The sequence below is a fragment of the Bartonella sp. OT172YNZD genome (genome assembly GCF_042193725.1).
Lineage (GTDB): Bacteria > Pseudomonadota > Alphaproteobacteria > Rhizobiales > Rhizobiaceae > Bartonella > Bartonella grahamii_A.
Genome location: NZ_JBHILZ010000004.1, coordinates 57672 through 115342, shown reverse-complemented (window position 1 = coordinate 115342; position 57671 = coordinate 57672). Strand labels below are relative to the sequence as shown.

The 57671-nt window shown below is 36.6% G+C and carries 44 protein-coding genes, 1 tRNA gene and 1 other RNA gene (2 of these 46 cut by a window edge); 33 read left to right on the top strand and 13 right to left on the bottom strand.

Features of this window, described 5'->3' with window-relative positions; translation table 11 throughout:
* Nucleotides 1-578, top strand: the 3' portion of a protein-coding gene (locus ACFIJS_RS02815; RefSeq protein ID WP_375649733.1) for a cation diffusion facilitator family transporter. It extends 331 nt beyond the left edge of the window; only the last 578 of its 909 coding nucleotides appear in the window; the start codon falls outside the window, past its left edge; it ends in the stop codon at nucleotides 576-578.
* A gap of 1291 nt (nucleotides 579-1869) precedes the next feature.
* On the opposite strand, the gene ACFIJS_RS02810 is transcribed toward ACFIJS_RS02815, so the two are convergent.
* Nucleotides 1870-2709 (bottom strand): DUF1460 domain-containing protein, encoded by an 840-nt coding sequence (locus ACFIJS_RS02810; RefSeq protein ID WP_375649730.1) that lies wholly within the window; start codon nucleotides 2707-2709, stop codon nucleotides 1870-1872.
* 754 nt (nucleotides 2710-3463) lie between these two features.
* Here ACFIJS_RS02810 and ACFIJS_RS02805 point away from each other — a divergent pair.
* Nucleotides 3464-4684, top strand: coding sequence for an MFS transporter (locus ACFIJS_RS02805; protein ID WP_375649728.1), 1221 nt, complete (start codon nucleotides 3464-3466; stop codon nucleotides 4682-4684).
* Nucleotides 4685-5733: 1049 nt separating this feature from the next.
* On the opposite strand, the gene carA is transcribed toward ACFIJS_RS02805, so the two are convergent.
* A complete protein-coding gene (gene carA, locus ACFIJS_RS02800; protein WP_375649726.1) occupies nucleotides 5734-6930 on the bottom strand; it encodes a glutamine-hydrolyzing carbamoyl-phosphate synthase small subunit in 1197 nt (398 codons plus the stop codon).
* Nucleotides 6931-7187: 257 nt separating this feature from the next.
* On the opposite strand from carA, the gene ACFIJS_RS02795 reads away from it, so the two are divergent.
* On the top strand, nucleotides 7188-7640 hold the full coding sequence (locus ACFIJS_RS02795; protein ID WP_375649723.1) for a GatB/YqeY domain-containing protein: 453 nt from the start codon (nucleotides 7188-7190) through the stop codon (nucleotides 7638-7640).
* A gap of 678 nt (nucleotides 7641-8318) precedes the next feature.
* On the opposite strand, the gene ubiC is transcribed toward ACFIJS_RS02795, so the two are convergent.
* The 4 genes from ubiC to ACFIJS_RS02775 form a co-directional block, all read right to left on the bottom strand.
* Nucleotides 8319-8828 carry a chorismate lyase gene (gene ubiC, locus ACFIJS_RS02790; RefSeq protein ID WP_375649721.1) on the bottom strand — a complete coding sequence of 170 codons (510 nt, stop codon included), beginning with the start codon at nucleotides 8826-8828 and terminating at the stop codon, nucleotides 8319-8321.
* Nucleotides 8829-9998: 1170 nt separating this feature from the next.
* Nucleotides 9999-10250 carry a GlsB/YeaQ/YmgE family stress response membrane protein gene (locus ACFIJS_RS02785; RefSeq protein ID WP_375649719.1) on the bottom strand — a complete coding sequence of 84 codons (252 nt, stop codon included), beginning with the start codon at nucleotides 10248-10250 and terminating at the stop codon, nucleotides 9999-10001.
* Between the two features lie 867 nt (nucleotides 10251-11117).
* Nucleotides 11118-12809, bottom strand: a complete 1692-nt coding sequence (locus ACFIJS_RS02780; RefSeq protein WP_375649717.1) for a Na/Pi cotransporter family protein — start codon at nucleotides 12807-12809, stop codon at nucleotides 11118-11120.
* A 70-nt stretch (nucleotides 12810-12879) separates the two neighbouring features.
* Nucleotides 12880-14097 carry a mechanosensitive ion channel family protein gene (locus ACFIJS_RS02775; protein WP_375649714.1) on the bottom strand — a complete coding sequence of 406 codons (1218 nt, stop codon included), beginning with the start codon at nucleotides 14095-14097 and terminating at the stop codon, nucleotides 12880-12882.
* Between the two features lie 135 nt (nucleotides 14098-14232).
* Between ACFIJS_RS02775 and dnaG the strand changes: the two genes are divergently transcribed.
* The 3 genes from dnaG to ACFIJS_RS02760 all read left to right on the top strand — a co-directional run bounded on the left by dnaG (nucleotide 14233) and on the right by ACFIJS_RS02760 (nucleotide 19481).
* Entirely contained in the window at nucleotides 14233-16170 is a 1938-nt protein-coding gene (gene dnaG / locus ACFIJS_RS02770; RefSeq protein WP_375649712.1) for a DNA primase, read from the top strand.
* Between the two features lie 352 nt (nucleotides 16171-16522).
* On the top strand, nucleotides 16523-18532 hold the full coding sequence (rpoD, locus tag ACFIJS_RS02765; protein ID WP_375649710.1) for an RNA polymerase sigma factor RpoD: 2010 nt from the start codon (nucleotides 16523-16525) through the stop codon (nucleotides 18530-18532).
* Between the two features lie 487 nt (nucleotides 18533-19019).
* The gene (locus tag ACFIJS_RS02760; protein WP_375649707.1) at nucleotides 19020-19481 is read left to right on the top strand and encodes a YcgN family cysteine cluster protein; all 462 of its coding nucleotides are present in this window, start codon (nucleotides 19020-19022) and stop codon (nucleotides 19479-19481) included.
* A 27-nt stretch (nucleotides 19482-19508) separates the two neighbouring features.
* On the opposite strand, the gene ACFIJS_RS02755 is transcribed toward ACFIJS_RS02760, so the two are convergent.
* Nucleotides 19509-20252 carry an SIMPL domain-containing protein gene (locus ACFIJS_RS02755; protein WP_375649705.1) on the bottom strand — a complete coding sequence of 248 codons (744 nt, stop codon included), beginning with the start codon at nucleotides 20250-20252 and terminating at the stop codon, nucleotides 19509-19511.
* A gap of 168 nt (nucleotides 20253-20420) precedes the next feature.
* Between ACFIJS_RS02755 and ACFIJS_RS02750 the strand changes: the two genes are divergently transcribed.
* Nucleotides 20421-20497 (top strand) — tRNA-Ile (locus ACFIJS_RS02750).
* Nucleotides 20498-22060: 1563 nt separating this feature from the next.
* Nucleotides 22061-22243: a hypothetical protein gene (locus tag ACFIJS_RS02745; RefSeq protein ID WP_375649702.1), complete on the top strand. Its 183-nt coding sequence runs from the start codon at nucleotides 22061-22063 to the stop codon at nucleotides 22241-22243.
* Here the strand turns inward: ACFIJS_RS02745 and ACFIJS_RS02740 are convergent.
* Nucleotides 22167-22481, bottom strand: a complete 315-nt coding sequence (locus ACFIJS_RS02740) for a helix-turn-helix domain-containing protein (RefSeq protein ID WP_007347852.1) — start codon at nucleotides 22479-22481, stop codon at nucleotides 22167-22169. The two genes, ACFIJS_RS02745 and ACFIJS_RS02740, sit on opposite strands and share 77 nt — an antisense overlap.
* A 1312-nt stretch (nucleotides 22482-23793) precedes the next feature.
* On the opposite strand from ACFIJS_RS02740, the gene ACFIJS_RS02735 reads away from it, so the two are divergent.
* Nucleotides 23794-24105: a hypothetical protein gene (locus ACFIJS_RS02735; RefSeq protein ID WP_375649700.1), complete on the top strand. Its 312-nt coding sequence runs from the start codon at nucleotides 23794-23796 to the stop codon at nucleotides 24103-24105.
* Between the two features lie 754 nt (nucleotides 24106-24859).
* Here the strand turns inward: ACFIJS_RS02735 and ACFIJS_RS02730 are convergent.
* Nucleotides 24860-25039 (bottom strand): DUF1508 domain-containing protein, encoded by a 180-nt coding sequence (locus ACFIJS_RS02730; protein WP_142416545.1) that lies wholly within the window; start codon nucleotides 25037-25039, stop codon nucleotides 24860-24862.
* A 390-nt stretch (nucleotides 25040-25429) separates the two neighbouring features.
* The gene (locus ACFIJS_RS02725; protein WP_375649697.1) at nucleotides 25430-25969 is read right to left on the bottom strand and encodes a helix-turn-helix domain-containing protein; all 540 of its coding nucleotides are present in this window, start codon (nucleotides 25967-25969) and stop codon (nucleotides 25430-25432) included.
* Nucleotides 25970-26331: 362 nt separating this feature from the next.
* Between ACFIJS_RS02725 and ACFIJS_RS02720 the strand changes: the two genes are divergently transcribed.
* The gene (locus ACFIJS_RS02720; RefSeq protein ID WP_375649695.1) at nucleotides 26332-27384 is read left to right on the top strand and encodes a DUF475 domain-containing protein; all 1053 of its coding nucleotides are present in this window, start codon (nucleotides 26332-26334) and stop codon (nucleotides 27382-27384) included.
* 456 nt (nucleotides 27385-27840) lie between these two features.
* Here ACFIJS_RS02720 and pncA read toward each other — a convergent pair whose 3' ends face one another.
* Together pncA and ACFIJS_RS02710 are read right to left on the bottom strand one after the other, a co-directional pair.
* Complete coding sequence (pncA, locus tag ACFIJS_RS02715) at nucleotides 27841-28449, bottom strand: bifunctional nicotinamidase/pyrazinamidase (RefSeq protein WP_375623040.1); 609 nt, start codon at nucleotides 28447-28449, stop codon at nucleotides 27841-27843.
* A 46-nt stretch (nucleotides 28450-28495) separates the two neighbouring features.
* Nucleotides 28496-29032, bottom strand: coding sequence for a hypothetical protein (locus ACFIJS_RS02710; RefSeq protein ID WP_375649693.1), 537 nt, complete (start codon nucleotides 29030-29032; stop codon nucleotides 28496-28498).
* A gap of 161 nt (nucleotides 29033-29193) precedes the next feature.
* Between ACFIJS_RS02710 and ettA the strand changes: the two genes are divergently transcribed.
* From ettA to ACFIJS_RS02690, 4 genes are all read left to right on the top strand, one after another.
* Nucleotides 29194-30843: an energy-dependent translational throttle protein EttA gene (gene ettA, locus ACFIJS_RS02705; protein WP_375649690.1), complete on the top strand. Its 1650-nt coding sequence runs from the start codon at nucleotides 29194-29196 to the stop codon at nucleotides 30841-30843.
* Nucleotides 30844-31519: 676 nt separating this feature from the next.
* Complete coding sequence (locus ACFIJS_RS02700; RefSeq protein WP_375649688.1) at nucleotides 31520-32458, top strand: ArsR/SmtB family transcription factor; 939 nt, start codon at nucleotides 31520-31522, stop codon at nucleotides 32456-32458.
* A 664-nt stretch (nucleotides 32459-33122) separates the two neighbouring features.
* Nucleotides 33123-33383 carry a hypothetical protein gene (locus ACFIJS_RS02695; RefSeq protein WP_375649686.1) on the top strand — a complete coding sequence of 87 codons (261 nt, stop codon included), beginning with the start codon at nucleotides 33123-33125 and terminating at the stop codon, nucleotides 33381-33383.
* A 1776-nt stretch (nucleotides 33384-35159) separates the two neighbouring features.
* Entirely contained in the window at nucleotides 35160-35537 is a 378-nt protein-coding gene (locus ACFIJS_RS02690; RefSeq protein WP_375649684.1) for a hypothetical protein, read from the top strand.
* A 106-nt stretch (nucleotides 35538-35643) separates the two neighbouring features.
* On the opposite strand, the gene ACFIJS_RS02685 is transcribed toward ACFIJS_RS02690, so the two are convergent.
* Nucleotides 35644-35799 carry a hypothetical protein gene (locus ACFIJS_RS02685; RefSeq protein ID WP_375649682.1) on the bottom strand — a complete coding sequence of 52 codons (156 nt, stop codon included), beginning with the start codon at nucleotides 35797-35799 and terminating at the stop codon, nucleotides 35644-35646.
* A gap of 642 nt (nucleotides 35800-36441) precedes the next feature.
* On the opposite strand from ACFIJS_RS02685, the gene ACFIJS_RS02680 reads away from it, so the two are divergent.
* The 19 genes from ACFIJS_RS02680 to ACFIJS_RS02590 all read left to right on the top strand — a co-directional run.
* A complete protein-coding gene (locus ACFIJS_RS02680) occupies nucleotides 36442-36951 on the top strand; it encodes a lytic transglycosylase domain-containing protein (protein WP_375649679.1) in 510 nt (169 codons plus the stop codon).
* Nucleotides 36952-37033: 82 nt separating this feature from the next.
* An RNA gene (gene rnpB, locus ACFIJS_RS02675) (RNase P RNA component class A) lies at nucleotides 37034-37424 on the top strand.
* Between the two features lie 264 nt (nucleotides 37425-37688).
* The gene (rsmH, locus tag ACFIJS_RS02670; RefSeq protein ID WP_375649677.1) at nucleotides 37689-38687 is read left to right on the top strand and encodes a 16S rRNA (cytosine(1402)-N(4))-methyltransferase RsmH; all 999 of its coding nucleotides are present in this window, start codon (nucleotides 37689-37691) and stop codon (nucleotides 38685-38687) included.
* The gene (locus ACFIJS_RS02665) at nucleotides 38684-39088 is read left to right on the top strand and encodes a hypothetical protein (RefSeq protein WP_375649676.1); all 405 of its coding nucleotides are present in this window, start codon (nucleotides 38684-38686) and stop codon (nucleotides 39086-39088) included. The genes rsmH and ACFIJS_RS02665 overlap by 4 nt, the downstream gene beginning before the upstream one ends.
* A complete protein-coding gene (locus tag ACFIJS_RS02660; protein WP_375649675.1) occupies nucleotides 39088-40830 on the top strand; it encodes a peptidoglycan D,D-transpeptidase FtsI family protein in 1743 nt (580 codons plus the stop codon). Before ACFIJS_RS02665 ends, ACFIJS_RS02660 begins: the two co-directional genes overlap by 1 nt.
* 23 nt (nucleotides 40831-40853) lie before the next feature.
* The gene (locus tag ACFIJS_RS02655; protein WP_375649673.1) at nucleotides 40854-42305 is read left to right on the top strand and encodes a UDP-N-acetylmuramoyl-L-alanyl-D-glutamate--2,6-diaminopimelate ligase; all 1452 of its coding nucleotides are present in this window, start codon (nucleotides 40854-40856) and stop codon (nucleotides 42303-42305) included.
* Nucleotides 42302-43723 carry a UDP-N-acetylmuramoyl-tripeptide--D-alanyl-D-alanine ligase gene (murF, locus tag ACFIJS_RS02650; protein WP_375649671.1) on the top strand — a complete coding sequence of 474 codons (1422 nt, stop codon included), beginning with the start codon at nucleotides 42302-42304 and terminating at the stop codon, nucleotides 43721-43723. The genes ACFIJS_RS02655 and murF overlap by 4 nt, the downstream gene beginning before the upstream one ends.
* Nucleotides 43724-43744: 21 nt before the next feature.
* Nucleotides 43745-44815, top strand: a complete 1071-nt coding sequence (gene mraY, locus ACFIJS_RS02645; RefSeq protein ID WP_375649669.1) for a phospho-N-acetylmuramoyl-pentapeptide-transferase — start codon at nucleotides 43745-43747, stop codon at nucleotides 44813-44815.
* A gap of 4 nt (nucleotides 44816-44819) precedes the next feature.
* The gene (gene murD, locus ACFIJS_RS02640) at nucleotides 44820-46214 is read left to right on the top strand and encodes a UDP-N-acetylmuramoyl-L-alanine--D-glutamate ligase (protein WP_375649665.1); all 1395 of its coding nucleotides are present in this window, start codon (nucleotides 44820-44822) and stop codon (nucleotides 46212-46214) included.
* Between the two features lie 143 nt (nucleotides 46215-46357).
* Nucleotides 46358-47512, top strand: a complete 1155-nt coding sequence (locus ACFIJS_RS02635; RefSeq protein ID WP_375649663.1) for an FtsW/RodA/SpoVE family cell cycle protein — start codon at nucleotides 46358-46360, stop codon at nucleotides 47510-47512.
* On the top strand, nucleotides 47505-48641 hold the full coding sequence (locus ACFIJS_RS02630) for a UDP-N-acetylglucosamine--N-acetylmuramyl-(pentapeptide) pyrophosphoryl-undecaprenol N-acetylglucosamine transferase (RefSeq protein ID WP_375649660.1): 1137 nt from the start codon (nucleotides 47505-47507) through the stop codon (nucleotides 48639-48641). Before ACFIJS_RS02635 ends, ACFIJS_RS02630 begins: the two co-directional genes overlap by 8 nt.
* Nucleotides 48625-50052, top strand: coding sequence for a UDP-N-acetylmuramate--L-alanine ligase (gene murC / locus ACFIJS_RS02625; RefSeq protein WP_375649658.1), 1428 nt, complete (start codon nucleotides 48625-48627; stop codon nucleotides 50050-50052). The genes ACFIJS_RS02630 and murC overlap by 17 nt, the downstream gene beginning before the upstream one ends.
* Nucleotides 50030-51007 carry a UDP-N-acetylmuramate dehydrogenase gene (gene murB, locus ACFIJS_RS02620; RefSeq protein ID WP_375649655.1) on the top strand — a complete coding sequence of 326 codons (978 nt, stop codon included), beginning with the start codon at nucleotides 50030-50032 and terminating at the stop codon, nucleotides 51005-51007. Before murC ends, murB begins: the two co-directional genes overlap by 23 nt.
* A 238-nt stretch (nucleotides 51008-51245) precedes the next feature.
* Nucleotides 51246-52166: a D-alanine--D-alanine ligase gene (locus ACFIJS_RS02615; protein ID WP_375649653.1), complete on the top strand. Its 921-nt coding sequence runs from the start codon at nucleotides 51246-51248 to the stop codon at nucleotides 52164-52166.
* A complete protein-coding gene (locus ACFIJS_RS02610) occupies nucleotides 52154-53065 on the top strand; it encodes a cell division protein FtsQ/DivIB (protein WP_375649650.1) in 912 nt (303 codons plus the stop codon). Before ACFIJS_RS02615 ends, ACFIJS_RS02610 begins: the two co-directional genes overlap by 13 nt.
* Nucleotides 53062-54363 carry a cell division protein FtsA gene (gene ftsA, locus ACFIJS_RS02605; protein ID WP_375649648.1) on the top strand — a complete coding sequence of 434 codons (1302 nt, stop codon included), beginning with the start codon at nucleotides 53062-53064 and terminating at the stop codon, nucleotides 54361-54363. The genes ACFIJS_RS02610 and ftsA overlap by 4 nt, the downstream gene beginning before the upstream one ends.
* A gap of 63 nt (nucleotides 54364-54426) precedes the next feature.
* Entirely contained in the window at nucleotides 54427-56199 is a 1773-nt protein-coding gene (gene ftsZ / locus ACFIJS_RS02600) for a cell division protein FtsZ (protein ID WP_375649645.1), read from the top strand.
* 214 nt (nucleotides 56200-56413) lie between these two features.
* Nucleotides 56414-57298, top strand: a complete 885-nt coding sequence (lpxC, locus tag ACFIJS_RS02595) for a UDP-3-O-acyl-N-acetylglucosamine deacetylase (RefSeq protein ID WP_375649643.1) — start codon at nucleotides 56414-56416, stop codon at nucleotides 57296-57298.
* A 157-nt stretch (nucleotides 57299-57455) separates the two neighbouring features.
* A protein-coding gene (locus tag ACFIJS_RS02590; protein WP_375649640.1) for an outer membrane protein assembly factor BamD crosses the window boundary here: on the top strand, nucleotides 57456-57671 show its start. 678 nt of this gene lie beyond the right edge of the window; 216 of the gene's 894 nt are visible here — the first part of the coding sequence; the start codon lies at nucleotides 57456-57458; the stop codon falls past the right edge of the window.

Below are 57671 nucleotides of genomic sequence, written 5' to 3'. Positions count from 1 at the left end.
AGCCTGGAATATGGCTTGCTATTCATCTTATTGCAACTGTCATAAACTGTATGTGGGGAATGGTTCTTATTTGGCAGGGAAAACTCCATCGCTCACCGGCTCTTAAAGCTGATGGAGTACATTTTATAACTGATGTTTTTACGTCGCTTGCAATTTTAATTGGTTTGATTGCTGGTTTTGTTGGAGGATGGGGAGCTTTAGATCCAATTTTAGCGATAATCGTTGCCGTTAATATTCTCTTACAGGGCTGGAAGGTGATTAGAAATGCTGTTCAGGGATTAATGGATGTTGGCGTTGAATTGAATGAAAATATGCGGATTCGGGAGCTGATTTCTGCAAATGCATCGGGTGCGCTTGAGGTCCATGATTTGCGGACGCGTGTTGCTGGGAGGGTTACTTTTATAGAGTTTCATTTGGTTGTGCCTGCTGTAATGCAGGTAGGAGAAGCACATAAAATTTGTGATAAAATCGAAGCTGTTCTTCAAAAAGAATTTGATAATGTACGTATTTCTATTCATGTCGAGCCTGAAGATGAGGCAAAATTGCCTCCCGGTACAACGGTAATCCCTTTTATATAAAAAGATTTTTCAAATTGTCTGTTATGTTATAATGGCTGTTTTTTATGATGGAGCGATTCATACCTCTCGAAAATACGATGATGCTCTTTTGTTGATTTTATTTTTGCATCAATCAAGTATACAAGGTTAAACAGAGTATTTAAGGCAAGATTTATTCTATTTCGTTAAAACACTGTCATTTAAGGTGTGGTGAGATAAGGCATATAAAATTTGATCTATTAAGTGTTTTTAGAGTATGGAGTAAATATTCAAAATAGGACTTACTGCTGTATTCTTTTGTAAGTGAATCTCATGAAATGATTAGCAGCTTAAATCCATTTAAGAAAACGGATTGTTTACAGACTGTTGGGAGTAGATGTTTCGTTGCTTAGGGCGAAGAGGAGTGAAGCCTTCGTAATAAGTTTAATGAGATTTAATTATAAATTTTATATAAAAGTTATGAATAGGGTTTTAAAGTTTGTGATCATAGATTAATCATCATTATTGTTGCTAATAAATGTATTGTTTTATCGATACAATGGATTCTGTTTAGAGTGTTCTTTATTGCATGAAGGATGGGGACTCATTAAAGAATGAAAAAAATAATGCTCATGTCTCTACTCTTTGAAGGATATTATTGTCGTTGCTGTAGAAAATCGCAAAGCGGAACTAAAGAATGATGCTAAAGATAGAAACTGGTTTTAATTGATGCTTTCATATTTTCATTCCAATCTGGCATCAAAATTTTACAAGGACTCGTACAGTACTGGTGCATCCTAATCATAAATATGCTTCTACATTAGAGCTATTTTAATTTGATAGACAATAACAAAAAACAAAGAATTTATAAGGAAAACAATGCTATAAAGTCAAAAATTTATATGCAATAAATTAGAGAGGTAGATCGAATTTTTATAAAATACTTTATGAAACAACACTAAACATATCTGGCTTTACTTTTACTTATTTTTACAAACGTTCGTTTGTGTCTTTTGCGTTATATTCGTAAAGATCAGATTAGCGGTAATCTAAAGACAACTCTTGGTTGAGAATATGAAAGGAAAGCGTGATACTATAGTAGACTTTTTTCTGTCTTTATCGTTCAACCAGTATAAAGTGATTATAAATCCGTGATTTCTCCAAAAATGATTTTGTCATACCTATAAACAAAGTTAGATCAAAACGACTTTTTTCTCTTAAAACTGTAAACAAATATATTGTATCCGTATAGCTTGAACGAAGTCAGATGTTTACCTGAATGACGACAGTATATATTTTAAGGATAGAGAAGATATTTCATATCACTATGATGTTATTCAAGAGCTCTTAAAACAATGATTCCTGGTGTTTTTTCAACATAATTCATAAAAGGAGAATCAACGACTTTTTCGTTTTCTTTTCGTGAAGAAGCATTTCTTAACATTGGCCCTTTATCTGTCATGATAAAGAAGCCCACATGTGTTACATCCAATCCAGCAAGTTTCGTATAAATACCAATGAAATCACCAGACTGTAAACGACCTATAACCTCCTCATTAATAAAGTTACTTGGAATATACGTTATTGTGCGTTTCACAACTGGCAACCCAGGTAGATAGTTTCCACCATCAGCTTTTTTGTTGAGATATTTTTCTATTTTTACCGCATGGGGACTTATTTCAGCGGTAATATCAGTGGCGAGTTTATATTCTCTATAAGCCCAATCTGTAAAAAAATGTTTCCGATTTAAAAAATGAACATTACCGTTAATATAACGTGTTTTTATGACGTTATTTATGAATTCTGTTTGGGATGTTGATTTGCGCAATGCTTCAACATAATCCAGATAAGTGAAGCAATCTAAGCCTCTAAAGTCAATAATCAGTTTTTCTGGTATATTTTCTGAGCCATGTAACATATTTGCTTGGTAAGGTGTCCCTAAAAAAGCTTCAGAAAGAAAGCCAATTAGTGCTCCTTTTTCCTGATAATTTGTTTTTGAACGTTTTTTGAGAAGAGCATTTAATTTATTTAGAGTATAGGGATCTAGGTTTACGTTGGTTTTTTGTTGTGTTTTTATTTTATTTCCTAAAATACTCTCTTGTGAATCAGAATCCTGAACATCATATCCCGTTACCAGCATTAAAATAAGAATTAATAGGGATATTTTTCGCATTTTATACACCCTTTTTGAATTAACAGTTCATGACTAACTATTTATAAAAATACTATTTTTAAAATGCTTATCATGATCATCGTTAGATTTAATGGTAGCATATAATTATTAAGAGCATCAATGAATATAAAGATATAATCATGTTTTTTAAGGTTACACAAATTGCAAGCGATATGAATAGTTTCTAAGATTACAGAATTAAAAACTATTTCTCTAAATATACTTATTTTTTAAATAAAAATTATTGTCAAATAAATATTTTTAAAAATATGATGATCTTTTTACGTTGTTAAGCTGTTCTGGTGATGCTGCTTTAACCTTATAGAACATTCTGAGGGTGAGAAAATTTTTAAGAGCTTATTTTAAAAAGGTTTCAATTGCTATAGGATATCTAACGTATCAAATGGAATTGAGATTCCTGAAAACGGTAGTATGAGAGGCGGAAATGATGTCTGATAAATCCATCATAATGTCTCTAAAACTATTGGAAATACTCTGTGTTTCATGAAATTTTGTTCATGAAGTGGTTGCACAAATATTTTGTTGCGTATGATGCAAAAAATATTTTTTATGCTTTGATAATGATATACAAATTAAAGCGTAATTTTATAGTTTTATCTTGACTTTTACTTAAATTTTTACTTTGTTATTATTTTATATGTGAAAAGTATACGGTATAGAATATTTTTAAAAGGAAGAGGGAGTGAAAAGATAGCGGGGGGAGTAATTGTATGCGTAAAATAGTGTGTATGTTATGCAAGACCAAATGCTCAATCCGAAATTTGTTCAGCGTGGGCTCATTTTAGTATTCATCACTTTATTGTTAGATATTCTTGGTATTGCGATCATTTGTCCTGTGTTGCCTGAATATTTTTCTCAATTAACTGGAAAAGATGTCACTACATCTTTTGTAGAAAGAGGGAAATTACTTGCAACTTATTCAGTGATGCAGTTTTTGTTTGCTCCTGTTATTGGCAATCTCTCTGATCGTTATGGTCGTCGTCCTATTTTGCTTCTCTCTATTATCTGCTTTGCTCTTGATAATCTCATATGTGCTATAGCATGGAGCTATTCTATGTTATTTATCGGGCGTCTTTTGTCAGGGATAAGTGGCGCTAGTTTTGCAACTTGTACAGCTTATCTTGCGGATATATCCGATGATAAAACCCGTACACGCAATTTTGCTCTGTTAGGCATTGCATCTGCATTGGGGGTTATTTTAGGATCGTTTATTGGTGGTTTTTTAGGTCAGTTTGGCCCGCGTATTCCGTTTTATTTTGCTGCTGGTTTTTCATTCATTAATTTTATTTTTTCTTGGGTTATGCTTCCAGAAACTCTTTCTCTATGGAATAGGCGTTTTTTTGATATTAAGCGAGCAAATCCCTTGGGTGCTTTTTGGCACCTGAAACAATATCCGATGGTTCTTTGGGTGTTATTGGTCTTTTTTCTTTATTGGTTTGCAGAATCTGTATGGTTAAGCATTTGGGCTTTCATTGCAAAAGAACGCTATAATTGGAGTTCTTTTTCTATTGGGCTTTCCTATAGTGTTTTTGGGATAGTCCAATTTATTGTAGTCGCTCTCATTTTGCCTTATTTTTCTAAACGATGGAGTGATTGGCATATTGTTATAGTGGGGCTTTTGTTTTCTTCTGTTGCTATGCTGGGCTATACATTTGCGACGCAGGGGTGGATGGTTTATATGGTTTGTGCGTGTACAATGCTTGAATATCTTGTTCATGCACCTATGCGTGCTATTGCTTCAGCGCAGCTACCGGCAAATGTACAAGGAGAACTGCAAGGAGCGATGACATCTGTTATTTCGTTAAGTTTAACATTTGGTTCTGTTTTTTATGTGTTTCTTTTTGAATGTTTTACAGATAAAAATGCACTGTTTTATTTTTCTGGTGCTCCTTTTGTTGGAGGCTTTTTTCTTCTGGTTGTTGCGACAGTTATTTTTGCCTTGCGGGTACGTTAATTTGTTGAGAGAGGGCTGGTATGTACTATTTTGCTAAAGAATGCACAAGATAAATGAAATGTATCGTTTTATAGGCAGAAAGTTTTTTGTGATATTTGTTTCACAAAGTGTTGTATAAAATATCGATATATCTTTCTCAGTTAGTGCGAATAATTTTTTTATTTTGTGATATTGTTTGTATAGTAGAGTCCGTATTTTTTCTATTGCTTGCAAATTAATATTCAGTGCTAATGCAGCAGCATATTGAAAAAAAAGATTAAAACGTATCTGCGTTAGATGTATCAGTACTGTGCGAACAATTTCAAATTTTATATGGCAAATTGGAAGTAAAATATTGCGTATATTTGTTTGAATCACTTCTGGAATCGAAAAAAATCTTATTTTGGAAGAATATAAAGTTGTAAAATTGAAAAGCCGCTTCCTGTTTTGTCATCACTTTTTTATTCGGCTTTATAGCTTTCAAGACTATCTAGGGTAATATCTTTTAAAAAGTAGAGATTTGTTGCATTGTCTCACACTTTAATTTTTTTTATTCTTTAATAGGAATTATGCTTCTCATACAAAATAGAATGCTTAAAATTGTATTGTGAATTCAATCTTTCTTTGAAAGAATAGCTTTCAATGCGTTGCTCTAATTTTGTGATAGTGCCAATGAAGAATATAAGGTAAAAAGTCACTGTTAATGATATAAGATCCCCTGTATATTGCTCCCTTTACATATATAAAAGATGCAGTACTATCATTCACTTTGCCAGTTTCCAATGTTCCGATGGTTCTTAGCTCTTGGTATGGTTAGGCACTTTACTCTTTTTAAAAATGGTCTTATCGGCACACTTATTTTACTTGGGGGGGAAGCCAATGATTTTGATGGATACAATCCTAAGAGGAGAGGAATGAGAAAAATTTAAGCTATTCAGTACTCTCATTTTAGTTGCAAAATGATAAATAATAACACTTATTCAATAAGTTGTAGGTATAAAATAATATAATTGTGCATAGGAAGATGATATAATTTAAAGGAGAGAAGCTAGAAGGTGAGGCATTTTATTTTAAGATATTTTTTTATAATTCATAATCAGATCACAGAAATGCTGAAAGAGATAGTGGCTATCTTGTGGTCCAGGAGAAGCTTCGGGGTGATATTGAACAGAAAAAACTGGTTTTCCAATGATTCGAATACCACAGTTTGAACCATCAAAGAGAGAAATATGTGTTTCTTGAACATGTTGTGGTAAAGAGCCAGAATCTACGGCAAAACCGTGATTCATCGATACAATCTCAACTTTTCCAGTGTTGAGGTCTTTAACTGGGTGGTTGGCACCATGATGTCCTTGGTGCATTTTCACGGTTTTTGCACCAACTGTAAGAGCGAGAAGTTGATGACCAAGACATATTCCAAAAATTGGTAAATTATGATCAATTAATGTTTTGATCGTTGGAATGGCATATTGAGCCGTAGCTGCAGGATCTCCTGGTCCATTAGAAAGAAAAACGCCATCAGGGTTCATTGCTAGAATTTCTTTTGCAGTTGTGTGGGCAGGCACAACAGTAATGCGTGCTTTTTGTTTTGCCATAAGGCGAAGAATATTGCGTTTAATACCATAGTCAATTGCAATGATATGAAGATTGTGCACATTGTTTGTACCGTATCCTTTATTCCAACTCCATGGTTTTTCATCCCATTGCATTGATGATTGAGATGTCACGTCTTTCGTAAGGTCAAGATTGACGAGACCGTGCCATTTTTGCGCACGTTTCTTTAAAGAAGGAATATCAAAATTTCCATTAGAATCATGTGCAATGACAGCATTTTGCGTACCTTTTTCACGAATAAGAATTGTGAGCGCACGTGTGTCAATACCACAAAGTGCAATAATTTTACGCGTTTTAAGCCATTGATGAAGATTTTCATTGGCACGATAATTTGAGGGATGTGTAATGTCTGCCTTGAAAATAGCGCCAACAGCACTACGATAATTGAGAGGAGTGAGAGCTTCAATATCTTCACTATTTGCCCCTACATTTCCTATATGAGGAAAAGTAAAATTAACGATTTGTTGTGTGTATGACGGGTCTGTGAGGATTTCTTCATAGCCCGTGATAGCGGTGTTAAAACACACTTCAGCTTCAGCAATACCTGTAGCACCTGCTCCTTTGCCTTCAATAACGGTTCCATCAGCTAAGACTAAGAGGGCTGTAGGTTTTTTGATACTCCAAGGGCTGCTAGGTGAAGTCGTTTGTATCATAGTTGTATCCACAATTTACTCTCAGAAAGGTATAATGATCAACTTTACACAAAAATCATACCTTTAACAGATGCTGTGTATATTATTCTGGTAACGTTTCGTTTGAAATAGGCAGTATAAGTACATTCCATGAAGAGGTAAAGCCTTGTTTTAGCTTTTCGAAGATCGAGTCCTTAATTATTTTTTTATCCTCCATTGCAAGATGGATAAAGATTGGTTAAAAGGCACTTTTTTCTTGAACAAAATTGGATAAATTTATGTTGCGTAACCAGCTTGATGGGGCTCTTAGGGATGCTTTGAAAGCGCAAGATAGTGCGCGTCTTGCTACACTTCGTTTAATGGATGCTGCAGTTAGGGATCGTGATATTCTTTATTATGATCAAGGGAAGCTAGAAGTGGATGATCAGCAGATACAGTCTGTTTTCACTAAAATGCTTCAACAACGTGAAGAATTGATGCGAGTCTATAAAGAGTCTGGTTGCTTGGAATTAGAAGAGAGAGGACAAGCAGAAATAGCAGTTATTCGTGAATTTCTTCCCTATCAACTTAAGGAGATGGAAGTAGAACAGGTTCTTTGTGAAGCTTTGTCACAAACAAAAGCTGAGAAATTACGCGATATCGGTAAGGTGATGGCATGGCTTAAGGAACGGTATGCGGGGCAAATGAATTTTTCTAAAGTGTGCGATAGTCTTCGTAAGAAATTGCAATAGATCTTATTAATTCAAGGGGATTGGAAAATATTTTTTATTGTGCGTCGCCTTTGTAAGTCAGTGGGATGTTGGTAAATGTCATTTATCTTGTACATACATACTATTATCAAAAAATAATTTTTTTTGAAATAAACGAATCTTTTTTGGAGCTCATAGAGCAATAAAATATCTTTTATGTATTATATTTTTCTGTTCTTCAAAGCTGTTAGATCATTTGAAAAACAAAAAAATTACAGATTTTTTACTTTTAAAAAAAAGATCTATTGTCTGCATTGTTAAAAATTTTAAAATAGGATGATTAAGCTAATTGATACAGATTTCCAATTTTTGGGAAGTGTATTGTTCTCTTTTTTGCGGTTTCAAAGCATTTGTTTAATAAAGAGTTGCCGTATTTTTAGAGTGGTGATTATTCGGCAAGAAATTTAAATGTAGATGATTTTATCAATATGGTGTGTATCTTCTTAATTCAAGCGCTGGTTTTAAGGATAAGAAAATCAGAACTTTAAAACGTTTTTTATGGAAGACATTTTTAAGCTGAGTTGTTGAAATGAAAAGATATTTGAAAAGAAGTCTTTGTTTGTAATGTGTTTTGAGATGATTTTGAAATTCTTTTCTCTGATTAAACTTCTTATAAGCTATATAAAATCTATAAATTATGCAGCATAAAATGAGTAACCTCTATTTGTGGGGATACAGTGGGGAATCTGTTAAAAATAGTTCAGTTAGCAACAATGGCTTACCCGTTAACCGCAAACGGGAACGGCGTGCCCATAGCGCACTTTGTTGACCAATATGAATGTAATCGCGGGTTAATTTGTCATTGTTAAATAAATAATGTCCTAGAGGTACAGTTCCCAAATGCATCAAGGCTTGATTGTGTAGGAGGGTTTCTTGTGGAATTACAGTGCGTCCAAGGAGCCAAGGTTTATTATCTCCCATCAATATGATTTCGCGTAGCCAATAACGCGCACTTTCAGGGAGATGCTCTGCTTCTTCTGTTAATTTATCTCGCGTAATAAAACATTCGCGTTGTGGTTGAACTTGGAGGCAGGTACAATATTTCTTTAATCGAAGCGTCATTGAGCCCGATTCCATGAGCCAATTGCGAATGTTTTCTGGTATTGGAGGATTTTGATTAGAGAACCACCTTAGAGGTGGTAAGATAGAATCTTCAAGATCAGACATCATTTTACTCCACATCTAAAGTCTTATTCCATATATTATGTTGGGTGAACTAAATAGATAGCTCTATTGTAATACAAGGAGTATAAAAGCAGCAAGATTGTAACAGGAAGATATCAAAGAGAAAGTTTAAAGCAAAGGTCTTTAAAAGACGATATACGGGAAATATATATTATAGGATCATTTTCATTAAAAAAGCAAAATAAGGTATTATGTTTTATCGAAGGTGCTTTCGGGCAATGCATTATGAAATTTTCTTTATCGCATGAGAGCAATGGGAAAAATGTTTTGTGCTTTAAAATTCGTTTGTAACGCATACAAAGAAGAGATAAAAATTCATCTATGTAATATGTAAGATGATATAAAGAGGAAATTTTAAGAGAAACAAAACTTTATGTTATAATTTAGAAAGTGAAGAGATATTCAACTCTTTTGAATTGAGATGTAAAGGAGATTTTATTCTTTGTAATCAAGAAGTTTATAGTAATGCATATATTTTGGAAAACTTTAAAATATTTTATATTATTGAAATTATAAAAAATTACTTCATATTATAGAATTTGTAGTCTTTTTATAATTAATTTACATTAATATTATTCATATTTATATATTTTTATTATGAAAAATAAATTTAAAATAATATATCATCATTTAAATTTTATATTTATTTTAGATATTCTTTTATTTTACGGCTTAGGAAAAATTTCTTTATCATTTTTTTCTTACCTTCTCTCTATTATTTCTTAAAAATGCAAAAGAGCTCTTCGAGTTTTTCGGTAAAAAGGGTATTGTTGATAGAGTGTATAGGCGTTAAGTGTTATGCGGTAGAATCTTTAATCATTGTTAGTGATTTTTGTAACCTTATGAATTTGTTTTTACAGTGAGATGAGCTGGATTTGTGCACGTGGTACAAAAATAAGTTCGTATTTCGTTAAAATAACGCAACATATCTCTCCTGATATGCATAAGTTTATATAGGTATGAAATGGTGCGTTATAAAGGTCTTTAATGTATTTCGTTTTAAAATACAGTGATGGTGTATGTCAAAAATCGTAGCTTAAGCATCTCACCATTATATCAAAACTGGTAACAACGAATTATAGGGAAATATTTCAACCTTTGCTAGTTGTTTCCCAGTTTTTTATTGAATTCCAAAAGGTATAAAAAACAAATGTTCTATGATCGAATTTTTTGTCCTATCCATATAAGAATACAGGCTCCTATAAAACCTGAAATAAGATAGCCAAGCCAACCAGCAAAACTTACACCTAAAAGACTAAAAAGAAAGCTTGCTAGCGCAGCGCCAATAATCCCTAAGATAATATTTAACAATATTCCTGTTTGGCTTTTCATAATATACTGTGCAGCCCAACCTGCAATCCCGCCGATAATAATAGCTACAATCCAACCTATGGCTGCATTTTCCATGATACCCTCCTTTGCCTGAATTTAAATTGTAACTAGAGTAAATTTTGTAAAAATCAAGGTTTATTCCTTTTTTACCCAGTGAAAACGATATTTCTGTTAAAGATTTTACTTATTATTTTCCTTTATATTGAAATAATATTCACATTTATATCATATTAATAATTAATAAGTGTAAATATATAATACATTTTAATTTATAAATAAATTAATTAATTAAGAAATATGAATAAAAGAAGAAAATATTAGTGAAAATGGTTTGATAAGTCATAAAGTGTATTTATAAGCTTTTTTTAATTTCTCTCTCTTAACTTTTAAAAAACAATTGTGATTAAAGCAATAATTAAAATGGATATTTAAAAGTTTGGAGCTTGCCAATTGATATCAATGATGTTTGAAATGAAATTAAAACTGTTTTGTTGACACGTTATAGAATGGTTGTATAGGTTGAACATCTACCAATCTTGATATAAACGTTGTGTTTTTGTGGGGGTTGCATTCCTTATAAAGTAACTTCTGTTTTCGCTGCTACTGTGAAGCGATTCCCTTTATTACAAGGCGAGTTTAGGTTGGAACCATCATACTCTTGACCTTCTCTTTATGTGTTTAACAGTCTTGGCTTTGAGAGGGTTAGACATTTTTACGTCTTTCTTCAAGAGTTCTATTCTACATGCTGCTTTGTGTTTAATGTGCAAGCAAATGACTTTGAGTAATTCATCATCAATAGATTTTAAATGAAAGAAATTTACGATGAAGCCAGCTCTTTTAAATTGTCAAATAATAAAATATTTTGATTAGATCAATATCTTGACCATATTAAAAATTGAATAATCGATGTGATGTGTTTCTTATTCAAGTTATTTTAAAAGTTTAAGGTTTTTCTGTTTGTTCTTCAGCAGGGTTGCGTAGGCGAGAACTTTGAAGAAGTCCCTGTTCTTCTAAAATGGGGTAGATCATTGAGGTCAAAAGAGAGTTGATTTGTTTGAGGTCACGGACAGTGTCGAGATGAAGACTAGATGATTCCACATTTTTGAGATCCCCTTCACGCAAACGTTTAAAATGTTTTAAACTCATCTCTTTTTCTAAATTTCGTAGTTGATCTTTTTTTTGTACTAATAGGTGTGCAGTGTGTGTATCTCGTGAGACGAGAACGTTAAATGCTATATGCGCGTTGGCTAGTACAATGGCGTGGAAACCAAGGAGATCACTCCAGCCCTCGCTGCTGAATTGTAAACCTTTTTGTTGTTTCTTTTTAACCAGCATCAGCATATTATGAATAATGATATCGCCTGCTTGGTCTAATTTTATACAGGCGCCTAGAAGTTCTTGCGTTTGAAGAGCTTCTTCGTCAGATAACTTTTGTTCCGCTAATCGTGCAAGATAAAGTTTGATAGCGATATGTTTTTTGTCCAATATAGTATTGAGTTGGTTAAGTTCACAAATAATATTGGGATCAGGATTTTCATAAAGCCCCATGATTTTTTCTAGCATGATGTCTACAAGATCACAAATATGAATGACTTCACGCATGACATTCGAGAGAGCGAGAGAGGGGCGTTCAAGAACACTGTCATCAAGAGCTGTTTGATCCGATAAATTGAGCGTTTTATCGGCTTGCGTTTTTTTTGCACTTATATGAACAATTTGAGTGGTTAATTTTAAAACCCATTTTGAAAGCGGTATTCCAGCAAAGAGAATGAAAACATTAAAAATAATGTGGGCGTTGATCACTTGAGTAGAGGCGTTATTGCCAAGCCATGTGATGGGAGGGTGAAAGGAGAGAAATAAGATAAGTACAAGGATTGAACCGGCCCCACGCATGAGTAAATTTCCTAAGGGAACGAGGCGGGTATTAGGAGAGGCGTTGCGCGTTAAAAGTGGTGCTATAAGAGAAGAGCCAAAGTTGACACCAAGAACCATGACAATACAGAGTTGTGTATGGATCAGATCGTAGTTGGCAAAATTGACCAACAAAATGATTCCTGCAATGGATGAATGTAAGAGGTAGGTTAAGCCAGCAGCCAACAAAAAAGTGGAAACAGGATCGGTTGAAAGATAACGAATGATGCTAGGCAAAATTTTGCTTTCACGTAAAGGTTCTGTCGCTGTACTTATCATCTCTAAAGATAAAATCAAAAGACCAATACCGATGACAATACGTCCTATTTGACGCCACTCACGCTTTTCTGTTGTCATGAAGATACAAGTGCCAATTAAAAGACAAAGGGGCACAACAAGTGTGAGATTATAGGTGAGAATTTTAACAACGATTGCTGATCCTAATTCTCCTCCGCGTACAGCCATAAGTCCTGCTACTCCAGAGACAAAACCAGATTCAACGAAAGAACCAACGAGGAGCGTTATTGCTGTAGAGCTTTGTAAAATCATTGCTGTAAAAAGCCCAAAACTTACAGCAAATAATGGTTTTGAAATGACGTGGCACATTTTATATTTAAGTCTGTCACCATAGGCGCGTTCAATTCCTGTGCGCACCATGCGTGTGGCCCAGAGAAGTAAAGAAATAGCGCCGGCAAGATGAAGGAGTACCAATGAACCATTCATGATACTTTACTCTTTCTCTGTTGTTATGAATATGTTTGCTTCAAAATTGATAAATTAAAGTTTATCGTTTTTATTTCGCTTTTGCTTTTAATACTTGATTAAAATCATAACCGCTTGGATTTTGAAAAACCTTTAGACCAAAACAGGGAAGAATGGAATAAAGGTGATCAAAAATATCACCTTGAATTTGTTCATAGTCTATCCAAACAGTGGTGTTCGTAAAGCAATAAATTTCTAAGGGTAAACCATTTTCTGTAGGAGGTAATTGCCGTGCCATAAAGGTCATATTAGGGTTGATGTTTATATGCTGTTGTAGATAAGCAAAAACATAAGCACGAAAAGTTCCAATGTTGGTTAAACGGCGCGTATTAGCTAAGACATCATGATTTTTATCTAATTGAGCGTTCCATTGATCAATTTCTGCTACTTTTTGCGTGAAATAATTTTCTAATAAATTAAATCGGGAAAGATATTTTTGTTCTTCTTTTGTGAGAAAATGAATACTTGATTGATCAATAAAAAGGGAGCGTTTGATGCGTCTTCCACCCGATTCTTGCATTCCACGCCAATTTTTAAAAGGGTCGGTCACAAGTTTACGGATAGGAACTGAGGTGATGGTGTTGTCGAAATTTTGAACTTTAACAGTATGCAGGGCAATTTCAATAACATCACCATCGGCACCGAGATTAGGAATTTCAATCCAATCACCAACGCGAACCATATCAGTGGATGAAATTTGAATACCGGCAACGAGAGAAAGAAGCGTATCTTGAAAAATTAACATTAGAACCGCGGCCATTGCACCAAGACCGGAGAAGAGAATAAGAGGAGAGCGGTCAATCAATGTAGCGACCATTAAAACTGTCGCAACAGCAAAAAGTGCAATTTTAGCAATTTGAATATAACCTTTTATTGGTTTTAACCGTGCTGTTGGTCGTTGTTCGTAGAGGATGTTAATGACATTGAGACAGGCAGAAATTGTCAGAACAACAAAAAAGATAATGAAGGCGTTAGCAACATTACCGATGACAGTACTGAATGCATTGGGCAATGTTGGTATAAAATTAACACCAACTGAAATAATAAAGGCTGAAATGATATTCGCTATGTATTGAATAGCATTATTAATATCGATCGTTGTATTTTGGGGGAGAAAAGAAGAGAGTTTTTTTGCTCCGTGAATAAGTAATTTTCGCCCTAGAAAGTTGACTAAAAGGGCAACTATAGTAAGAATAACAAGCCAAGAAATAGCCTCTAACCACGGATATTGAACAATAAATTCGATCACTTTTTCACTCTCCATTTCTAAAATTATATGCAGTTGAGAGTTTAAAATTTTACAACTGCTTAAGAGGAAGTATTGGAATTATGCTCTAAAGTCGTTAAATATGCAAAAAAGAATTTTCAAACTCTGTGAGAGATAATGCGTTTTCCGCCCGATTTCCTTAATGAGCTGCGTACGAGACTCCCAATTTCAACAGTGATTGGTCAACGGGTGGATTTTGATCCTCGAAAAAGTAAGCCTTCTCGGGGAGACTTTTGGTGTTGTTGTCCATTTCATGGTGAAAAAACGCCAAGTTTTCATTGTGATGATCGTAAAGGGCGCTATTATTGTTTTGGTTGTGGTGTCAGTGGAGATATTTTTACCTTTTTGTGTGAGCTTGATGGATTGCACTTTTCAGAAAGTGTAGAGCGTTTGGCTGATTTTGCGGGAATGAAACTTCCTATTTTGGATTCACAAAGTCATAAACGTCAACTGCAAAAGGCTGGCCTTTATGATGTGATGAAAATTGCTACAGATTTTTTTCAATATAATTTACGCGATAAAGGAGGTGAGCAAGCACGTCATTATTTGGGTGCACGTGGTGTTACACCAGAGCTCGTAGAGCGTTTCCGCATTGGTTTTGCACCGGTAAGGCGTACAGCTTTGAAAGAAGCTTTGAGTACACGGGGCATTTCAATAAAGCAAATGGAAGAATGTGGACTTCTCACAGTACATGAGGAGAGTGCGAATTCTTATGACCGATTTAGAAATCGCATTATGTTTCCTATCGAAGATTTGCACGGACGTGTGGTGGCTTTCGGAGGACGTGCATTAGAGAAAGAGACGCGAGCAAAATATCTCAACAGCCCTGAAACAGTGCTGTTTCATAAAGGAAGTATACTTTATAACGCGGCAGCGGCTCGCAAAAATAGTCGCTTTGTTAGCGATGAAAAAATTCATTTACTCCTTGTTGTTGAGGGGTATATGGATGTCATTGCATTGACTAAAGCTGGTTTTGAAGGAGTCGTAGCGCCCTTAGGGACAGCATTAACGGAAGCGCAAATTGAGCTTTTATGGCAGATGGGGAAGGAGCCTATTTTGTGTTTTGATGGTGATGATGCTGGTTTAAAAGCTGCTTTTCGTGTTGCTGATCGTGTGTTGCCTCTTTTAAAGGCTGGGGTTTGTGTACGCTTTGTTTTGTTGCCACAAGGAAAAGATCCTGATGAAATTGTTTGTGCTGGTGGAGCACAACTTTTTTCTTCTTTTTTGCAAAAAGCAATTCCTTTGAGTGAGCTTTTATGGTGGCGATCTACCTATGGAAAGCATTTTGAAACTCCAGAAGAACGAGCAGCGCTAGAAAAACAACTAAAACAACAAATTTTTACGATTAAGGATGAAGATGTCCGTCGTTATTATTTGCAAGATGTAAAAAAACGCCTTTTTGATTTTTTTCGTCCCTTTTTTTCGAAAAAAAAGGGGGAAGGGCGATATGATCAATCTTCACCAAATAGGATATTTAAAGATCAATCCTTTTCTCTGTTAGCACATTCTGAAATAGTACGAAATTCTTCGCAATCTATTCCTTTGCGTGAAGCAGTGATTTTACTCACGTTAGCTTACTATCCTGAGTTGTGGTATGAAAATTTTGAAATTCTTTCTGAGTTAGAATTAAAAAATACTCAATTGATGTGCTTTCATCAAGCTATGTTGGAAATTCTTGGGAATCAACAGCTTCATGATAAGGAGACAATGGTTGCGCTCTTAGAAAAAAGAGGGCAAAAGGCTCTGTTAGAGCGTATGAAACATCTTGTGCAAAATATTGGTATGCGTATTATCTTTGGTGGAGCCCCTATAGAGGATGCACGTGCGATATTAAAACAAGCTGTCTACTTGCATCTTCAAGAACACCACCTACATAAGAGATTACAGGATATTAAAGAGCAACTTGTAGAAAATCCTAAGAGTGAGGTTTTTGATCTGCTTCGTGAGATAAAAAATGAGCTGGAGCAGATGCAGGCAACAGAAGCGTTAATTGAAGGGTTTGGAAGTTGGTTGGATGAAAAAATAGACGGGAATACGCAAGATGCGATAAAATGATTCGCTTTTTTAATGCGAATCAGTCACTTAAATTTTAGATGAGGAAGTTTATGGGAGTGACATTTTCATAAAGATGGCAATTAGATTTTAGGAAAAGCGGGAAATTGGTTCTTACGATAGGGTACAGAGATTATCTCAGAAGGGCTGAGAGGTGTCGGGGAAACTTCTGGAGTTTTCCCGCGTTTTTGTCTGGATGTCAAGGCGTATACAAAATGTATTCTTTCCAATAGTAATCTCTTAAAAGGAAGTATATATGAGAAACTGTTGGTAGATTTTAGTGAGAACAAAAAAACTGGTCACATGGAAACTATGGTTACATGGAAACTGTGAAGTGATCAAGTGGAGTTATGGTATGGCAACAAAGGTTAAACAGAAAGATAATGCAGAAGTAACAAGCCAAGCGAGTTTGGATGGTCCTCTTCTTGATTTTTCTGATGATGCCATCAAGAAAATGATTAAACTTGCCAAAAAAAATGGTTACGTAACAATGGATGAACTCAATGCAGTTCTTCCTTCTGACGAGGTTACATCTGAACAAATTGAAGATATCTTGGCGATGTTCTCTGAGATGGGGGTTAATGTTGTGGATGATGAGGATGAAGTTGAGTCTGAAAATTATGAAGAAGAAGTTACGGTAGAGGGTGGTGATTTAGTAGAAGCCTCTAGCCACGCAATTGCAACGACAACGAATAAACGCGAAGTAACAGATCGTACGGATGATCCGGTGCGTATGTATTTGCGTGAGATGGGAGCTGTTGAGCTTCTTTCGCGGGAAGGCGAAATTGCTATTGCTAAGCGTATTGAGGCAGGGCGTGAGACAATGATTGCGGGACTTTGTGAGAGTCCTCTGACTTTTCAGGCTCTTATTATCTGGCGGGACGAGTTAAAAGAACAGCGTATTCTTCTTCGTGAAATTATTGATCTTGAAACGACTTATGCTGGTCCAGAAGCAAAGCAAGCTCCTGTTATTGAGCGAAGTGAAGTTAATAAGACAGAAGAAGAAAAAATGGGTATACGTAATATGGGGGAGAGCGCAGGAGAGAGAAACATTGAAGACGATGATGAAGAAGACGATGACGATGTTAACTTATCGCTTGCTGCAATGGAAAATGAACTTTGTCCTCAAGTTATGGAAACATTGGATTTTATTGCTCAAACCTATGTGAAATTACGAAAATTACAAGATCAGCATGTTGAAAGCAGTTTGGCAGAGCGTAAGGAGGGGGCCCTTACATCTTCTCAGAAAAAGAAATATACTCAATTAAAGGGTGAGTTGATTCAAGCAGTAAAATCTCTTTCTTTAAATCAAAATCGTATCGAAGCTTTGGTTGAACAGCTTTATGACATCAATAAGAGATTGATTCATAATGAAGGTAAGCTGAAACGGATTGCCAATAGTTATGGCATTGGCCATGAGGATTTTTTAAAAGAATACCAAGGGCGTGAATTGGACGCAGATTGGATGAATTATATTGCTGCTTTGCCTACTCCTGGTTGGAAAGAATTTTCGATGCGTGAAGCAAAAGAAATCCAAAAACTGCGAAGTGAGATACAGAATCTTGCGCAAGAAACGGCTATTTCGATTGGTGAATTTCGTCGGATTGTTATGCAGGTGCAGAAAGGTGAACGCGAATCAACAATTGCGAAAAAAGAGATGGTAGAATCTAATTTGCGTCTTGTTATTTCAATTGCAAAAAAATACACTAATCGTGGTTTGCAGTTTCTTGATCTTATTCAAGAGGGTAATATCGGTTTGATGAAGGCTGTGGATAAGTTTGAATATCGGCGTGGCTACAAGTTTTCAACTTATGCAACATGGTGGATTCGTCAGGCTATTACACGTTCAATTGCTGATCAGGCACGTACTATTCGTATCCCTGTTCATATGATTGAAACAATTAATAAAATCGTTCGTACTTCGCGTCAGATTCTCCATGAAATTGGACGAGAACCAACACCAGAAGAATTATCTAGCAAGCTTTCTATGCCGTTAGAAAAAGTACGAAAAGTTCTTAAAATTGCAAAAGAACCTATTTCACTCGAAACGCCTGTTGGTGATGAAGATGATTCCCATTTGGGTGATTTTATTGAGGATAGGAATGCGTTATTACCAATTGATGCAGCAATCCAAGCTAATCTGCGAGATACGACAACACGCGTTCTTGCTTCATTAACACCGCGGGAAGAACGTGTTTTGCGGATGCGTTTTGGAATAGGGATGAATACAGATCACACATTGGAAGAAGTAGGACAACAATTTTCAGTTACAAGAGAGCGTATTCGTCAGATTGAAGCAAAGGCACTTCGTAAATTGAAACATCCTAGCCGTTCACGAAAATTGCGCAGTTTTCTCGATTCTTAAATAAAGGAATTCTTGTGCATTTTAATAAGTTCCTCTTTCTTCTTAAATGAAGGGGGAGGTGCATTACGTTGTACTTGTATGCTTTCTTAAGAACATGTGGGAATAATTTGAATAATCTAGAAAGTTTACGATGTTTAATGTTTTTCTTAGCTTTTAGAATTTTGTATTTCTCTTTCTGAAAATAACAGATGTAGGGCAAAGACTGGTGTGTAGTCATTTGAAAAAATAAACGATAAAACATTATCTTGCGTGTAGCGGCTCGTTTTTTAAGAAATGGGATCTATTAAGCATAGACTTATATTGCCACATACGGACTTTTTGATGAGAAATGTATATTCGTTGCGGAATTTTTCTATCATTTTAGGTGATGCATTTTATTTTTTGTCAGTTTATAAAGGGATGTTTCAATAGATATAGATAAAATTATAGAAATTAAACGTTTCATTTTTTATAGATCGTCTTAATTAAAAAAGGTGTGTCTGAGTTTATGAGTGGAGAACTTCTTTTTTGGAAAGTAAAAAAATTAGAAGAGATTTCCATTTCTGAATGGGAGAGCCTTTGTGATGGCTGTGGCCGTTGTTGTCTCCATAAAGTTGAGGACGATGATACGGGTGCCCTTTATACAACCAGTATTGCTTGTCGTCTTTTAGATGGGGAAACCTGCAGGTGTCGAGATTATGCTCATCGTAAATCAATTGTACCAGATTGTATATCGCTAGACATTACGACAGTTAAAACAGCGCGTTGGCTTCCAGAAAGTTGTGCTTATAGATTAATTTATGAGGGGAAAGATCTTCATTGGTGGCATCCATTGGTATCAGGAGATTGTCAGACGGTACATACAGCGCGTATTTCTGCACGCGGTCAGATAGAGGTTTACGAAGACGAATCATTATCTGAGGAAGATTATCTTCACCACATTACTGGTCTTCTCTGTGAAGGCCAGTAATGTGATTTTTATACAACAGTTGGTGACTTAATCGATTGCAAAGACGACAGTGACGCTCACATTATAATTTAATTCACCACCTGCAAAATTTGTATTTGCGTAGCTTGCATCTGCTGCTTTACTCATGAGACGTGGTGTTGGGTGATAGTAATCATCCGTTTCAGTGATTTCAATAATTTTTCCTAATTTCAAATCGGCTGCTTGCGCTATTGTTTGCGCTTTTTCAATGGCTTCAGTAATGGCTTTTTTACGTGCTTCTTGATAAAATGGCTTTGTATCTGCGTTGGTAAAAGTAATGCCGTTAACTGAATTAACACCTAGTGTCATCGCTTGATCAAAGATTTTACCAGCATTGGTAAGATCACGAATGCGCACGGTTAAAGAATTTGAAACATGATAGAGTTTTTCATTATTCTTTTTTTCGTGGTGTTTATCAGAGGTCGACTGATAAATGGATAAGCCTGATGTTTGTAAATCATTTGCTTGTATGCCATTGTTTTTAAAAGCTTTTATAATATCATTGATGGATTGATTATTGGAAGCTAATGCCTTTTGGGCAGTTTTGTCATAGGTCACAACGGCTAGATTAATAATTGCCATATCCGGTGCAGCTTGACTTTCTCCGATTGCAGTCACTGTAATCGTTGCATTTTTCATTTTATTTTCTTCAGCATAAGCACATACAGTCAATGATGTGGCTAAGAGTGTAAATGCTAATATAATTGCTTTAACCAGAGAACCCTTCAGTGGTTGAATTTTCTTTTCTATCATATCTATACCTTTATATTTGTTAGTTAACTATTCTCTCATTTTTAAGAGTTCTTGTAAAGAAATTAGGGCGCTGAAAAAAAACAATAGAAAAGAGAAAAAGATGAATTATAATCTTTGTTAGCTCTTGTATCATAGGGCATTTTAGTTTAGAGAGAAACAACCTATGTGGGGCCTGTAGCTCAATTGGTTAGAGCCAGCGGCTCATAACCGCTTGGTTGGGGGTTCGAGTCCCTCCGGGCCCACCAATAGGGAAATGGCCAATAGAAAAATGGATAGCTTATATAAAAGTTTTGGGATTCTACCTTTTCCGTTTTTTTATTTATTTTCCTGTTCGTTCTAAAATCCTTTGTCATTGTTTGTTGCTGTTTTTTACTTTTTCTGTATGATGTTCTTCATAAATAGAAGGCTCAAGGCTTCATTGGATAAGTTTATTTATGCTTATTCTGCAAATAAACAGATCTCAATAGGACCAATTTTAAAGATTGTACCTGTTTAGAACAAATGGCTCAAAAAACATTTAGTTTAAATTTACTTTTTTCTGAGTGATGTTAATGTCTTTTAGACGTTCGAATAGCATTATCGTGATGAAAGGTTGTATATAAGAGAATGTGATCCATGGGTTTTCATATATATGATGGGGTCAACGATGATAACATTTGTTGATATTTTCTTTTTCCCAAGAGAGGAGTTCTATTTGATTTTTGAGACATATTGTTTATAGTGACGGTGGCGTGTTTTCTGAAAAGAATTTCATCAATTGTTCTTTGAAAAGTCAATTGAGTGATTGTTTCTATCGCTTTGCATCATCCAGATTTTATTGTAATAAGCATTTTATTACTCTGTAAGAAATGTTTTCTATGATATTAGAAAATTCGTTAAAATGCTATTTTCTGTCTTTATGTATTTTTGCTTAATGCTCAAATTATAGAGTTTTCATGTCATCCGAATTATTATTGAAGAACAGACGTCTTTTTTGATTTTACTCTCATAAGAGATTGGCAATATTTCGGTAAATCTAACACTTTTTTGTATTGCTAACATTTTTCTTGTATTGATTGTGTAGAGAGTTTTATCTTTGTTATGAGTTTTCTTTCTTGTGAAAAATTATTGGCAGAGAGGATGTTTTTTTGGGAAAAGTACACTTCTTCTTCAAAATCATACTTTAAAAATATAATTCTTCATTTACATAAGAAAATTTGTCTCTTGTTGTAAATCTGCATACAATTTACATACAAGATTATGTATGGTGATTCGTTTTATTTTTTAAGAGTATCATTTTTGCTTATGATAGAGACTTATATTAGTATTTACAAGGTGTGTTTAGAGGGGAGGTTCCCCTATAAACGTGTTACAGAGTTTTAGGTAGTGTGACTCTGTTTATAAGAATTTATTCCTATAACATTGTTATATTCTTGCTTTGCAATATTGTTTAAAAAACATAGATGGTGCTATGTAGAATAAAATTGTGATATGTTTTTTTCAAAAAAGCTTTTTCGTGTTCTCTTATATAGAGTTCAGGGGTGTCTTCAGGGATATTTTCACATTAGTTTGTTATTGGTCCGAATCACAAGATATGCGTAACATTATTCGCGTTTTTGATAGATCATACCAATTTTTATAAGAAGGTTTGGATCGTGTGATACTTTCTGTTTCACCATGGTACATGACTAATAGAACTTCATCTGATTTTGTAAAATAAGTTTGTACACAATTGCTTCCATACTGCCTATTGCAAATATTTTTTTCTAAGGTATGAGATATATTTAAACGCTTTAGCGTTATATAGTTTGACTACATGGAGTATGACTATGAAGAATGATAAAAAATTTGAAACAACTTTATCTGATATTATTGTGAAATGGGAGTCGTTATCGACGTCTCAAAAGCAAGCGATATTGGATAGAGTAGAAAATTCTACAGATTCTGCTCATTCAACAGAACGTTTAAGGCTTCAATCTTCTTTTTATCTCCAGACGAAATCAAAGTTATGAGTTTTAAGTCTTCATCGGAGATGTTGAAACCAGTTATTACATATATGGCACTAGCATTTCCTAGTGTGTTCAAAATAGCCATGAGTTTATCTACTGAAGGCCTCTTTCCTCCATTTATCATTTGTTGGACGTAATTTTGTCCACAGCCTGCAGCTCTGCTTATTTCAATCATTGTTCGTCCGTCACTTTTTATCAATTCAACTAAACGTTGGAACCAATCTTTTTCAGTCTTTGTCATTTTTAGACCTTTACATATTTACGCTATAGCGTTAATATTGCGTTGCGAATCCAGAATATATGATACAAGGAGCGTGAAAATATCCATGTGTAGCTCTTCGCTAATGAAGCATATAGAGTTGTTTTTAACTAATAACAAAATGTCCCCATACACTTTCAGATTCGAATCAATAAAAAATGGTTGCTTAGTTCCACGGTTGTGAAAAAATAAATGTGTATACCAGAAACGGCGATACACACTCGTATGTTTATGAGATTTCACTGTGATAGTATACGTAGCAGCATTATAAATCAAGATATACCCCAACATCAGAATTTGTAAAAAAATTCTGCGTTGAGGTGGTGTGTGAGTATAACGAAGCTTTAGAGCCTTAAGAGATAGGATAATGGCTGTAGAAAAAATGTAAATTCATGGGCAAAGAATACTGATTTCTCCTTTATTGTAATAAATTAGATCACTATCAGATGGTGTATCGTATATATGCGTTAAAAAATTTGGGAAATATCAAAAAAGTGATCTTGGATATTTTATTGAACAGGAAGGTAATCTGAGTCACAAAGGTGGTTGTATGGGAGGGGGTGTACATTCGATCAATGCCTTTATGGGGATGAATGTGTTTTTATGATGCTGCGGTTTATAATGAAGTCTGTGTTTACAATGATATTGTTATTGATAACAATGCATTAACATATAGTTGTGTAGTCGTTTGTAAGAGTTCGCATGTTTATGAAAGATAAGCACTTTATATTTATTTGAATATGAGTGGAGATGTATATGTTTACGCTAATGTGGTCTTTTTTGATCAAGTTTTGAATACTCAATGTTTTGAATTTTATGGTGATACTCGTGATTGTAGAAAGGCTCGAGTTTATAATGATGCTTTAGTTTATGGTGATGTAAAGATTTTAGGAAGGCAAAATTTTGCAGAAATACTGTGTTTTGTGACACTGAAGATTTTTGTAATAATGAAAACTTTCATATATAGCCGCATTCCACATGGCGTAAAAAGGAAGATAAGAACGATTTGGGCAAGGCTTGTATGATTGCATTGCGTTGTTAGTTTTATTTGACGTTCCTTATTTTTTGTATTTTGTGTCAATAAATGTGTCGCAAATAATTGGTGTAAGCGTGTAGATTTAGCCGCTTTCAGAGATTTGTTTGCGTCATTTATCAATGGCTTTAATGGAGAAAATAAGAATGCCGAGAGTGATTGTTCACACTTGGAACATGCAATTTATTACATTCTTTTTTGATTGAAGATGAAACAAATTGGTCAAGATGATCACTTGAGCGACAATTAAGGGAGATCTAAATGAGTGTAAACGAAATTTTATTGGGAGCAATGGTTGTTGTTTTGTTGTTCAGCGGGATCATATTTCGGTTTTCTTTATATTATCGCAGTCAAGTGAAAGTTTTAAAAGAGGAATCTAGAAGAATAAAGCATGAGTTTTTAAGAGATTCTATGAAGATGACTGAAGAACGAGATAGAGCTATTAGAGAGCAAAGTATGGTGATTAAAAGACGTGATCAAGCAATTGAAAAACTGAAAAAACAAATTAAGCAATATGAAAAAAATGAAAAGAAATATCAAAAAATGCTTAAATATGAAGATGATAAAGAGTGATTGTATTCATATTTTGCATTAAAGGGCGTAGAAATGTGTTAGGAGGATTGGAATGATGAGAGAGATAGACTTTAATGAAGCCAATTATGGTGCTGATGGAGAGATTGTATTGGAAAAGAATATTTAAGTTTACTCTGATTTTATGAAAACATTTAAATTTATAAGACACAGCGTCGTTGGTCATAAAATGAGAGTTTATGATGATAAACCAGTTTATAGGTATACTGGTTATTAAAAAGCGCGTCTGTACAATCCAGCAATTTTATATTATGGCTGGAAAAAATTTTGTGCGTTCCTATTAGATGTAAGGTATAAATGCTACGATAGTTTCAACTAATAGGTATAAAAAATTGCATGATAATAGAAAGAAAGAGATATTTGCTTTTTATGAAGATGAAATGGGTAAGTCAGTTATGATTATCAGATACAGAAGAAGAATATGAAGGTAAAAGATATTAATATCTGGTAGAGTAATTATATTTCTCATTGATGATTTATCTTCTCTTCATGTGCGTTTATTTTTTATGAAAAATACAAGACTTAAGAGATTTTCTTTTTGATAAATGCTATAGAGACTTGAGTATGATTGAAAACAAATATATAATCTGCAAAAATGTGATTGTTATTTATGAGTGTCAGAAATAATACAAAAACTTCCTCCCATTGAAGGAAAAATGATCACTTTTTACTTTTCACAAAAGTAACTCAACATACCATTATACAAAATAAACACTTATTTTAATGGTAAAGAACGTTAGGACTGTAGTTCTCTAATAAGAGCTTTATGTGTAATTTCTTTGATTTGTTCAATATTGATTAGGATATCTTGTTTTGTTGGATAACCTTTACTAGAAAAAGCAATTTTTTGTGCATCTCCTGAGATTAAACGCCAGTACCATTGATTGTGAACTCCTTGAAACACCTCAAAATACATGCTTCCCACCTCATAAAACAGCTGATAATTTTCAGGAAAATATTTAACTAATCCGTTTGTGAATCTTAATGTATGTCTCTATAGGAAGTCGTCAATATATTCCCCTTCAATTTTCTGACCTTAAAAAATAATTTCTATGAGAGCTATTATTCTTTTAACAAGAAAAAATTTCTTGTCAATAAGATATGAATGAGAATTTTATACTATAAAATTATTTTTTTAATTTAAAGACACTATACTTTCATTTACAACGCGAATATTTTTATTGTTGTTACATAAATAAATTTTATAAATTGTACAAAATTTCACCAGCATGGATAAAGTGAAAAATACTTTTCTCCATACTGATAGAGCTTAATCATTTCTTGTTTTTTCTTTTGAAATAGACGTTTATTGATTAGCTATAACCTCTTTTTGGGATACGCTTCGAATGAGTAAATCAATGAACAAGCTAAGGGTATAAGAATTGGCCATTTTAGCTTTCATATCGATCAGAGAGGCTGTAGTTTTAGGGTTAAGGCCATTTGATAAACCTTGTCTTGACAAATATTGCTGTAATTTTTCATAAGAACTGTTGATTTTTTCTTGATTTAGTTTTTTGTTACGATCACTATTGGCAAGTGTTTCTTCCAGTCCTTCGATTTTTTTAATAAAATAATTCCAGTCAAAATCACCCTTTGTATATTCGGTGTCAAACATTTTTCCTTGTCCAGTTAAAAGCCAATTAATATTGACACCATATAACGTGCGGTATGTTTGTAAGACACTAAGATTGGGTTCTCTCTCTCCACGCTCATAAAAAGCAATGGAATTTTTTGTCATGCTAAAATTTTTAGCTAGGGTTTCACGTGATGGATCGCCTAAAGCAAGACGTACATAACGTAAACGTTTTCCAAATATGGTTTTTGATTCAGTTTCAGGACGTGCCACGAATTATCTCCCTCAGTAAATCATCATGGTATAAATCATAAAATAATAAAAGCACACTATGTATTAATATTCTATGATATAATGTCAATATTTACAGCTTTAATTTCTTTTTATTTTTTTATTTTTTTGAATAGAAAGAAATTTTTCACTTATTGTATTGACAATTGATATTCATTTCAAAACAAAACTCTCTGTTTACTACATTTGTCTCTTGCTTTTTTTTGAGAGAATTTTCATGTAACTCTACCATATATATTCTATATACCTCTGCATTAATAGATGCAAATTTAAAGAGATGCAAACTTTGGATTTGTACTGGGTGTGCTTTAGATGAATTAGAAAATAAACTTTGAGGAATGATCATGGCCCTATTACGCTATTTTGGGTTTGCTTTTTTTTTCACGATTATTGGTGTCTTTTTAGGAGGGGTTATTGGTTGGTTTGAAACGGAAAGTATTACTGGTTTTCTTAAATATTTTTTTATTTGCTTTGTTTTAGGAGTTTTGGAAATTTCTTTATCTTTTGATAATTCTATTATCAATGCGCGTGTTCTTAGTAGAATGGATCCATTGTGGCGTCGTCGTTTTCTTATATGGGGCATTTTGATAGCTGTATTTGGGATGCGAATTGTTTTTCCATTATTGGTGGTTGTCGTTGCTGTTGGGATTAATCCAATTGCGGCAGTCAAATTAGCGATATGGGAACCACATCGATATGCTGAAGTTTTAACTGATGCGCATATGGAGATTGCGGCTTTTGGAGGAACTTTCCTTATGATGGTTGGTTTAAAATATTTTTTTGATTCTGAAAAAAAGGTGCATTGGCTTAATGTTATAGAGAGACCTGCTCAAAAGTTTGGGGCGCTTGTTGGGATTGATATTGCAATTGTTTTGATTTTTATCTTATTTGTTTCAGGTCATATTGACGCAGAAGATAAAATAACTTTTTTATTCGCAGCCCTTTATGGACTTTTGACCTTTATCGGTGTTGAAGCTGTCGGTCATCTCTTGGATGCTCCTCAAAAGACTTTAACAACAGTAGCTCACGGGGGAGTAGGGGCATTTCTTTATTTAGAAGTTCTTGATGCTAGTTTTTCTTTCGATGGCGTGGTTGGTGCTTTTGCCTTTTCACACAACCTTTTTATTATTGCGATAGGTCTTGGTATAGGTGCATTGTACGTTCGTTCTATGACAATTATGTTGGTTGAATCAGGAACATTATTTCATTATCGTTATTTAGAGCATGGTGCTTTTTATGCAATTTTAGTTCTTGCGGTGATTATGTATCTGCAAACGATTATATCGGTTCCTGAAGTCTTAACAGGACTTGTGGGAGTCTGTATTATAGGGATGGCATTATATTCTTCGATTCGTTTTAAGTATCGTCAATTGGATAAACATGTTGTGTCTAAGTAATGGAGATTTTTTATTTTCTCACGCTTTTGTTTATCCCATATCTTTGAATAGAAAGAAGTCTTTTATGCAAAATAAAATACTATCTTATTGCTTATTTGCATTTTTGTTTTAAGGTTGAGTCCATTGCATGACATACTCCATGAAGGGAATAATGTACAATTTCTAGGGTACTTTTTGACCTAAATATAAGACAGAAAGCTGATGTTATACTTTTTATTAGCTTTCAATATTATAAACAAGCTCTTGCTATTTAATGGTTCATAAGAAGCATTTTACTGTTTTTTTAATGATTTTTATTCATACATTGATTCTCTTCGTAACGTGTAAGAGAATGGTTTTGAAACAGGTTTGAAATAAGAGAATTTACGATATTCTGGACTCTCACTTAAAATATGTGAAAAATAATTTATCTCTTATAAATCAGTATATTATAATGGTAAGTTAGAGAAGAATATTTTAAGAGACCATTAAAAGTTCTATACCAGCTTCGTTCATAGTTTTAAGGATAGTGTTTAGTGATCCGTTTACATCAATACCAGCACAGGCATTTAATGAAACACTGACTTTAAAACCGCATTGTATAGCGTGAAGAGCAGAAAATCCGACACAAAAATCAGTTGCTAGGCCACACATAGTGAGCTTGGTAAAACCATGTTCTTTGAGATAAACTTGTAAACCTGTTGGTGTTTTTTGATCATTTTCAAGAAAAGCAGAATAGCTGTCCATTTTTTGATTATAGCCTTTTCTAAGGATAAGTTGTGCCTTTTCCACTCTAAGAGATGTATGAAATTCTGCTCCTTGTGTTCCTCGTATGCAATGATCAGGCCAAAGTATTTGAGGACCATAGTCAAGAATGATGGTATCATAGGGTTTTTTTTCAGGATAACAGGAAGCAAAGCTGCAGTGGTTTTTGGGGTGCCAGTCTTGGGTTAAGATAACGTGGTCAAAATGATTTATGAGATTATTGACGGCGGGTAAAATAGCATCACCTTGTGGTACGGCAAGTGCTCCACCTAGTAAGAAGTCATTTTGAACATCAATGACGATTAAGGCTTTTTTTTCCATAAATATATTCCTATACGAGATGAGCTTTTATCGTATTTTTAAAAAGCTATATTTTGTCTTGAAGTTTTGAAATGATTTGCTGGATATTGATATTATTTTTATAATTATCGAGCCAAAAGAGGGGGATGGATAAGTTTTTACAATTGGTTTTATAGTTTTTTACGAATTGTAACCACGTACCAATGGGAAGTGCACTGTAGCCATTTTTTGCCACGTGTTGGTGCAAAGCTTTCATGATCATTGGGCTTGGAACGTCAGATCCCATAAGGCGGCGATCGTTTTGTAAACGTAATTTAAGCCACATCAAGGCAAGGGGGGAAGACCATTGTTTCCCGTAGCAAAAAATCGATGAAAAAAGGGAAGGATTTTTTACTGCGTGATGTAAAGCCCATAAAGCGAAAAAAGAAGGCGCATAGAGAATTGCTTTTCTTTTTGGCACCAGACTACATTGATAAGTTGGTTTAATACGATAAAAATACAACGTTATATCTGGTATGGAAAAGAGAGGTAGTGTTTGATAACAGCTTTCAGGTACAGCTAAAAAGATTTGTTTTTTGTTTTTTTGGGGGATGTTTTTTTGCATTTAGGACCACACTGGGGCTTGTGAGATTAGAAAAAATGTACCAATATAAAGCGAAAAGCTTTTGATACGATGTAAAGGCTATTTACTGTACAGTTTCAAAAAGCAAAAGCAGTTTTTTCAAAATCCTAATCTTTAATATCGCACAATATAAAGAGAAATTTATGGCACGTCAATTTATCTATCATATGGCTGGGCTTAACAAGTCTTACGGCAATAAAAAAATTCTAGAAAATATTCATTTGTCTTTTTATCCAGATGCGAAGATCGGTATTTTAGGGCCGAATGGTGCAGGGAAGTCAACTATTTTACGTATTATGGCTGGGCTAGATAAGGAATATACAGGAGAAGCATGGATTTCTGAAGGAGCACGCTGTGGCTATCTACCACAAGAACCTTTGCTTGATGCGAGCAAAGATGTGCGTGGCAATGTGATGGAAGGTGTTGCAGATAAACAAGAAATTCTTGAGCGTTACAACGAATTGATGATGAATTATAGCGAAGAAACGGCTGATGAAAGTGCACAGCTTCAGGACATTATTGACAGTCAGAATCTTTGGGATTTAGAAAGTCAAGTGGAAATGGCTATGGCTGCTCTTGGTTGTCCGCCAGCCGATGGGGATGTAACAAAACTTTCGGGTGGTGAGAAGCGGCGTGTTGCACTTTGTAAATTGCTTTTGTCAAAACCTGATTTATTACTTTTGGATGAACCGACAAACCATTTAGATGCTGAAACGACGGCTTGGCTTGAAAGGCATCTCCGTGAATATTTTGGGGCCGTGCTTTTGATAACCCATGATCGTTATTTTCTCGACAATGTAACGGGTTGGATTTTAGAGTTAGATCGCGGTAGAGGTATTCCTTATGAGGGGAACTATTCTGCTTATTTGGGGGCTAAAGCCAAGCGTTTGGCTCAAGAAGGTCGTGAAGAGGCAGCGCGTCAACGTGCTTTATCACGTGAGCAAGAATGGATCGCTTCTAGTCCAAAAGGGCGACAGGCAAAGTCAAAAGCTCGGATTAAGGCTTATGATGAGTTGGTTCAAGCAGCATGTGAGCGCCGTCCTGGAGAGGCACAAATCATTATTCCTATTGGAGAAAGATTAGGACAGGTTGTTATTGAAGTTGATAATCTCTCTAAAGCTTATGGTGAACGTGTTTTGATTGATTCTCTTTCTTTTAAACTTCCTGCTGGTGGTATTGTCGGCGTTATTGGGGCTAATGGTGTGGGAAAGTCGACATTGTTTAAAATGTTGACGGGACAGGAACAGCCCGATTCAGGTCAAATACGTATCGGTGAAACAGTTCATATGAGTTATGTGGATCAGAGTCGCGATTCCTTGGTGGGGAATAAAACTGTTTGGGAGGAAATTTCTGGTGGAAATGACATTATTAAATTAGGCAAATATGAGATGAATAGCCGCGCTTATTGCGGGGCTTTTAATTTCAAGGGGGCAGATCAGCAGCAGAAGGTGACAAATTTATCAGGAGGGCAGCGCAATCGTGTACATCTGGCGAAACTTTTAAAAGAGGGGGGAAATGTGCTTCTTCTTGATGAACCGACAAATGATCTTGATACTGAAACATTGGGTGCATTGGAAGATGCGTTGGAAAATTTCGCTGGTTGTGCAGTTATCATATCGCATGATCGTATGTTTCTTGATCGATTGGCAACACATATTTTAGCCTTTGAAGGTGATGGCCATGTAGAATGGTTTGAAGGTAATTTTGCTGAATATGAGGCTGATAAAGCTCGTCGTCTTGGGGCGGAATCTCTTAATCCTAAGCATGCGAATTATAAACCTCTTACACGCTAGAATTTTTTATCTTATCTCAGCTTTGTTGAAAAAATAGTGTATTTTATAGCGTTTGTTATTTTATAAATAAAGTGTGTGTGTCCGCAGTAGAAGTTTTTATTCATTGAAAATAGTAAGAGATCCTTTATGAAATTATGACCTAAATAAGGTTATTCTACTCATGGTATATAACCGGTTATTGCTTGTAAAATTGCAATGAAAAGGAGGGGATGAAAAGTATAGTACTATTTCTACAAATGCTCTGGTCATTGAGCATTACCATCTTTACTTAATAAAAAATGCAAGCTGGCACCATCATGTTATTTATTTTCTTTCAATGGTGGGCAGTTCTTGTTTTGAGATGACCATAAAAAGTATTTTTATCCATATGTCTCCTCCATTTATGAGCTGTAAGAGAATGATTTGGATTGATTTATCATGAATAGGTTTGAAATGGGAAAAATTTACGGTATTCCAGTTTTTTATTCAAGTTGAAAATGATGAATTGTTATTATGAATCAATGTTTTCTCATTATAACGAGAAGCAGCGGGATAAGATCTGTTTGTTTTTTACAGTAGCCTGTTTTTTTTTCATAGTATAATAAAATAGAGAGAACAAAATAGATGAGAATATGCGTTTTATACTTGACTTTTTTTCCTATAAACAAACGTTTATAGGAATGTTTAAGGAGTAATTATGAAAAAAAGTCCAAGTTTAGATGCAATGATTGTGCTGATGAAAGCGGTCGCAGAAGTAAGTCATTTACGGATTCTTACGCTCTTGCATCATGAAGATTTAACAATTCCTGATTTTATTTTTATTCTTGATCAGTCGCAAGCGTGTATATCACGATATTTACGTTTATTGTACGAAGCACGATTGATTGAGGGTTATCAGAAGGGAGATAGCCTTTATTTTAAGCTTTGTCATGATTTTTGGGGTAAAGACATTGTGATGGGTGTTCTTTTGGCTTTGCCAAAGCATGATATGTTGTTAATGCACGACTTAGAACGTTTGAAGGATGTTAAAAAGCAGCGTCAAAAAACGAAAAAGAGGCATTTCTTACAAAATACGTTGCAATGGGATGTATTACGGTCATTCTATATGGCAGATCATAGGGTGGAAAACGCTTTACTTGAAATCATTGGCGATAAACCATTTCAGACGATGCTGAATATTGGAATAGGTGGAGACTCTGTCTTAAAATTGTTTTCTAATCTTTATACGCATGCGGTTGAAGTCGTGCTTGATAGCAATGTTTTTCACTTGTCTGTTGGAGATACAACTTTCGATTTAGTTATTCTTCATTGGGTTTTACATTTTCTTGAAAATCCTGCAATATTTGTTCATGAGATATCAAGTGTTTTGCGTCCTCATGGCCGTTTATTGATTGTAGATTTTGGTTATCATGAAATTGAATCTTCATATTCTGATCAAGCGCATATGCGTCTTGGATTTTCGGCTTTACAAATAGAACAATGGCTTAAAAATGCGGGACTTGTTCTAGAACAAACGGTTTGGTGTACTCCTATACAAAATGAAAACAGTGAGGAGGGTATGGTTACGCTTTGGCTTGCTCGTGATCCGCGTTTATTGGTTGACGATATCAAAGATAAACAAGTAGATTTTACATAAATCGCGTTTGTTAACGTGCTTTATTCTCTGATTTTTCTCAAGGAATAGCATAGAGATAAAACTTTATTCAATCATTGATAATCTATTGTTTTTTACATTTGTATTATGTTTTTATATGAGAGTCTTAGAGTTTCATAGGGGCGTGGAGGCTGTGTAATGAAAGCACCTTCTATAGAGTTAAGCTTATGAGGATTATTATTTAAGGTTTCTTGATATCATATTTGTTTTATTAGCTAATATATTGATTTTAAAAGATCATTTATTTTTAGACTTCAAGGAGAGGCTTGAATATAAGAATATTTTTTCATTTCAAATTTTCTGTTTCAGAATCCAAAAGAGTCTGTTTATCTGTTATAAGAGAAGATATTTATCTAAATAATACCGTTTGTAAAAGGAAATACATCTTTCATACATTTTCTAAATGTGAGAGCGGCTACAATATGATACAACATCCCACAATATAATATAGTAATGGCTCATACCTTCATAAATGTCAAAAATGGTGGTGCGATCTTAAGATGTCTCTTTAGAACAGGCGTTTAGATAAGAAGTACCTTGGAATTTTTAGTGAGGGGTGCAAAAAGATGCTCTAAAAAGACGAAAAAGTAAAAGGGTAAGACAATGCATGATTTTCATTATTTAAAACACAGCGTTATGAGCGTGTTTGAAAGTCGTAAAAACAAATAAAAGGGATGGTAAAGATAGTAATAAGTTTTTATCTTTGGGCTTTTATGTTTCTTTCAAAATGAATGATGGTTTTTTTAAGATTTCTCAAACAGACGTAAATATTTTTACTCTAATTGAGCATATAAAAGCTGGGACTGTTCATATGGTTCTCATTTGCTCTAATTTTTATCTCAAACATATTGCTATGTTAGGAGCAGGTGTTGATTTACAAGTAATAGAAAAAGTAAAAGCTTGGTAGATGATGCCATAAAATTACTCATAAATTGGTAATGGATTGGAGTGATATTCTGAATTTTAAAAACATTTTGTACAACAACGGTTTTAATAACGCATCTGGCTTTACGTTTATTTCTTCTTACAAGCATTTATATATGACGTTCGTCTATGTGTTTTGCATTATATTCATAAAAATCAGATTGACGATGATTTATGGATAGTTCGTGGCTGAAAGTAGGAAAGAAAAGCGTGATATTACACTAAAGTTTCGTATTTTTTTATCATGAGAAGTATGAAGGTTATTAAATAAGTCCATTTTTCTTACCAAAAGTGATTTTCTTTCTTTTTATGCTTGCCGCTCATCTTATGACGCAGTCCATGAGTATAGCGTAAAATTGATAGGCACCATTGTCTTTAGTTTAAGTAAAAGTTGTAAGCCGACATCATCGTTTATGTTTCAGTTTCTCATGTTACTGCAGATCTTGCTTTAAAATGGTTCATAGAAGGTATTTTGACTCTTTCTATATTTTTTATCCATATGCTTCTTCTTGTTTGTGATGTGCGATAGTATGACTATTCATTGATTCAATAGACGAAGATTTATAAAATAAGGGAACCTTACCCTCCTGAGATCTCTTATGTAAATTGTCAAATGATGAGTTGTGATTGCAAATAAATGAATTGGTTACGTTAGAAAAACAGACTATAACAATTTTTAAGCATAGAAACTACTGTGTGTATTATTTTACGGGATCATTTAAATGATAGAGATTAAGAGAAGATGTCTGCATTGATCTCGGTTTGTTATGTTAAAATGCGTTAGAGATTGTTGGTTATTATTAAAATAGTTTATCGTTATTTGGAATGATTATAGGGCGTGATTCGAAACAAATACCTTCAGAGCTCTCATTTTTTCATAAGATTAAGCTGTTTAAATTTTTCATTGATTGTTACATAAGGGATGTGACAATATTTTAATGATCATTTACAGAAATTTTTTATAAAGATAGATAAGATTTTATTTCTCTAATTTATTGTTTTTATTTAAATAATTCATAGTCTTCTTGCAAGAAGATGTTTTTCATTTTTTACGATTATTTGTGTAAGATTTTAAAAATCTACGTTTTTCTTTTGTGGTGATTGCTGTTGGAAAAGTGATTGATTCTACTTTTACATAGTTTGATTTTTATAGGGTGGATACGTAGAAATTACGGTTTTTTAATTAGGATCATCAGAATTATGAAAGAAACTATTTAACAGTTATAATGATCGTAGATTCTAATTGATACTTCTTGAAATAAAATTGCTTCAAATTGGGTCATTGTGAACTTTTTTTGCCTAAATTTAAACATTTTTAAACAATTTATAACTCTTTTATGTTTTTTTGCGTAGAAGATGATAAGAATTCCTTGTTGTTTAAAGAATTTTATTCCATAGCAAGAATATTGCATCGGCTATCTTAGTGGTTGATGTGAGAGGACAATCGGGGAACCTCCTCCCCCCCCCCCCGCGTGGATCCCCTAGATTGTCTGGCCTGACTGAGGATTTCCTCAGTCAGGCTTTTTATAATTGTTTTAGGGGATGTTGTAAGGTGTTATTAGGGGGAAGTGTAAGATCTGTTATTAGTTTCCGCCTATAGTACCTAAATACACAGAGGTGCAGGTCTTATTGGGCGGGTATTGTTAGCGTATTCATTTTCAATAATTTGATTTTTCTTTATTGAGGCATTGTTGAATGCTATAAGGAGAATCATAAAAGGAATCTGTGTTTGTATTCTGTGATCTTTAGGTAAGAGATAATGGGATCTTTTTTGCATCGTATTATTTTTATTTTATTTGTATTTTTTATTTTTGGCGCTATCTTTTTTGCTTCTCGAAGTAGTGCTGTTTATCAGTTTTTTTCCGGTCGCTCTTCTTTTTCTTCTCAGAAGTTTGATGTAACAGAGGAGTTGTTGTTAGAGAGATTGTCCGTGTCTTTTCCAGATATTATCAAGCATCTTTCTAAGATGAGTCCTCAACAGCAAGAGTTGTTTATTGCGCAGCTGCGTCGCGATGTAATTGCGCTTGCTTTTAAAAATGGTCAGAGTCGTGAGCAGGCTCACAAATCTGGTGAAACTATTGCTATGGCTCTCTCAAAAGCGATTTCTCGTCCTTCTATTGCTAATGCTTATTTTTAGCTATCTTTTTAATCGCGCTTTTGGGTTTTATTTTAAGGAGCATGAGCTTTTCGTAAAGTTTTGAAAAGTGCGAGGAGATAATCAATTTGTAAGATCAAAAATTATCTTACTCAAAAGGTAAGCAATCGGAGTATGAAGATAATGTTGCAATCATTACAGGAGTGATAGCAAGTCTATCAAGGGTATTGGTAAAGTTAATTGCATTATCAATCGCTACAATGACAAACGCAGTATTGACTATAATAAAGCACGTTAATCGCATTTGATATACCAGTTATTTTTTTATTTGATATCAGAAAATAAAAAATTTTTAAAGGATTTAAGATTCCTTTATTTTACAGATCTTAGTATATTTATGAATTTTTATGCGCAATGATGGGGGTAAGGATTTGTTTTGTTATTTGTTGAGGTTTTATCAGACATAAAGAGTGTTGTGGGTGTTTATTAACTAGTGAGAAGCGTTGATAACGGTTTATATTTTTTATGAAGCTTTTTTGATATTGAGGATCTTCGGTAAAAGATGTTCTAATCTCTTTTGCTTTGTGGGATTGATCTCAATAAAAAAATTAATAATCTTATGTAAAAAATGTTATATCCGTTTAAGATGCTATTTTTTTAATATAAAAATTGAGTGATATAATAGCGCTAGCAGCAATTTATAGATTATATCATTTCATTTAATACGCTATAAGATTAATTATAGTCTCTTTATTTTTTTTATTTTATGATATAGAGAAATCTATAATTTTTGCATAAAGAGATTTTCTTTTGTTGCAGAATTTTATCTTGAAATTGTCTTACTCTTTCCTTTTTCAAGCCGTTCTTTTGCTTTCTTTTTTTGTACAATACGTTTGCAAATTATGTGCGGCTAGAATTTGAGAATGTTTGAGTGAAGAGAAGGAAAATGCAATTTTTGAAAATCTTGTTAAATACAGCGTGTGCTGTATTTTTTGTACTTGATATAAGTTGGACTCATAATGTCTTAAATGTTGCAGAATCAGGAGAAGCCTCAGTGATTGTTGCTTCTAAGATTTCTCATCGTCCTTATGAGTTTCTTATTCAGAAACTTGCGAATAAATATAATGTTCCCGTTAATTTAGCACATGCTGTTGTAAAAGTTGAAAGTAATTATAAAGCAAGTATAAAGGGGGCTGCTGGCGAAATAGGTTTGATGCAAATTAAACCCTCTACGGCACGAGGGTTGGGCTTTAGTGGTTCTGTACAGGATTTGTACGATCCTGCGACCAATCTTGAATATGGTATACGTTATTTGGCTCGGGCGTATAAACTCAGTGGTGGAAGTACGTGTGGTACAATCCTTAAATATAACGCAGGTCATGCTGCAAAAAAAATGAATTCTATTTCGGCGAAATATTGCGCAAAAGTGAAAACTTATCTGGCTTCATTAAAATAAAAACATCTTTGTAGACAGGTTGCTATAAAATATTTTAAGATGCTATTTTCACGGAGCAGAAAATGTTTTATAAATTAATGCGTCAGTCGGCTGGGCAGCCGCGCTTGTTTAATGCTGAAATGTGGCAGGTGAGGAAAGTCCGGGCTCCATGGAAAGACGGTGCCGGGTAACACCCGGCGGGGGTGACCCTAGGGAAAGTGCCACAGAAAGTAAACCGCCTATTTTTATAGGTAAGGGTGAAAGGGTGGAGTAAGAGCCCACCGCGCATTCAGTAATGAATGTGGCAAGGTAAACCCCACCGGGAGCAAGACCAAATAGAAATGACGTGCAAAATTTAATTTGCAGCCGATTTCCGGGCGAGTCATTTGGGTAGGTTGCACGAGGCGGATGGTAACATCCGTCCCAGATGAATGGTTGCCATGTAAAGTGTAAGCTTTACTCTACAGAACCCGGCTTATAGGCCGACTGATATTTCATGATGATACGCGATATTTTATAAGATCGATTATATATAGTCTTTTATGGAGTCTATGTGTTTGAAATGGACATTTGAGAAAAGAGTATTTTAAAAAATTATAACATTTTTTTAAGTATAATGCGTTAGGATCTGTTTTGGGATAACTTTAGTTTTTTCGTTCATTGTGATTAATATGAAAGTTGAAGGCTAGGTTATTCTAAGATCAGTTTCTATGAGAGAGCTGTTGATTTGAGACAGCATAACTTCAAGACGGATTATTTTGATAAAGCAGGATCAAAGAGTTGAACGCCATATTCCAGTGTTGTTGCAGCCAGTTTTGGCTGGGTTTATGCCATTGGTTGGAGCAAAAGTGATTGATGGCACCTTTGGTGCTGGTGGTTATACGCGCGCTTTGTTAAAGGCAGGGGCGGAGGTGATTGCTCTTGATCGTGATCCTCATGCTATTAGTGCAGGACAATCGCTTGTTGAAGAATTTTTTCCACGACTTCGTTTGGTCCATATGGCGTTTTCACAGCTCCATTGTGTCGTTGAAGAGAAGGTGGATGCAGTTATTTTGGATATTGGCGTCTCTTCAATGCAGCTTGATGAAGCAGAAAGAGGTTTTTCTTTTCAAAAAGATGGTCCATTGGATATGCGAATGGCTCAGACTGGTTTTACAGCCAGCGATGTTGTAAATCATTTAAAAGCAAGGGATTTGGCACGTATTTTTAAGATGTTAGGAGAAGAGCGTTATGCGGGGCGAATTGCACGGATGATTGAAAAGCGTCGTGTTGTTCAGCCTTTTATGCGTACAGGTGATTTGGCGTCTGCTATCGAAGCGTTGATAGGACGTAAGCCAGGAGATCGTATTCATCCTGCTACACGTGTATTTCAGGCTCTTCGTATATATGTTAATGATGAAATTGGTGAATTGGCATGTGGTTTATTTGCTGCTGAACGCGTTTTAAAAGCTGGAGGTCGTTTGGGTGTTGTCAGTTTTCATTCCCTTGAAGATCGTATGGTCAAAAGATTTTTTTCGGTTCGTTCTGGAGAATGTATGAGATCACGCTATCTGCCTGAAATAAAGGCTGCTCCAGCAACATTTTTTTCTTTGTTTAAAGGGGGGATCACGGCAACTAAAGAGGAGTTACTGAAAAATCCACGCTCACGTTCTGCAAGGTTGCGTATTGGTGTACGAACTGAAGCAGAGGCTCTTGCAGCAGATATGAAATTATTTGGTTTAGCAGAGATTGCCATTTTTGAAAGCGGCAAGAAATGACAGTTTTTCGTACATTTGATATGATCTTAGTGATGATTATGATTTGTATGGCAGGTCTTACTTATAAGGTAAAATATGATGTTCAAAAACGAATGAACGAAGTTCGTCATCTTGAGCATGAAATTGCTGCAGCAAAAAATACGGTAAGTTTGCTTCGTGCTGAGTGGGCTGTGATGATAAGGCCTTCACGCATGCAAAAACTTGCGAAACGTTATCAAAAAGAACTTGGGTTAGAGATTATACAGCCGCGTCAAATCGTGGAGTTTAAAGACATTCCGGTACGGGTACATGATCAAATTGAAGAAGTGATTAAACAAAATATCTTGGAAGATAATCAGGATATTTTGACAAATAATCGGGCTTCTCAGATAAATGGTGTTGTCCAAAAAGGCGCGCAGTAATGAAATCGACTTTTTTATTCTCACAGAAGAAAAAGCGTTTAAAGAATTCGTTGAATAATCATAATGTCTCTGTTCGTCGTCCCTATTCTAGTCGTCCACGTTTGCTTTTTTCGTTGTTCTGCTTTTTAATTTTATATGGCATCATGGGGGCTTGCCTTATTTCTTATGGGTTGGAAGGTGGACAGATTGAAGAAGCAAAGGGGCCAGGAGTTCTTCAATTGATGGTACGGCCTGATATTGTTGATCGTAAGGGTCGTTTATTGGCAACAGATATTAAAACTTATTCACTTTTTGCTGAGCCACGACGTATTATTGATGTGGATGAAACAATTGAATTGCTCTCAACAGTTTTGCCTGATCTTAATTGGCAGGAAACCTATAAGCGCTTAAAAAGAAAGTCTGGTTTTTCTTGGATACAGCGTGGGTTAACACCAATGCAGAAGACGCAAATTATGGCTCTTGGTATACCAGGAATTGGTTTTCGGACTGAAATTCGTCGTTTTTATCCTGATGGACCTGTAACTTCCCATATTCTTGGTATGGTGAATGTTGATAATCAGGGCATTGCAGGTATGGAAAAATATATTGATGATGCGGGGTTGAGTTCTTTGCGTGCCACGGGTCTTGCCATGGAAGAATCATTAAAACAAGTTCAGCTTTCGATTGATGTGCGTGTTCAGGCAATTGTTCATGATGAACTTATTCAGGCTATGAAGCGTTATAGGGCAATTGCTGCAGGAGCTGTTATTTTAAATATACATACGGGGGAAGTTTTGGCTTTGGCATCACTACCAGATTTTAATCCTGGAAATCCTATTGAAGCTTTAAAAAGTGATCGTCTCAATCGGATGACGGCAGGAGCTTTTGAAATGGGATCGATCATTAAAAGTTTTACGACTGCCATGGCTCTTGATTCCGATATTTTTCATTTAAACAGTATTATTGATGCTTCAAAGCCAATAAAAGCAAGTAGTGGGTATACGATTCATGATTTTCATGGAAAAAATCGTCCCTTAACGTTATGGGAGGTTTTTATTTATTCTTCCAATATTGGTTCTGCTAAAGAGGCATTGGCGATAGGGATTGATAAACATCGTGGTTTTTTGCAAAAACTTGGGTTACTGGATCGTCTCACAACAGAGCTGCCTGAAGTTGCCCATCCTATTGTGCCACATCATTGGAAGGATATCCATTCTATGACGATTTCTTTTGGGCATGGTATGGCAACAACACCCTTGCAAACGGCTGTTGGGGCTGCTGCTTTAATGAATGGTGGTTGGTTAATTACTCCGACATTTTTAAAACGTACAAAAGAACAAACTTTGCACCATGCAAAACGGGTTTTGCATGCTAAAACAAGTCAAAATATGCGTTACCTTTATAAATTAAATAGTGATATTGGTTCTGGACGTAATGCAAAAGTTGAAGGTTATCGGGTTGGTGGTAAGACAGGAACAGCTGAAAAAGTTGAAAATGGAAAATATTCTAAAACAAGAAATTTCAATAGTTTTCTTGCTGCTTTTCCTATTGATGATCCTGTTTATGTTGTTTTAACAATTATTGATGAACCAAAGCCTGCAGAGGGACAGCGTTCAGCAACAGCGGGGATGAATGCTGGACCAATGCTTGCTAATATTGTTCGTCGTACAGCTAGTTTTCTTGGTGTAAAACCCGATTTTAAAAAAGAATATTCGCCTCTTTTAAGTAAAAAGAGCAATTCAAGTTTCATTAAACAACGGTAAAATGAATACAAAGGTGCATCGTTATGTTGTTTGGAACAGTTTTTACAGAATGTCTTGAAGATCAGAATCTTTCTTCAATGGAAATAACAGGAATCAGTGCGGATTCTCGACAAGTCTTGCCAGGCTATGTTTTTGTCGCTGTTCAAGGAAAAAAAAATGATGGAAGACACTATATAGATGATGCGATAAAGCGTGGCGCACGAGCAATTGTTACAGATTGTTATGCTGTTCTTGAGGATTTATCTGTTCCCATTTTACGTGTTTCTAATGTTCGTCATAGTTTAGCGTTGGCAGCTGCACGTTTTTACGGTTCTCAGCCTGAAACGGTCGTTGCTGTAACTGGTACAAGTGGTAAAACATCTGTTGTCTCTTTTATTCGGCAAATTTGGACTCATGTTGGATTTTGTGCTGCGAGTATAGGAACGGTTGGTGTTGTTTCTCCTAAACGGAATGTTTATGGTTCTCTCACAACACCTGATCCGGTCGTCTTACACCGTCTTCTTTGTGAAATTTCTTATGAAGGTGTAACTCATGCAGCTCTTGAAGCTTCTTCGCATGGGCTTGATCAAGGACGACTTGATGGAGTCCGCTTAACGGCTGGGGCCTTTACCAATTTAGGGCGAGATCACATGGATTATCATACGGGGGTAGAGGATTATTTGCGGGCTAAAATGAGATTGTTTGATACACTTTTGCCTGTATCTTCTCCTGCTTTGATTTTTGCTGATGATGTTTATTCACAAAAGGTTATTGATGTTGTTACACAAGCGCGCCGCCGTGTCTTGACAATTGGTCGTAAAGGGCAATTTATCACGATTAATCGTGTCGAACATCAACGCTCTAAACAGTGTATTGAGTGCCGTGTGGAAAACAATATTTATACATTTGATTTGCCTTTAGCGGGAGATTTTCAGGTAGCCAATGCGCTTATGGCAGCAGGGTTAGCAATTGCAACGGGTGTTTCACCTCATAAGGTTTTTTCTGCGCTTGAAACTTTGCAGGGGGCACCTGGGCGGTTAGAGTTTGTCGGAAAGACAGAAAATAATGCGCCTGTTTATATTGATTATGCCCATAAACCAGAAGCTTTGGAGCAGGTTTTGCTTTCTGTTCGTCCCTTTACGCAAGGGCGTTTGATTGTTGTTTTTGGTTGTGGAGGAGATCGTGATCAAGGAAAAAGACCTTTGATGGGGAAAATTGCGGCGGATAAAGCGGATATTGTTATTGTAACGGATGATAATCCTCGCACAGAAATGCCAGAAAAAATACGCAAGGATATTTTACAGGCGGTGCCAACAGCAATAGAGATAGCAGATCGTGGTGAGGCTATTTCTTACGCAGTGGAGCTTTTGAAAGTTGGTGATACATTAATTATTGCTGGAAAAGGTCATGAGGATGGCCAAATTATAGGGCAGACAACTTATCCTTTTTCAGATCGTCTGAAAGCGATAGAAGCTCTAGAGGATCGAAAGAAATGACAGCTTTATGGGATAAGCAAGCACTTGTTGCTGCCATTAATGGTATTGTAATGGGAAGCATCCCAGAAACTTTTTCTGGGGTTTCCATTGATAGCCGTACTCTTGCGGAAGGTGATATTTTTTTTTGCATTAAGGGGCATCATCTTGATGGTCATGATTTTGCTGCGCAAGCTTATGAACGAGGTGCAGGCGTCCTTATCGTTGCGGAACATCGTTTGAGGGATATGAAAAAGATATCGGCTCCACTCATTATTGTTCCTGATGTTTTGCAAGCCCTAGAAAAACTTGCACAAGCTGCACGCAAACGTTCAAGAGCTAAGATTATCGCGATAACAGGATCGGTGGGAAAAACAACGACAAAAGAAGCTTTGAAACAAGCACTTGCAACGGCTGGGAACGTTCATGCAAATCTTGCTTCTTTAAACAATTGCTGGGGAGTTCCACTCACTTTAGCGCGGATGCCTATGGAGAGTGATTATGGTATCTTTGAAATTGGCATGAATCATAGAGATGAAATTCGCCCTCTGGTCAAACTGGTTTGTCCGCATGTTGCCCTCATTACGCATATTTGTGCAGGACATATGGGTTTTTTCAAAAATCTTGAAGAAATAGCAAAGGCAAAAGCTGAAATTTTTGAAGGATTAGATGAGAAAGGCATTGCCATTTTAAATGCGGATAGTGATTTTTTTTCTTATCTCGTTCAAAAAGCAAAAAAATACGGTGTAAAGAAGATTTTAAGCTTTGGTGAAACTAAAAATGCTGATTATCAAGCGCGAGATATATGTCTTCTAACCGATCGTTCTTCTATGATTGTACGTATTAGGGGGCGGGATAGGGAGGTTCAAATTGGTGCTCCCGGACGCCATATTGTGCAAAATAGTTTAGGGGTTATTGCTGCTTGTGATGCTATGGGGGTTGAGTTAGAGCCTATTTTTCTTTTTTTTCGCCATTTTTCTTCTCAAAAGGGGCGAGGTGTTCGTTATCGACTGTCTTTATCAAATGGGGGTGAATTTTATCTCATTGATGAAAGCTATAATGCTAATCCTGCTTCTATGCGTGCTGCGCTTGAGCTTCTTGCTACAGGACCAGTCGGGGAAGAGGGGCGGCGAATTGCTATTTTAGGGGATATGCTAGAGTTAGGGGAGTATAGTGCAAAGCTTCATCGTGATTTAATAAAGCCAATACGTCTTTCCGGCGCTAATCCGGTTTTTCTATTTGGTGAGGCGATGAAATCTTTAGTCAGTGATTTGTCTGCTGGTGTTAAGGTTCATTATGCTGAAAATATTGAGAAAATTTTATCGCTTCTTTTAGCAGAAATTTCTTCTGGGGATCTGCTTATGGTTAAATCATCCAATAGCCTTTGTTCATCAAATATTGTGACTGCATTGCTTGATCGCTACAAAGTGGTTTCTCCATAGTTTGAAGAGGTTTTTTGTACCATGATGCTGTTTTTTTCTTCGTTTAGTGATTGGCTTCCAGGTGTGAATGTATTTCGTTATATTACTTTTCGCACGATAGCGGCTATGCTTACTTCGGGGCTTATCGTCTTTTTGTTTGGACCTAGCATCATTGCTTCTCTTAAATTGCGGCAGGGTAAAGGGCAACCGATTCGTGCTGATGGTCCTCAAACACATTTTAAAAAGGCTGGAACACCTACAATGGGTGGATTGATGATTTTAACCGGCATTATAATATCGGCATTTTTGTGGTGTAATTTATCGAATATTTATTTTTGGGTATCGCTATTGGTTATGCTTTCTTTTGGGGCAATTGGATTTTATGACGATTATCTTAAGGTCACAAAACAAACAGACAAAGGATTTTCTGGGAAAGCACGGTTAAGCTTGGAGTTTTGTGTTGCCGCAATTGCTGCTTTTGTCATCCTGAAAATTGGTTCATCTGGATTCGCTTTGCCTTTTTTGAAAGATTATCTTATCAATTTGGGCTGGTTTTTTATTCCTTTTTCTGCTTTTGTCATTGTCGCGACGGGTAATGCGGTTAATTTGACCGATGGACTTGATGGGCTTGCTATTGTTCCTGTGATGGTTGCAGCCTTATCTTTTGCTCTGATTGCTTATCTTTCTGGTAATATGAATTTTGCTGATTATCTCCAAATCCATTATGTGTCGGGAACAGGTGAATTGGCTGTTTTATTGGGAGCTGTTGTTGGGGCAGGGCTTGGTTTTTTATGGTTTAATGCACCACCTGCAGCTATTTTTATGGGAGATACTGGTTCGTTGGCTCTTGGAGGATTATTGGGGACTGTTGCGGTCGCTACGAAGCACGAAATTGTTTTGGCTCTTATTGGTGGGCTTTTTGTTGTGGAAGCTTTTTCGGTCGTTATTCAGGTTGGTTATTTCAAATTAACAAGAAAACGAGTATTTCTTATGGCACCGATACATCATCATTTTGAGAAAAAAGGCTGGACTGAAAGCCAAGTCGTGATACGCTTTTGGATTATTTCAATTGTTCTTGCTCTTATTGGTCTTTCAACACTTAAATTGCGGTGAGATTTTGATTTCTGTTGCATGTTATAAAGGACAAAAAGTTGCTCTATTTGGATTAGGGAAGTCTGGACTAGCAACGGCACAAGTATTGATGCGTGGCGGTGCAGAAGTGGTGGCGTGGGATGATAGTCCTTCAAGCGTACAAATGGCTTTTCGGCACAATATTCCAACGCGAGATCTCCGTTATGAAGATTGGTCAGAGTTTGTTACATTGATTTTAGCTCCTGGAGTTCCTTTAAATTATCCTCAACCCCATTGGGTTGTTGAAAAAGCACGAAAAAAAAATATAGAAATTATCGGTGATATTGAGTTATTTGTTCGTGCACGCCATCATTTTTTACAGCATTATGGTTTTTGTGACCAAGATGTTCCTTTCATTGCGATTACGGGAACGAATGGGAAGTCAACCACAACGGCTTTACTTGCTCATTTGCTAGAACAAATGGGTTATGATGTGCAGATGGGAGGAAATATCGGCAAGGCAATATTGACGCTTAAGCCATTTGTTAAAAAACGTATCTATGTGATTGAATGTTCATCATTTCAAATTGATCTCACTCCTTCTCTTCAGCCGACCATTGGACTTTTATTAAATTTAACACCTGATCATATTGATCGACATGGGAGTTTTGCCTGTTATGTGCAAACCAAAAGGCATCTGATTGCTCAGGCTTTTCAGGCTTTTATTTCAGTTGATGATGCAGCTTGTCGGGTTTTATATCAACAGTTGCTTCATGAGGGGAAGAAAATTGGGGCAATTTCCAAGGATCATTTTGTTGAAAATGGTTTTTATGCAGATGGGACCAAACTCTTTTCTGTTTGTCACGGACAGCGTCATATGCTTGCAGATCTGGCGTCTATGACTGCTTTGCGCGGACGTCATAATGCGCAAAATGCCCTTATAGCATTAGCAACATTGCAGGCTTTAAAAATAACCGATCCCTCTATGAACAAGCATTTAGCAAGTTATAAAGGGCTGGATCATCGTATGCAGCAGGTGCGTAAAATGGGGGCGGTTTTGTTTATCAATGACAGCAAAGCGACTAATGCAGATGCAACAGCTCCTGCGCTTTCCACCTTTAATGATATTTTTTGGATTGTTGGGGGACAGGAAAAAAAGGGAGGAATAGAGTCTCTTAGAGAATTTTTTCCTAAAATTCGTAAAGCCTATTTGATTGGGAGCGCAGCGGAAGAATTTGCTCGCACTATTGGATCTGCCTTTCCTTTTTCTATGAGCTTAACTTTGAAAAATGCGGTGCGTGAAGCAGCTGTTGACGCAATGGGTTGTAAGGCAAAAGAGGTGACGGTTCTTTTGTCACCTGCCTGTGCAAGTTATGACCAATTTAAAAATTATGAAATGCGAGGCGAAGCATTTGTCTCTTTTGTGATGCAGTTACAATAAAAAAAGCATCAGTTATAAAAAATATTTTTGCGTTAAGACTCCAGAATCTTTTTTTGTGTAATTTTGTTTTTAAAGTGTTTGTTAAACAGGCTGGGGAACCATCTCACTTTGAGACAATTTATAAAATGGATAAGGTGGATATCATGGTTACGCGTGCAGATAGAGATCCAATTGCTAATTGGTGGTGGACGATTGATCGCTCTATCTTTGCAGCTTGTTTAATTTTAATGGGAATTGGTATTATGCTGTCTTTTGCTGCCAGCCCCGCTATTGCAAAAAAAATCGGAATTGCTGATAGTTTTTATTTTGTTCGGTGGCATATCATTTTTAGCATTTCAGCATTTTTTACGATGGTTACCATTTCTTTTTTTTCGCTTCCTAATATTCGTCGTTTATGTGCTCTTTTGCTTATTGTAACGCTTGCTCTTATGGTTGCAACCTTATTTTGGGGTCCAGAATTAAAGGGAGCACGGAGGTGGATTCTACTATTTGGTTTTTCTGTACAGGCATCAGAGTTTATGAAGCCAGCTTTTGTGGTTATATCCGCTTGGCTTTTTTCGGAACAGATACGCAGGAGGGGAATTTGGGGTTATACGTTAGCGATTGTACTTTATGTCATTTGTTGTGTGCTTCTGGTTTTGCAGCCTGATATTGGACAAACAGTTTTAATAAGTGCAACATGGGGGGGGCTATTTTTTATTGCTGGTGTCCCTCTTACCATTATTTTTCTCTTTCTCATTTTAGGTGTTGTAGGAATTATTTTAGCTTATCTTTTTCTGCATCATGTGCGCGAGCGTATTAATGGTTTTTTGACAGGTGAAGGAGATACTTTTCAAGTGGATGTAGGACGTGAGGCTATTTTGAATGGTGGTTGGTTTGGGCAAGGTCCTGGGGAGGGAACAGTAAAACGTATCATTCCTGATAGCCATACAGATTTTGTATTTTCCGTTGCTGCTGAAGAATATGGTATTATTCTTTGTTTATTAATTATGATGCTTTTTGGCTTTATCGTTATGCGTTCATTGTATATAGCCATGAATACACGTGATTCTTTTATACGTCTTGGTATTACTGGCATAGCAATGATGATTGGCTTTCAATCAGCTATTAATATGGCCGTTAATCTTCACTTAATTCCTCCAAAAGGCATGACATTGCCTTTTATTTCTTATGGTGGTTCTTCGATGGTGGCGATTGCTTTTTCAATGGGCATTTTGCTCAGTTTAACACGTCGTTGGCCAGAAGCACGCCTTTCAGCTTTTTCTTCCTCTTCTGTCTTGGATACTCCTTATGAATGATAAAAAAGTTATTGTTTTGGTGGCTGGTGGTACAGGTGGACATCTTTTTCCTGCTGAAGCCCTTTCTGTTGAATTAAGGCAGCGTGGATATGATGTTCATTTAATAACAGATGAAAGAGCACGACCTTTTGTTAGGTGCTTTGATGAAGAGCATATTCATATCGTTTTATCGGCAACATTTATACGACGCCATCCTTTTGCTCTGATAAAGACGTTTTGGTCTTTGCTAAGAGGCATGGGGCAATCGTTGGCGTTGTTTTATAAATTACGTCCTGTTCTTGTTGGAGGGTTTGGGGGATATCCGAGTTTTCCTCCTCTTTTTATTGCGGCCTTAACGAGGCGTGTAACATTTATTCATGAACAAAATGCTGTTATGGGGCGTGCCAATCGGGTGTTGGCAATTTTTGTGCGTGCAATCGCTGGTGGTTTGTTGTCGCCAAATGGCGCTTATGCTCATAAAATACTTTTGACGGGGAATCCTGTCCGTGAGGCTGTGTTGAAGGCGGCCAAAATTCCTTATCGTTCTTCAGAGGGGGAAAAGCCATTTAATTTTTTGGTTTTTGGAGGTAGCCAAGGGGCTTCTGCTTTTTCACATATTGTTCCAGAAGCTATTGCTTTATTCGATGATAAGAACCGTAAACGTTTACGCATTGTGCAGCAAGTCCGAGGTGAAGCAGGAGGGTTGATCAAAATCTATCGTGATATGGGCGTACAAGCAGAGGTTGCTCCTTTCTTTGATGATATGGCTGAACGTATGGCACATGCTCATTTTATTTTGTCGCGCGCTGGGGCTTCATCCGTTTGTGAGATAGCGGTGATTGGTAGACCTGCTTTGCTTGTTCCCTATCCCCATGCTTTAGATCATGATCAGGCTGCCAATGCAGCTCTGCTTGCTCGTGTAGGTGGTGCGCAAATTGTATCAGAAAAAGATTTAAATGCACAAAAGCTTTTTTCTCTTTTAATGCACGCTTGTTGTGCGCCCCATTTATTGGAAAAACAAGCGCTCTCTGCAAAAAAAGTTGGACAACCTCATGCAACCCGTTGCCTTGCTGATATGGCTGAATCCTTAATTGCAGGGCGATTGTTGGCAGATATAAAAGAGGAGCTTTTTAATGAAAATGCCACTTGATATAGGTGTTATCCATTTTATCGGAATCGGGGGAATCGGTATGAGTGGAATTGCGGAGGTTTTTTATAATCTTGGCTATAAAGTTCAAGGGTCAGATCAAGTTGAGAGTGCAAATGTTGAACGTTTGCGGAGAAAAGGAATTAACGTTCATATAGGTCATTGTGCTGAAAATTTAGGGAATGCAGAGGTTGTTGTTTTTTCTACTGCTATTAAAAAAACAAATCCTGAGTATATTGCTGCAAAGGAAAGACATTTGCCGCTTGTCAGACGTGCAGAAATGCTGGCGGAGCTAATGCGGTTTCGACGTGCAATTGCGGTGGGTGGTACACATGGTAAAACAACGACCACATCAATGGTTGCAGCTCTTCTTGATGCTGGTCATTTTGATCCAGTGGTGATTAATGGCGGTATTATTAATGCTTATGGTACGAATTCTCGTACAGGAGATGGCGATTGGATGATTGTTGAAGCTGATGAAAGTGATGGTACATTTTTAAAGCTGCCTGCTGATATTGCTGTTATTACTAATATTGACGCTGAGCATTTGGATCATTATGGAAGTTTTGATGCTGTGCGTGAGGCTTTTCGGCAATTCGTAGAAAATGTTCCTTTTTATGGTTTTGCTGTTTTGTGCCTTGATCATCCAGAAGTTCAGTCATTGGCGGGTCGTATTGATGATCGTTGGGTGATTACTTATGGTGCAAATCCACAAGCGGATGTTCGTTTTCTTAATCTTTCGATGGATGGTCAAAAAACGCATTTTGATGTTCTTGTTCGCTCACGCAAAACAGGAAGAAAGATTGAGTTGAAAAATTTGCTTTTGCCCATGGCAGGACAGCATAATGTTGCCAATGCAACGGCAGCGATTGTTATTGCGCATGAACTTGGCATTTCAAATGAAGCTATAAAAAGGGGCTTAGCAGAATTTGGCGGAGTAAAACGGCGTTTTACGCGAACAGGAAGTTGGCGGGGCATTGAAATATTTGATGATTATGGACATCATCCTGTTGAAATAAAGGCTGTTTTGCGTGCAGCACGTGAGAGTGCAAAAGGGCGTGTTATTGCGATTGTACAACCCCATCGGTATTCACGGTTGTATCATTTATTTGATGATTTTGCTGCTTGTTTTAATGATGCAGATACAGTGTTGATTACGCCCGTTTATGCGGCTGGTGAAGAGCCTATTGTAGGATTTGGTTCTCAAGAATTGGTAGAGCATATTAAAATGGCGGGTCATCGTGATGTGCGCTTGATACATGGTCTGGAAGATGTCGTGTCTCTTGTTTCGACATTTGCTCAAGCAGAGGATTATATTGTTTTTCTTGGTGCTGGCAATATCACACAATGGGCTTGTGCGTTGCCTCATCAGTTAGCGGTATTGGATGGTCATGATAAATTTTCAGCACATTGATGGTGAGGCGCTATTGGCGCAATTGCAACCGCTGTTGGGTGGCGTGAGAGGCAAACTTACGCCTAATGTTGAGATGCGTAAGGTAACGTGGTTTCGCACGGGCGGGTTGGCAGAGCTTTTTTATCAGCCTGTTGATGAAGAAGATTTGGCTCTCTTTCTTCAAAATTTGCCTGAATTTGTTCCTGTAACAATTGTAGGTATCGGTTCTAATCTCCTAGTGCGTGATGGGGGCGTTCCTGGTGTTGTGATTCGTCTTTCGCCAAAAAATTTTGGGCAAGTGCAGCAAGTTTCTCCAAAAGGCTTTTTAGTTGGTGCTGGTACGGCGGATAAACATTTAGCTGCTGCTGCTTTAGAAGCTGAGATTGCAGGTTTTCATTTTTATCATGGTATTCCTGGTGCTCTTGGAGGAGCTCTTAAAATGAACGCGGGTGCGAATGGTATTGAAACCGCAGCGCGTGTTGTTGAGGTCTATGCGCTGGATCGTAAAGGGCAACGTCATATCTTGAGTTTGAAAGATATGCATTATTCCTATCGCCATTGTGATATTCCTAAAGATTTTATTTTTACGGCTGCTTTATTGGAAGGAAAACTCGGTAATAAAGATGATATTCGTGCTGCTATGGATGAAGTTTCCCTCCACAGAGAAACAGTGCAACCTATTCGTGAAAAGACAGGGGGATCAACTTTCAAAAATCCTGAGAATGGATCTGCGTGGCGCATGATTGATGAAGCAGGATGTCGTGGTTTACGGATTGGTGGCGCTCAAATGAGTAAAATGCATTGTAATTTTATGATTAATACAGGGCAAGCAACAGGATATGACCTTGAAGCATTGGGAGAAACAGTACGTGCTCGTGTTTTTGCAAATTCAGCCCACCTTTTACAATGGGAAATAGAGCGTATCGGTCAATTTGAGCGTGGTCGAAGTGTTTCTCTTTTTGATCCATTTTATTGATTTGTTGTTTACTAAAAAAGTGTAAATAAAAAATTGAGTCATTTCAAAGAGATAATAAAAAATTTCTATTAAGAATCAATAAATTAACAAAGAATCTCTTGCATCAGGCTTTTGAGTCTGATTCATTATGCAAAATGCTAGGTTATTGATTCGCAAGGATAAACTTTGTTTTTCCTGTATGTGGTGCTGATGTATTCTATATAGTCTACATATAGTATGCGAAGGAGGGTGATTTATTATGAGAGATAAACATATAGCTGTGTTAATGGGAGGTTTTTCTTCTGAACGGTCTGTAAGTTTATCTTCAGGGGCGGCTTGTGCTGATGTTCTAGAGATGCAGGGGTATCGCGTGAGCCGCGTGGATGTTGACGCCCATATTGCTTCTGTTCTTGAACAGTTGCAGCCCGATATTGTCTTCAATGCATTGCATGGTCCATTTGGTGAAGATGGCCGGATTCAGGGGATTCTTGAATATTTAAAAATTCCTTATACCCATTCTGGCGTGATGGCATCCGCTTTGGCAATGGATAAGGGACGTGCAAAAATTATCGTTGCAAATGTTGGGGTTTGTGTTGCGCCTTCTCGTATCATGAGCCGCTTTTCTTTGGGTCGAACGCATCCTATGGAGCCTCCTTATGTAATTAAACCTGTGTGTGAAGGATCAAGTTTTGGTGTTGTCATTGTCCAGGGAAATGAAGCTGCACCGCCGCATAATATTGGGGGGAGCGAGTGGGGGTATGCCGATGAGGTGATAATTGAAAAATATATTCCTGGTCGTGAATTGACTTGTGCTGTTTTGGGGAATGAAGTGCTGGATGTGTGTGAAATTCTTCCCGATAAACACTTTCCATTCTACGATTATGACTCAAAATATAAAACGGGTGGTTCTCTTCACATTTGTCCTGCACAACTTTCACTAAATATTTACCAAAGTGTGCAAAGAATGTCTTTAGCAGCTCATCAGGCGATAGGGTGTCGAGGTGTTAGCCGTTCTGATTTTCGTTTTGATGAGAAAACGGGAGAATTGGTTTGGCTTGAAATTAATACGCAACCCGGTATGACGTCGACGTCTCTTCTTCCTGATATTGCAAAAGCGAGCGGTCGTACTTACGGCGATATTGTTCAATGGATGGTGGAGGACGCATCATGTATGCGTTAAATGTGAATAAAACAAATGTTCCGATGGAGGTGCTTTCAGTGCCAGCTTTCCCGCGTCTTTATCGTCGTTTTCTTCGGGTTATGTTTGAGTTTGTTTTTGTCAATATTCATATTCCACGCCATTTCGGCTCTTTTGCTGTTGTATGTTTTTTCTTTGTTACGGCTTTTTATGGACTTTCATCAAATGGTCAGATGGCTGTGATCGTAAACACGATCATATTGGATAGTAGTTTTGTGGTTACTCACGTCGATATAAACGGTAATAAGCGCTTGGCAAAGCAGGATATTTTAAAAATTTTAAAACTTGATGTTGCGCCTTCTATATTCACTTTTGATGTTGAAAGAGCGCGTTCTCTTTTAGAAAAACAGGCTTGGGTGCAATCGGCTAATGTTCAGAAAATTTATCCCAATAGAATGCGCATTTCTATCGTAGAGCGTGAACCCTATGCCATTTGGCAACATGATAGCATAATGGATATTGTTGATAATACAGGTCGTGTCATTGTGCCCCTTAAAGGAGAAATTGTTCGGGATTTACCTCTTGTGGTTGGGCAGGGTGCGCAAAATGCTGCTAAAGTGTTTATTCAAGCGCTGTCAGTCTATCCGGAAGTATATGAACGTATTCGTGCTTTTGTGCGGGTAGGTGATCGACGTTGGGATCTTGTTTTGGATAATGGAATGCGCGTTATGTTACCTGAAAATGGTGCCCTTGAAAGGCTTTCTTCTCTTGTTTCGTCCGGTACAATACAAGATCTTTTATCTCGCGATATTCTCAGTGTTGATTTACGTCTTGCTGATCGAATTACTGTTTCTTTATCAGATGAAACGTTGGAGCGTTATCATGCTACTGTAGCAGAAGAAGAACGTATTTTAAAGGCACGAAAGGCAGGAAACCCATGATGTTGCTTAGATCACATCATCTGGGAGGGCGTAAAACACGTTTTTTAACGGTTCTTGATGTCGGTTCAAGTAAGATTGTTTGTCTTATTGCTTGTTTGCGTCCTTTGAAGCATGCGCACTATTTACATGGTCGTACACATTCTACGGAAATTCTAGGCTTTGGAGTACAACGTTCACGTGGTATTAAATCAGGTGTTGTCATGGATATGTTTGCAGCAGAACAATCAATAAGATTGGCTGTTGATGCGGCAGAAAAAATGGCTGGTTTGGTGGTGGATTCAGTGATTGTGAATTTTTCCTCAAGTCGATTACAAAGTGCTTTGATTAATGGAAAGGTCCATTTGAATGGTCGTGAAGTCACCAAGCGTGATATGCGTATGGCCTTTTCAGATGTTTCGTGTAAAGCTTTTGATGCTGAACGTCACGTTATGCACTCAGTTCCAGTTTCTTATGTATTGGATGGAGATAAAGGAATTTCTGATCCTATTGGCATGGCAGGAGAAATATTTGGTGTTGACGTGCATGTGGTAACAGCAGAAACAGCCTCTTTGCGTAATTTAGAAGCTTGTATTAATCGTGCACATTTGAGTGTTGAAGCAATGGTTGCTACTCCCTTTGCAAGTGGTCTTGCTGTCTTGATGAATGATGAGGCGCATTTAGGGGCTGCATGTATTGATTTTGGTGGTGGAACAACAACATTTTCAGTGTTTTTTGAGGGAAAATTTATTCATGCGGATGCTTTTGCTGTTGGGGGGCATCATGTCACTCTTGATGTTGCGCGCGGATTTTCTATGTCTCTAACAGAGGCGGAACGTTTAAAAGTTGTTTATGGTTCAGCACTTTTAACAAGTGCTGATGAGCGGCAAATGATTAATGTAGCAGAAATTGGGAGTGAACAGCGTGAAACTCAATATCCTCGCGCAGTTCTTGGGCGTATCATTCGTGCGCGTGTTGAAGAAATTTTAGAAATGGTCCGTGATTGTTTAAATCGTTCTGGTTTTGGTCACATCATTGGTAAACGTGTTATTTTGACTGGGGGAGCAAGCCAGTTAACAGGATTGCCAGAAATGGCACGTACTATATTAGGAAGAAATGTTCGTATTGGGCGGCCTTTAGGTGTTTCGAGGCTTCCTTCTCTTGCAAAAGGGGCGGCATTTACATCTGCTGTTGGGTTGTTAATTTATCCGCAATTGGTGGGTTTTGAAGAAAAAACAATGCAGGCGGCAGGAAATCATTTATCGATGGGCACGCGTGGGTATTTTCAGCGTGTTGGTCAGTGGTTGCGTGAGAGTTTTTAGTTAAGTCTATTTGGATAAATTTCATCGCTTTGGCTTGCGGTGTCTTATGAGAAGGAAAAGAAAATGACGATTAATCTGCATCGGCCAGATATCGCGGAATTGAAGCCACGCATTACCGTTTTTGGTGTTGGAGGTGGTGGCGGGAATGCCGTGAATAATATGATAAATGCTGGTCTTCAGGGAGTTGACTTTGTTGTTGCAAATACGGATGCACAGGCTTTGGCTATGTCAAAGGCTGAACGTGTTATCCAACTGGGGGCAGCTGTGACAGAAGGTTTAGGTGCTGGTGCCTTACCGGAAGTTGGACAAGCGGCGGCAGAGGAATGTATTGATGAAATTATTGATCATCTTGCAGACTCTCATATGGTTTTCATTACTGCTGGTATGGGGGGAGGAACTGGAACAGGGGCTGCTCCCGTTGTTGCTCGCGCGGCGCGTGAGAAAGGTATTTTGACTGTTGGTGTTGTGACCAAGCCGTTTCAGTTTGAAGGCGCGCGTCGTATGAAAACGGCCGAGGCTGGTATTGAAGAATTACAAAAGTCAGTCGATACATTGATTGTTATTCCCAATCAAAATCTTTTCCGTATTGCAAATGATAAGACAACGTTTGCTGATGCTTTTGCTATGGCTGACCAAGTTCTTTATTCTGGTGTTGCTTCCATTACGGATTTGATGATTAAAGAGGGGTTAATTAACCTTGATTTTGCTGATGTTCGCTCTGTTATGCACGAAATGGGTCGAGCCATGATGGGAACGGGTGAGGCATCTGGTGATGGGCGTGCTTTGGCTGCGGCTGAAGCTGCTATCGCAAACCCGTTGTTGGATGATACCTCTATGCGTGGGGCGCGTGGTTTACTGATTTCTATTACGGGTGGTCGTGATATGACTCTCTTTGAGGTTGATGAAGCTGCTAATCGTATTCGTGAAGAAGTGGATGCTGATGCGAATGTGATCTTTGGTGCTATTGATGATGAGTCATTGGAAGGGGTTATTCGTGTTTCTGTGGTTGCCACCGGTATTGATCGTGAAGTTAGTGATGTGGTTCAGTCCTCTCATCCTCAGCTTCAAAGGCCTGCTGCTTCAATGCGCAAGAGTGATCCTGGGACGTCACACAGTTCTTTTCATGTTCAGTCATCGCCACTGCGTTCTGAGTCAATGGTAGAAGTGATCGAATCACTTGAAATAGAGAAGGGTAAATCAACTGGAGAACAGTTCCGTCCTAAAAGTCAAATTTTTGCACATCCTGCAGAAGCAATGACGACACGAAGTGCGACGAATGCTGTTGCGTATGGTTCAAATGCTATTCAGGAACAGAGATCAAATGTGCCTCGTATGCAAGTAAGCCGTGGTTCTCAACAGGCTATGACGGCTCCTGTGAGTATGGAGGCAACAGCGCATGTTCTTGATGAGATGACAGGGGCTGTGAAGCAAAAAGAAAAGCCAGTGCAACCAAAACAAATGCAACAAATGCAAGCGCGTGCTCCAATGCGTATGCCTGAGTTAAAGGATTTTCCTCCTGTTGCTTATGGACAAAGTCAAAGAACTTCTGTGACTGATCAAGGTCCTCGTAATCTATGGCAGCGTTTGAAACAGAGCTTGACACATCGTGAAGAAGCAGAGCCAGAAGCGAGGTTGGAGCCTGCTGTTAGATCGTCTCAGCAGCAAGAATCTCATGTTTACAATAAGAATTCTCAGGTGCTTTCTCAAGATGCTTCTGTTTATGTTCCACGTCGTTCTGGTGAGTTGCACCCTCAGGTACCACAAGATCAGCGTACTTTTGTAAGTGAAGAAGATCAGTTGGAAATACCAGCATTTTTACGTCGTCAGGCAAATTAATTGATGAAAAATGAGGTAAAGTAAGAAATTTTATTATTTCTTTAAGGATCAGTCAAGAATTATACAGTAAAATATATTGCTGTTTTTTGGATAAAATACTTTGTTTTTAAAAAACCGCTTATTATAAGCGGTTTTTTTTTATTATTTACTATAAATATTTTTTATAGTTTTATAAATTTTGTTAAAAGATGTAAAAGCAATTCAATAAAATGATATGATGAATTTGGTGCCAAAATATCAGGCTACTCTTAAAAAAGCAGTAACATTTAAGGGGATTGGCGTTCACAGTGGTTGTTTATCAGTGGTAAAGGTTTGTCCAGCGGATGTTGGGTGTGGTATTATTTTTAAGCGTTGTGGATTGGACGGAACAGAGAAAATATTTCAAGCTCATGCATCGCAAACAGGAGAAACTGAACTATCAACGGTACTTGGAGATGGAGATGTAAGGGTTGAAACAATTGAACATTTGATGGCAGCAATTGCTGCTTATAATTTGGATAATCTTGTTATTGAAGTATTACATAATGAGATTCCTATTTTGGATGGTTCAGCGTGGCTATATTGCCAAGCTTTTGAGGATGTTGGCATTGTACAGCAAAATGCGTTGCGTTCTTATTTCATTATAAAAAAGCCGTTGCGGGTTGAGGGAGCTCATGGTGTTGCAGAGCTTTTGCCATTCGATGGACGTCGTTTTGATATAACGATTTCTTTTCCGTCTTCTGCTATTGGTAGGCAACATTTCAGTTTTGATCTTACCACACGAGGGTTTAGAGATAATTTGTCACGTGCGCGCACTTTTGGTTTTATCAAAGACGTGGAAAAATTAAGGCTTTCTGGAAAGGCGAGAGGCGCTTCTTTAGAAAATTCTCTTGTTATCGACCTTAATGATAAAATTTTAAATCCCGGTGGTCCTTATTGGGAAAATGAATGTGTTCGGCACAAGATGCTTGATGCGATTGGTGATACTGCTTTGCTTGGGGCGCCTTTTATTGGATTATTTCGTTCTTATTGTAGTGGACATAGAATTAATGCGCAATTGGTGAAGGCTGTTTTGTCAGACGAATCATATTACGAAAAAAGCTTTTTAGAGAAAGAGTAAAAAAATTGACAAGATTTTTTTATCGTTTATTTGATTTTTAAGGGGATGATTGACCTAAACTGCTAAATTGGTTATGTGGATTTTAAAGTGATATGGTATAGAACCTTTGATAAATTGTTTTTGCTACAAGGTGATATTCTGTGGAGGCCGAAAAACTATGAAAAAATCTTATGTGTGCATTGGAAATATGACATATAGAAAATCTAACATTGTACGCAAGATATTGGGGGTGGTGCTTTTGGGAAGCACCTGTATGTTGGCGGGATGCCTCTTTAAAGAGAAAAATACCCTTGATCCATCTGCTTATGTTTTGAAAATAGAGCCACCAGATGTTCTATATAATCAGGCGCTTGCTAGCCTTGAGAGTGGGCGG

Excerpts from the sequence above, each read along its gene's own strand:
- ACFIJS_RS02810 (WP_375649730.1), bottom strand. The coding sequence starts at position 2,709 with ATGCGAAAAATATCCCTATTAATTCTTATTTTAATGCTGGTAACGGGA.
- ACFIJS_RS02805 (WP_375649728.1), top strand. The coding sequence starts at position 3,464 with ATGCAAGACCAAATGCTCAATCCGAAATTTGTTCAGCGTGGGCTCATT.
- carA (WP_375649726.1), bottom strand. The coding sequence starts at position 6,930 with ATGATACAAACGACTTCACCTAGCAGCCCTTGGAGTATCAAAAAACCT.
- ACFIJS_RS02795 (WP_375649723.1), top strand. The coding sequence starts at position 7,188 with ATGTTGCGTAACCAGCTTGATGGGGCTCTTAGGGATGCTTTGAAAGCG.
- ubiC (WP_375649721.1), bottom strand. The coding sequence starts at position 8,828 with ATGATGTCTGATCTTGAAGATTCTATCTTACCACCTCTAAGGTGGTTC.
- ACFIJS_RS02785 (WP_375649719.1), bottom strand. The coding sequence starts at position 10,250 with ATGGAAAATGCAGCCATAGGTTGGATTGTAGCTATTATTATCGGCGGG.
- ACFIJS_RS02780 (WP_375649717.1), bottom strand. The coding sequence starts at position 12,809 with ATGAATGGTTCATTGGTACTCCTTCATCTTGCCGGCGCTATTTCTTTA.
- dnaG (WP_375649712.1), top strand. The coding sequence starts at position 14,233 with ATGCGTTTTCCGCCCGATTTCCTTAATGAGCTGCGTACGAGACTCCCA.
- rpoD (WP_375649710.1), top strand. The coding sequence starts at position 16,523 with ATGGCAACAAAGGTTAAACAGAAAGATAATGCAGAAGTAACAAGCCAA.
- ACFIJS_RS02760 (WP_375649707.1), top strand. The coding sequence starts at position 19,020 with ATGAGTGGAGAACTTCTTTTTTGGAAAGTAAAAAAATTAGAAGAGATT.
- ACFIJS_RS02755 (WP_375649705.1), bottom strand. The coding sequence starts at position 20,252 with ATGATAGAAAAGAAAATTCAACCACTGAAGGGTTCTCTGGTTAAAGCA.
- ACFIJS_RS02745 (WP_375649702.1), top strand. The coding sequence starts at position 22,061 with ATGAAGAATGATAAAAAATTTGAAACAACTTTATCTGATATTATTGTG.
- ACFIJS_RS02740 (WP_007347852.1), bottom strand. The coding sequence starts at position 22,481 with ATGACAAAGACTGAAAAAGATTGGTTCCAACGTTTAGTTGAATTGATA.
- ACFIJS_RS02735 (WP_375649700.1), top strand. The coding sequence starts at position 23,794 with ATGAGTGTAAACGAAATTTTATTGGGAGCAATGGTTGTTGTTTTGTTG.
- ACFIJS_RS02730 (WP_142416545.1), bottom strand. The coding sequence starts at position 25,039 with ATGTATTTTGAGGTGTTTCAAGGAGTTCACAATCAATGGTACTGGCGT.
- ACFIJS_RS02720 (WP_375649695.1), top strand. The coding sequence starts at position 26,332 with ATGGCCCTATTACGCTATTTTGGGTTTGCTTTTTTTTTCACGATTATT.
- pncA (WP_375623040.1), bottom strand. The coding sequence starts at position 28,449 with ATGGAAAAAAAAGCCTTAATCGTCATTGATGTTCAAAATGACTTCTTA.
- ACFIJS_RS02710 (WP_375649693.1), bottom strand. The coding sequence starts at position 29,032 with ATGCAAAAAAACATCCCCCAAAAAAACAAAAAACAAATCTTTTTAGCT.
- ettA (WP_375649690.1), top strand. The coding sequence starts at position 29,194 with ATGGCACGTCAATTTATCTATCATATGGCTGGGCTTAACAAGTCTTAC.
- ACFIJS_RS02700 (WP_375649688.1), top strand. The coding sequence starts at position 31,520 with ATGAAAAAAAGTCCAAGTTTAGATGCAATGATTGTGCTGATGAAAGCG.
- ACFIJS_RS02690 (WP_375649684.1), top strand. The coding sequence starts at position 35,160 with ATGGGATCTTTTTTGCATCGTATTATTTTTATTTTATTTGTATTTTTT.
- ACFIJS_RS02685 (WP_375649682.1), bottom strand. The coding sequence starts at position 35,799 with ATGCGATTAACGTGCTTTATTATAGTCAATACTGCGTTTGTCATTGTA.
- ACFIJS_RS02680 (WP_375649679.1), top strand. The coding sequence starts at position 36,442 with ATGCAATTTTTGAAAATCTTGTTAAATACAGCGTGTGCTGTATTTTTT.
- ACFIJS_RS02665 (WP_375649676.1), top strand. The coding sequence starts at position 38,684 with ATGACAGTTTTTCGTACATTTGATATGATCTTAGTGATGATTATGATT.
- ACFIJS_RS02660 (WP_375649675.1), top strand. The coding sequence starts at position 39,088 with ATGAAATCGACTTTTTTATTCTCACAGAAGAAAAAGCGTTTAAAGAAT.
- ACFIJS_RS02655 (WP_375649673.1), top strand. The coding sequence starts at position 40,854 with ATGTTGTTTGGAACAGTTTTTACAGAATGTCTTGAAGATCAGAATCTT.
- murF (WP_375649671.1), top strand. The coding sequence starts at position 42,302 with ATGACAGCTTTATGGGATAAGCAAGCACTTGTTGCTGCCATTAATGGT.
- mraY (WP_375649669.1), top strand. The coding sequence starts at position 43,745 with ATGATGCTGTTTTTTTCTTCGTTTAGTGATTGGCTTCCAGGTGTGAAT.
- ACFIJS_RS02635 (WP_375649663.1), top strand. The coding sequence starts at position 46,358 with ATGGTTACGCGTGCAGATAGAGATCCAATTGCTAATTGGTGGTGGACG.
- ACFIJS_RS02630 (WP_375649660.1), top strand. The coding sequence starts at position 47,505 with ATGAATGATAAAAAAGTTATTGTTTTGGTGGCTGGTGGTACAGGTGGA.
- murC (WP_375649658.1), top strand. The coding sequence starts at position 48,625 with ATGAAAATGCCACTTGATATAGGTGTTATCCATTTTATCGGAATCGGG.
- murB (WP_375649655.1), top strand. The coding sequence starts at position 50,030 with ATGATAAATTTTCAGCACATTGATGGTGAGGCGCTATTGGCGCAATTG.
- ACFIJS_RS02615 (WP_375649653.1), top strand. The coding sequence starts at position 51,246 with ATGAGAGATAAACATATAGCTGTGTTAATGGGAGGTTTTTCTTCTGAA.
- ACFIJS_RS02610 (WP_375649650.1), top strand. The coding sequence starts at position 52,154 with ATGTATGCGTTAAATGTGAATAAAACAAATGTTCCGATGGAGGTGCTT.
- ftsA (WP_375649648.1), top strand. The coding sequence starts at position 53,062 with ATGATGTTGCTTAGATCACATCATCTGGGAGGGCGTAAAACACGTTTT.
- ftsZ (WP_375649645.1), top strand. The coding sequence starts at position 54,427 with ATGACGATTAATCTGCATCGGCCAGATATCGCGGAATTGAAGCCACGC.
- lpxC (WP_375649643.1), top strand. The coding sequence starts at position 56,414 with ATGATGAATTTGGTGCCAAAATATCAGGCTACTCTTAAAAAAGCAGTA.